General features: G+C 55.4%; 45 protein-coding genes and 1 pseudogene (2 of these 46 cut by a window edge). 17 read left to right on the top strand and 29 right to left on the bottom strand.

Annotated features, from left to right (window positions below; translation table 11 throughout):
- Nucleotides 1-752 carry the 3' portion of a porin OmpF gene (ompF, locus tag E0E17_RS13745; protein ID WP_272940794.1) on the top strand. The gene continues 331 nt to the left of window position 1, outside the view, so 752 of the gene's 1,083 nt are visible here — the last part of the coding sequence; its start codon lies off the left edge, out of view; its stop codon occupies nucleotides 750-752.
- Nucleotides 753-981: 229 nt separating this feature from the next.
- A complete protein-coding gene (locus tag E0E17_RS13740; protein WP_130834597.1) occupies nucleotides 982-2,172 on the top strand; it encodes an amino acid aminotransferase in 1,191 nt (396 codons plus the stop codon).
- A gap of 40 nt (nucleotides 2,173-2,212) precedes the next feature.
- Here E0E17_RS13740 and E0E17_RS13735 read toward each other — a convergent pair whose 3' ends face one another.
- From E0E17_RS13735 to cmoM, 7 genes are all read right to left on the bottom strand, one after another.
- On the bottom strand, nucleotides 2,213-2,842 hold the full coding sequence (locus tag E0E17_RS13735) for an MBL fold metallo-hydrolase (RefSeq protein ID WP_130834596.1): 630 nt from the start codon (nucleotides 2,840-2,842) through the stop codon (nucleotides 2,213-2,215).
- A 39-nt stretch (nucleotides 2,843-2,881) separates the two neighbouring features.
- Entirely contained in the window at nucleotides 2,882-3,430 is a 549-nt protein-coding gene (mepK, locus tag E0E17_RS13730) for a peptidoglycan L,D-endopeptidase MepK (RefSeq protein ID WP_130834595.1), read from the bottom strand.
- Between the two features lie 181 nt (nucleotides 3,431-3,611).
- The gene (gene ldtD, locus E0E17_RS13725; protein ID WP_130834594.1) at nucleotides 3,612-5,432 is read right to left on the bottom strand and encodes a L,D-transpeptidase; all 1,821 of its coding nucleotides are present in this window, start codon (nucleotides 5,430-5,432) and stop codon (nucleotides 3,612-3,614) included.
- Nucleotides 5,433-5,581: 149 nt separating this feature from the next.
- Nucleotides 5,582-10,069: a chromosome partition protein MukB gene (gene mukB, locus E0E17_RS13720; protein WP_130834593.1), complete on the bottom strand. Its 4,488-nt coding sequence runs from the start codon at nucleotides 10,067-10,069 to the stop codon at nucleotides 5,582-5,584.
- Nucleotides 10,066-10,800, bottom strand: a complete 735-nt coding sequence (mukE, locus tag E0E17_RS13715) for a chromosome partition protein MukE (protein ID WP_130834592.1) — start codon at nucleotides 10,798-10,800, stop codon at nucleotides 10,066-10,068. Before mukE ends, mukB begins: the two co-directional genes overlap by 4 nt.
- Complete coding sequence (mukF, locus tag E0E17_RS13710; RefSeq protein ID WP_130834591.1) at nucleotides 10,781-12,103, bottom strand: chromosome partition protein MukF; 1,323 nt, start codon at nucleotides 12,101-12,103, stop codon at nucleotides 10,781-10,783. Before mukF ends, mukE begins: the two co-directional genes overlap by 20 nt.
- The gene (cmoM, locus tag E0E17_RS13705; protein WP_130834590.1) at nucleotides 12,100-12,885 is read right to left on the bottom strand and encodes a tRNA uridine 5-oxyacetic acid(34) methyltransferase CmoM; all 786 of its coding nucleotides are present in this window, start codon (nucleotides 12,883-12,885) and stop codon (nucleotides 12,100-12,102) included. Before cmoM ends, mukF begins: the two co-directional genes overlap by 4 nt.
- A gap of 125 nt (nucleotides 12,886-13,010) precedes the next feature.
- On the opposite strand from cmoM, the gene elyC reads away from it, so the two are divergent.
- Nucleotides 13,011-13,796 carry an envelope biogenesis factor ElyC gene (gene elyC, locus E0E17_RS13700; protein WP_130834589.1) on the top strand — a complete coding sequence of 262 codons (786 nt, stop codon included), beginning with the start codon at nucleotides 13,011-13,013 and terminating at the stop codon, nucleotides 13,794-13,796.
- On the opposite strand, the gene E0E17_RS13695 is transcribed toward elyC, so the two are convergent.
- From E0E17_RS13695 to serC, 12 genes and pseudogenes are all read right to left on the bottom strand, one after another.
- Nucleotides 13,776-14,669 carry a phosphotransferase gene (locus tag E0E17_RS13695; RefSeq protein ID WP_130834588.1) on the bottom strand — a complete coding sequence of 298 codons (894 nt, stop codon included), beginning with the start codon at nucleotides 14,667-14,669 and terminating at the stop codon, nucleotides 13,776-13,778. The two genes, elyC and E0E17_RS13695, sit on opposite strands and share 21 nt — an antisense overlap.
- Nucleotides 14,670-14,751: 82 nt before the next feature.
- Nucleotides 14,752-15,501 (bottom strand): 3-deoxy-manno-octulosonate cytidylyltransferase, encoded by a 750-nt coding sequence (gene kdsB, locus E0E17_RS13690; protein WP_130834587.1) that lies wholly within the window; start codon nucleotides 15,499-15,501, stop codon nucleotides 14,752-14,754.
- Nucleotides 15,498-15,680, bottom strand: a complete 183-nt coding sequence (locus E0E17_RS13685; RefSeq protein ID WP_013508517.1) for a Trm112 family protein — start codon at nucleotides 15,678-15,680, stop codon at nucleotides 15,498-15,500. Before E0E17_RS13685 ends, kdsB begins: the two co-directional genes overlap by 4 nt.
- 91 nt (nucleotides 15,681-15,771) lie before the next feature.
- Nucleotides 15,772-16,989: a winged helix-turn-helix domain-containing protein gene (locus tag E0E17_RS13680; RefSeq protein WP_237680786.1), complete on the bottom strand. Its 1,218-nt coding sequence runs from the start codon at nucleotides 16,987-16,989 to the stop codon at nucleotides 15,772-15,774.
- 26 nt (nucleotides 16,990-17,015) lie between these two features.
- A complete protein-coding gene (lpxK, locus tag E0E17_RS13675; protein WP_130834586.1) occupies nucleotides 17,016-18,026 on the bottom strand; it encodes a tetraacyldisaccharide 4'-kinase in 1,011 nt (336 codons plus the stop codon).
- Complete coding sequence (gene msbA, locus E0E17_RS13670; RefSeq protein ID WP_130834585.1) at nucleotides 18,023-19,771, bottom strand: lipid A ABC transporter ATP-binding protein/permease MsbA; 1,749 nt, start codon at nucleotides 19,769-19,771, stop codon at nucleotides 18,023-18,025. Before msbA ends, lpxK begins: the two co-directional genes overlap by 4 nt.
- Before the next feature lie 35 nt (nucleotides 19,772-19,806).
- Nucleotides 19,807-22,062, bottom strand: a complete 2,256-nt coding sequence (locus E0E17_RS13665) for a DNA internalization-related competence protein ComEC/Rec2 (RefSeq protein ID WP_130834584.1) — start codon at nucleotides 22,060-22,062, stop codon at nucleotides 19,807-19,809.
- Between the two features lie 201 nt (nucleotides 22,063-22,263).
- A pseudogene (ihfB, locus tag E0E17_RS13660) lies at nucleotides 22,264-22,557 on the bottom strand (integration host factor subunit beta); the annotation flags it as partial.
- 78 nt (nucleotides 22,558-22,635) lie between these two features.
- Nucleotides 22,636-24,306 (bottom strand): 30S ribosomal protein S1, encoded by a 1,671-nt coding sequence (rpsA, locus tag E0E17_RS13655; RefSeq protein ID WP_130835553.1) that lies wholly within the window; start codon nucleotides 24,304-24,306, stop codon nucleotides 22,636-22,638.
- Nucleotides 24,307-24,433: 127 nt separating this feature from the next.
- A complete protein-coding gene (cmk, locus tag E0E17_RS13650; RefSeq protein ID WP_130835552.1) occupies nucleotides 24,434-25,114 on the bottom strand; it encodes a (d)CMP kinase in 681 nt (226 codons plus the stop codon).
- Between the two features lie 201 nt (nucleotides 25,115-25,315).
- A complete protein-coding gene (gene aroA / locus E0E17_RS13645; RefSeq protein WP_130834583.1) occupies nucleotides 25,316-26,602 on the bottom strand; it encodes a 3-phosphoshikimate 1-carboxyvinyltransferase in 1,287 nt (428 codons plus the stop codon).
- Between the two features lie 83 nt (nucleotides 26,603-26,685).
- Nucleotides 26,686-27,771, bottom strand: a complete 1,086-nt coding sequence (serC, locus tag E0E17_RS13640; protein WP_130834582.1) for a 3-phosphoserine/phosphohydroxythreonine transaminase — start codon at nucleotides 27,769-27,771, stop codon at nucleotides 26,686-26,688.
- A gap of 316 nt (nucleotides 27,772-28,087) precedes the next feature.
- Here serC and ycaO point away from each other — a divergent pair, with 316 nt between their 5' ends.
- The 4 genes from ycaO to pflA all read left to right on the top strand — a co-directional run bounded on the left by ycaO (nucleotide 28,088) and on the right by pflA (nucleotide 34,356).
- The gene (gene ycaO / locus E0E17_RS13635) at nucleotides 28,088-29,845 is read left to right on the top strand and encodes a 30S ribosomal protein S12 methylthiotransferase accessory factor YcaO (RefSeq protein ID WP_130834581.1); all 1,758 of its coding nucleotides are present in this window, start codon (nucleotides 28,088-28,090) and stop codon (nucleotides 29,843-29,845) included.
- Between the two features lie 381 nt (nucleotides 29,846-30,226).
- Nucleotides 30,227-31,087, top strand: coding sequence for a formate transporter FocA (gene focA, locus E0E17_RS13630; protein ID WP_130834580.1), 861 nt, complete (start codon nucleotides 30,227-30,229; stop codon nucleotides 31,085-31,087).
- Nucleotides 31,088-31,162: 75 nt separating this feature from the next.
- Nucleotides 31,163-33,445: a formate C-acetyltransferase gene (pflB, locus tag E0E17_RS13625; RefSeq protein ID WP_130834579.1), complete on the top strand. Its 2,283-nt coding sequence runs from the start codon at nucleotides 31,163-31,165 to the stop codon at nucleotides 33,443-33,445.
- 170 nt (nucleotides 33,446-33,615) lie between these two features.
- The gene (gene pflA / locus E0E17_RS13620) at nucleotides 33,616-34,356 is read left to right on the top strand and encodes a pyruvate formate lyase 1-activating protein (RefSeq protein WP_130834578.1); all 741 of its coding nucleotides are present in this window, start codon (nucleotides 33,616-33,618) and stop codon (nucleotides 34,354-34,356) included.
- 56 nt (nucleotides 34,357-34,412) lie between these two features.
- On the opposite strand, the gene E0E17_RS13615 is transcribed toward pflA, so the two are convergent.
- The 6 genes from E0E17_RS13615 to lrp all read right to left on the bottom strand — a co-directional run bounded on the left by E0E17_RS13615 (nucleotide 34,413) and on the right by lrp (nucleotide 43,452).
- Entirely contained in the window at nucleotides 34,413-35,564 is a 1,152-nt protein-coding gene (locus E0E17_RS13615) for an MFS transporter (protein WP_130834577.1), read from the bottom strand.
- A gap of 324 nt (nucleotides 35,565-35,888) precedes the next feature.
- The gene (gene serS, locus E0E17_RS13610; RefSeq protein WP_130834576.1) at nucleotides 35,889-37,181 is read right to left on the bottom strand and encodes a serine--tRNA ligase; all 1,293 of its coding nucleotides are present in this window, start codon (nucleotides 37,179-37,181) and stop codon (nucleotides 35,889-35,891) included.
- 97 nt (nucleotides 37,182-37,278) lie between these two features.
- Nucleotides 37,279-38,622: a replication-associated recombination protein A gene (locus E0E17_RS13605; protein WP_130834575.1), complete on the bottom strand. Its 1,344-nt coding sequence runs from the start codon at nucleotides 38,620-38,622 to the stop codon at nucleotides 37,279-37,281.
- 7 nt (nucleotides 38,623-38,629) lie between these two features.
- Nucleotides 38,630-39,241, bottom strand: coding sequence for an outer membrane lipoprotein periplasmic chaperone LolA (gene lolA / locus E0E17_RS13600; protein ID WP_130834574.1), 612 nt, complete (start codon nucleotides 39,239-39,241; stop codon nucleotides 38,630-38,632).
- 182 nt (nucleotides 39,242-39,423) lie between these two features.
- Complete coding sequence (locus tag E0E17_RS13595; RefSeq protein ID WP_130834573.1) at nucleotides 39,424-42,837, bottom strand: DNA translocase FtsK 4TM domain-containing protein; 3,414 nt, start codon at nucleotides 42,835-42,837, stop codon at nucleotides 39,424-39,426.
- A gap of 120 nt (nucleotides 42,838-42,957) precedes the next feature.
- Complete coding sequence (gene lrp, locus E0E17_RS13590; protein WP_006118610.1) at nucleotides 42,958-43,452, bottom strand: leucine-responsive transcriptional regulator Lrp; 495 nt, start codon at nucleotides 43,450-43,452, stop codon at nucleotides 42,958-42,960.
- A 520-nt stretch (nucleotides 43,453-43,972) separates the two neighbouring features.
- Here lrp and trxB point away from each other — a divergent pair.
- The 5 genes from trxB to infA all read left to right on the top strand — a co-directional run bounded on the left by trxB (nucleotide 43,973) and on the right by infA (nucleotide 49,873).
- Nucleotides 43,973-44,941, top strand: a complete 969-nt coding sequence (gene trxB / locus E0E17_RS13585) for a thioredoxin-disulfide reductase (RefSeq protein ID WP_130834572.1) — start codon at nucleotides 43,973-43,975, stop codon at nucleotides 44,939-44,941.
- A gap of 145 nt (nucleotides 44,942-45,086) precedes the next feature.
- A complete protein-coding gene (cydD, locus tag E0E17_RS13580) occupies nucleotides 45,087-46,856 on the top strand; it encodes a heme ABC transporter permease/ATP-binding protein CydD (protein WP_130834571.1) in 1,770 nt (589 codons plus the stop codon).
- Complete coding sequence (gene cydC / locus E0E17_RS13575; RefSeq protein WP_130834570.1) at nucleotides 46,856-48,583, top strand: heme ABC transporter ATP-binding protein/permease CydC; 1,728 nt, start codon at nucleotides 46,856-46,858, stop codon at nucleotides 48,581-48,583. The genes cydD and cydC overlap by 1 nt, the downstream gene beginning before the upstream one ends.
- Nucleotides 48,584-48,615: 32 nt before the next feature.
- Nucleotides 48,616-49,308: a leucyl/phenylalanyl-tRNA--protein transferase gene (aat, locus tag E0E17_RS13570; protein ID WP_130834569.1), complete on the top strand. Its 693-nt coding sequence runs from the start codon at nucleotides 48,616-48,618 to the stop codon at nucleotides 49,306-49,308.
- Between the two features lie 346 nt (nucleotides 49,309-49,654).
- A complete protein-coding gene (gene infA / locus E0E17_RS13565) occupies nucleotides 49,655-49,873 on the top strand; it encodes a translation initiation factor IF-1 (RefSeq protein WP_002211347.1) in 219 nt (72 codons plus the stop codon).
- 84 nt (nucleotides 49,874-49,957) lie between these two features.
- On the opposite strand, the gene clpA is transcribed toward infA, so the two are convergent.
- Nucleotides 49,958-52,234, bottom strand: a complete 2,277-nt coding sequence (clpA, locus tag E0E17_RS13560; RefSeq protein ID WP_130834568.1) for an ATP-dependent Clp protease ATP-binding subunit ClpA — start codon at nucleotides 52,232-52,234, stop codon at nucleotides 49,958-49,960.
- Nucleotides 52,235-52,289: 55 nt separating this feature from the next.
- Nucleotides 52,290-52,610 (bottom strand): ATP-dependent Clp protease adapter ClpS, encoded by a 321-nt coding sequence (clpS, locus tag E0E17_RS13555; RefSeq protein WP_130834567.1) that lies wholly within the window; start codon nucleotides 52,608-52,610, stop codon nucleotides 52,290-52,292.
- A 322-nt stretch (nucleotides 52,611-52,932) separates the two neighbouring features.
- On the opposite strand from clpS, the gene cspD reads away from it, so the two are divergent.
- From cspD to ltaE, 3 genes are all read left to right on the top strand, one after another.
- Nucleotides 52,933-53,154 carry a cold shock-like protein CspD gene (cspD, locus tag E0E17_RS13550; protein WP_130834566.1) on the top strand — a complete coding sequence of 74 codons (222 nt, stop codon included), beginning with the start codon at nucleotides 52,933-52,935 and terminating at the stop codon, nucleotides 53,152-53,154.
- Between the two features lie 207 nt (nucleotides 53,155-53,361).
- Entirely contained in the window at nucleotides 53,362-54,261 is a 900-nt protein-coding gene (locus E0E17_RS13545) for a LysO family transporter (protein WP_130834565.1), read from the top strand.
- A gap of 147 nt (nucleotides 54,262-54,408) precedes the next feature.
- A complete protein-coding gene (ltaE, locus tag E0E17_RS13540; RefSeq protein WP_130834564.1) occupies nucleotides 54,409-55,410 on the top strand; it encodes a low-specificity L-threonine aldolase in 1,002 nt (333 codons plus the stop codon).
- 12 nt (nucleotides 55,411-55,422) lie between these two features.
- Here the strand turns inward: ltaE and E0E17_RS13535 are convergent, their stop codons facing one another.
- The gene (locus E0E17_RS13535) at nucleotides 55,423-56,247 is read right to left on the bottom strand and encodes an N-acetylmuramoyl-L-alanine amidase (protein WP_130834563.1); all 825 of its coding nucleotides are present in this window, start codon (nucleotides 56,245-56,247) and stop codon (nucleotides 55,423-55,425) included.
- Nucleotides 56,247-56,567: a heavy metal-binding domain-containing protein gene (locus E0E17_RS13530; RefSeq protein ID WP_130834562.1), complete on the bottom strand. Its 321-nt coding sequence runs from the start codon at nucleotides 56,565-56,567 to the stop codon at nucleotides 56,247-56,249. Before E0E17_RS13530 ends, E0E17_RS13535 begins: the two co-directional genes overlap by 1 nt.
- Nucleotides 56,568-56,672: 105 nt before the next feature.
- On the opposite strand from E0E17_RS13530, the gene E0E17_RS13525 reads away from it, so the two are divergent.
- Complete coding sequence (locus E0E17_RS13525; RefSeq protein ID WP_130834561.1) at nucleotides 56,673-57,206, top strand: lipoprotein; 534 nt, start codon at nucleotides 56,673-56,675, stop codon at nucleotides 57,204-57,206.
- Nucleotides 57,207-57,416: 210 nt separating this feature from the next.
- A protein-coding gene (gene artP / locus E0E17_RS13520) for an arginine ABC transporter ATP-binding protein ArtP (protein WP_130834560.1) crosses the window boundary here: on the top strand, nucleotides 57,417-57,671 show its 5' portion. It continues 474 nt past the right edge of the window; the window shows 255 of its 729 coding nt (coding positions 1-255); its start codon is at nucleotides 57,417-57,419; its stop codon lies beyond the right edge, outside the window.

The raw sequence follows: 57,671 nt of genomic DNA, 5'->3' as shown, positions 1-57,671 counted from the left end.
GCGATGCGGGCTCTTTCGACTACGGCCGTAACTACGGTGTGGTTTATGATGCATACGGCTGGACCGATATGCTGCCAGAGTTCGGTGGCGATTCAGCTGGCTCTGATAACTTTATGATTGGCCGTTCTGGCGGTCTGGCGACCTATCGCAACACCAACTTCTTTGGCCTGGTGGATGGCTGGGACTTCGCCGTTCAGTATCAGGGCAAAAACGAGCGTGATGACATCGATCGCTCCAATGGCGATGGTTATGGTTTCTCAACCTCTTATACCTCACCGATCGGCCTGGCCATCGTAGGTGCTTATTCCAGCAGCGATCGTACCAATGCTCAGCAGGCTGCTGCCCTCGGCGGCGGTGATAAAGCGGAACAGTGGGGAACGGCGATCAAGTATGATGCTAACAACATCTACCTGGCCGCTATGTACGGTGAAACCCGTAACTCTGCTTATATCGAAGACACTGCAGGTCGTACCGGCTTTGCTAACAAAGCACAGAACTTCGAAGTGGTTGCACAGTACCAGTTCGACTTCGGTCTGCGTCCGTCCATCGCTTATGTCCAGTCTAAAGGCAAGGACATCGAAGGTATCGGCGATGTTGATTTAGTAAAATACTTTGAAGTTGGCGCTACTTACTACTTCAACAAAAACATGTCTACCTACGTTGACTACATCATCAACCAGATTGATGACGACAACGAGCTGGGCATCGGTTCTGGCGACACCGTGGCTGTAGGTCTGGTTTACCAGTTCTAAGTCTTACGACGCACAGTTTAAGCAGAACGGGGCTCTGGCCCCGTTTTTTATTGCCTGTTTATCGTCCCGCTTTCGTACCACCCCCTTATCCGCCGCTGGCTAATTTCTCTCCAGACTCGCGCCACTTCGCGAAACCGCTTATTTTCTTTGCAAATGGTTGGCTTTTGCCTGGCCTGGCGCTAACCTGATAGCTCATTTTGCTAAAGTTCACGCTAACTGGACCTTACCCATGTTTGAATCAATTTCTGCTGCCCCTGCCGATCCTATTCTGGGACTGGCCGATCTGTTTCGCGCCGATGATCGCCCTGAAAAAATTAACCTTGGAATTGGTGTTTATAAGGATGAAACCGGAAAAACGCCGGTTCTGACCAGCGTTAAAAAAGCCGAACAGTATTTGCTGGAAAACGAAACCACAAAAAATTATCTCAGCATTGATGGTCTGGCCGATTTTGCCCGTTGCACCCAGGGCCTGCTGTTTGGCAAAGAGAGCAGCCTGATCGCATCTGGCCGCGCCCGCACGGCGCAAACGCCAGGCGGCACCGGCGCACTGCGCGTTGCAGCGGACTTCCTCGCCACCCAGACCAGCGTAAAACGCGTCTGGGTCAGCAGCCCGAGCTGGCCAAACCATAAAAATGTTTTTAACGCCGCGGGTCTGGAAGTGTGTGATTACGCTTACTACGATGCGCAACAGCATACGCTCGACTTTGACGGAATGCTGGCCTCGCTGCGTGAAGCGAAAGCAGGCGACGTGGTGCTGTTCCACGGCTGCTGCCATAACCCGACCGGTATCGATCCAACGCCCGGGCAATGGAAACAGCTGGCAGAACTGTCGCAAGCCAGCGGCTGGCTGCCATTGTTTGACTTCGCCTATCAGGGCTTTGCTCGCGGCCTGGATGAAGACGCCGAAGGCTTGCGTATTTTCGCCGCCTCCCATCAGGAACTGATCGTTGCCAGCTCCTACTCGAAAAACTTTGGTCTGTATAACGAACGTGTAGGCGCGATTACCCTGGTCGCTGCGGATGCCGATGCCGCCAACAAGGCCTTCAGCCAGGTGAAATATACCATTCGTTCCAACTACTCCAACCCGCCGGCACACGGTGCGGCCGTGGTGGCGACTATTCTCAGCGACGATGCGTTGCGTACCCTGTGGGAGCAGGAACTCACTGCAATGCGCGAGCGCATTCAGCGTATGCGTCAGCTGTTCGTCAATACGCTGGCGGAGAAAGGCGCTAATCGCGACTTCAGCTTTATCATCCGCCAGAACGGTATGTTTTCATTCAGCGGTCTGACGAAAGAACAGGTGATTCGCCTGCGTGAAGAGTTTGGTGTCTATGCGGTTAACTCAGGCCGCGTAAACGTGGCGGGCATGACGCCAGATAATATGTCAGCGTTGTGTGAAGCCATTGTCGCCGTGCTTTAAGCTGACAATGCATAAAAAAATGGGCCAGCTGGTCCATTTTTTATTGCAGGAAAGGATTACTGACGCGCTCACGTCCCAGAGTTGAGAGGGGGCCGTGTCCTGGCAGAAAAGTCACGTCGTCGCCCAGCGGCAACAGCTTCTCTTTGATGGCCGCGATCAGATGCTGATGGTTGCCCTGCGGAAAGTCCGTCCGGCCAACACCACCGTTAAAAATCACATCCCCTGAGATTAACAGACGTCCGGCACGATCAAAGAAAACGATATGGCCGGGGGTATGGCCCGGACAGTGCAGAACGTCAAGCGTGACGTTACCCACCTGCACACTCTCCCCCTCTTCCAGCCAGCGATCGGGTGTCAGCGCCGCACACTCTTCCAGTCCAAACATACGACTTTGTGTTGGCAACCCCTCGAGCCAGAACGCGTCCAGCTTATGAGGGCCGACCAGCGGAACCTGATAATGGGCGGCCAGCTCAGCGGCGGCACCCACATGATCCAGATGACCATGAGTCAATAAAATTTGCGCGGGGACCAGGCCAAGCTGAGTCAGTTCCTGTTTGATTTTGGCTGCATCACCGCCAGGATCGACTAATGCAGCTTCACGGCTCTGTTCGCACCAGATAACCGAACAGTTCTGGGCAAAGGCCGTAACCGGAATAATGTGATAGTTCATAACGCTCCATGACCGGCTCACGCAGCGTTGCCGGCGTTATTACCAGTGCCTGACCGGACCGGTGTCGATATGTACGAAGTTACTGCGAGGATAATATCCTACACCACCCGCACGCATTTTTAATGCCGCTTTACGGACGTTGCTCAGTGCAAGCCCTTCAATATGAAAGTCCATCGCCTGTCCCAGCGTATGGTAGCTGTGTTTTGCCACACCGGAGCTGCGCTCACGCAACATATTATTGGTGGCCAGAGAACGGTAGCCGGAGATCAGCTGCACGGGTTTCCGCGTCTCCAGCAGCGCCTGCAGGCGATAAAGCTGATCGAACAGATGAGGATCGATGGGCTTCACTTTATTCGCACGATAGTCGCGGAAAAAGTGATTCAAACGGGCTAACTCATCCTCATCATAACTTTTACCGTTAAAAAATTCCGTTTTAAGGGTTTCACCGGTATGCAGATTATTAAGTGTTAATACACGCGGACGGGCAGTGGAAAGTGAAGCCAGCGCTGAGCCGGGAAGTAATGCCAGACCCGCTGCGGCACCACCACAAAGCAGTAGTTTGCGACGTTGAGAATCAAAATTAGCCATGAAACGCGATTACCTGAGAAAAAAGCCAAAAAAGTGTGTGAAAAGCACACAAGGCGGAACCTTAACCGCGCGGGTTTGTTACGTCAACCCGTAAAGTCCCGCTTTGTGCGGCGATCCCCAAAGGGATCGCCAGCTCAGGTATGGCACGGCCGCGGCTAACGGCTGGCGAGGTAGTTGAGAATCAATGAGTAGAGAGAAGTTGACCTGCTCGCGCCAGCACCTGACTGCCGGATCGCGCAGGATTATCATAATTGTAAATATCTGTACGGAACTGCGGTTTACCATCCTCCGCCACCCAGGCAGTCAGATAGTAGAGGTTTACCGGAATACGCTGGCGTATCGGCACATAGCGTGTATTCCCCTCTTTCAGGGTGCTGGAAATACGGCTGTCGTTCCAGCCTGCGTCCTGCAACAGCAAACCTGCCAGTTCCGAGGCTTTATTCACCCGTACGCAGCCGGAACTCAGCGCTCTGATATCACGCTGGAAGAGATTATGGTTCGGCGTATCGTGCAAATAGATGGCGTCAGAGCTGGGCATATTAAATTTGTAACGCCCAAGGGAGTTCCCCGCGCCAGGTGCCTGTTGCAGGCGATACGGGAAAGATGCGGCCGAAACCATACTCCAGTCAATCATGGTGGGGTCGATCACTTCCGCATCGGCATGCCAGCCGGAGAGCAGCGTATAGCCATGTTTATAGAGATAGGCGGGATCGCGCTTCACTTTGGGAATAATATCCTGACGTACCAGCGAGGTCGGCACGTTCCACGGCGGATTCAGCACCACATTATTCAGTGCGCTGCGCATTAATGGCGTTTTGCGATCCGGGCGGCCAACGATCACGCGCGAAGAGAGTATTTTGCTGCCGTTGTTATAGTAGGTCAGCGAATAGTTGGGAATATTAACCATAATGCCGTTACGCATATCATCCGGTAACAGGCGTAAACGCTGGATATTTAATGCCAGCAGTGCGGCACGCATCTGCGGCGACACGTTCAGCCATTCCCGTGTGCGCGGACCGATAGCGCCATCATCGGCAAGGCCCTGCCATTGCTGAAAACGCTTCACTGCCGCTACCAGCGTCTCGTCATAACGCGTATCAACGCGGGCCGGGGGAATAGCGCCACTCTGGACGTTGCCGGGGGATTCAGGCACCTGAGCAGGCAGATCGCTGATGCTGGTGGCGGAAGGGCTCACGGTCACAGGCTGATCCTGCTGCGTAACCGGCACGGGTGCTGTGGCAACGGCATCGTCGGTCGGCGCAGGCGTGACTACCTGCGCGTCCAGCATACCGGTGCGCTGCAGGATTTCGCGCAGTGCCGGTACATCATCACTCATCTGTCCCGGTCGTAATGTTTCACGATTTTTTAACTGTGGCCAGGGACGGTTGTCGCTTAACAAAGTGCGCAGGGCGTCATGCATAGGCGCATACTGGGGATGCTGCGGCACCAGCGAGGCGATAAAGGCGCGAGCGCCATCCTGTGCCACCGCATTCTGCCACAGATTAACCACTGACAGGGTGGGCATCGCCAGCTTGTAAGGCACGTTGCTGTAGAGCCAGGTTTCTCCCTGAGCGGGCACGCTGGAAACAAACTGCAGATAGCCCAGCATCGCGTCAGAAAGCACCACATCGCGGGCAAAGCCTTTGATATCCGGGTCAGTCAGACGGTCAACCCAGCGGGTAAACTGTGGCTGTACGCCGGAGAGTGCTACTTCCGCCAGCTGCTGCTGAAAGAGTTGAATGGCTTCACGATCCTGCCACAGTGGCTGCATATTGCGCGCGGCATAGAGATTCGCCAGCGCCGCCAGGTAAAACGGCTGCGCGCCGTCGGGAAAAGCCCGCAGGATCTGCTGCTGACTCTCCTGTAAGGAGGTGTTGCTGTGCGTGGTATCCGGCATAGCGGCAATAATGGCTGCCGTTGAGCTGGTGACCGGTGCCAGTATCAGCACCAGACCCAACGCAGCCGCAATACGGTTTAAAACGGTTTTTCTGGTCAGCATCATCCCTGCCCTCATCTCTCATACTGCTCAGCGACATCATGGGCCCGCCACATTTGAGCCGTGGCTCATCATCCTGAGTATACAAATAAAAAACGGCATTTGCCTCACGCTGCAAATGCCGTCACCAGATTAAACCGTGGAACGGTTTTTGACTACATTTCCGCCTGCGTTTTTTCTGTCTCCAGCGCCAGTTCATCATCCTCTTCCTGAGGACGGCGTACCGGGGCCGGATCCGCCGCAAAGCCGCGCAGGCCAACCACGTGCACATGTTCAGTGTTGTTAAACACTTTGCGCACCAGTTTATAAGTGGTGCCTTTTTCCGGGCTGATATTTTCCGGGGCTGCGATCACCAGCTGCATTTCAAGACGTTCACACAGCTCAAACAGCGTGGCGATAGAGCGGGCATCCAGACGGGCCGCCTCGTCCAGGAACAACAGACGACAGGGGGAAATATCCTTGCCACGCAGACGACGCGACTCTTCTTCCCAACTCTGCACCACCATCACCAGAATCGACATCCCGGTACCGATCGCTTCACCAGTGGAGAGCGCCCCACTCTCGGCACGCAGCCAGCCGTCCGATCCACGGTTAACTTCCACTTCCATCTCCAGATAGTTGCGGTAGTCAAGCAGCTCTTCGCCGATGGTCTGCGGCGTACGCTGGCCTAAATCGATTTGCGGGTTCAGACGCTGGTAAAGCTTCGCCAGCGCTTCGGAGAAGGTGAAACGCTGACTGTTGAACAGATCCTGGTGCTGCTCATGCTCTTCTGACAGCGTATCCAGCAACATGGCATGGGTTTCACGGACGTTAACGTTCAGACGTACGCTACGCACCTGACCAAAGCTGACAGTCTGCAGCCCCTGGTTCAGCTGACGGATACGGTTCTGCTCGCGCTGAATCGTCTTGCGAATAATATTCGCCACGCTGCGTGAACTGATAGCCAGCGTCTGCTCACGCGCCGTCAGTTCTTCAGTCAGGCGATTCAGTTCAATCTCCATCTGTTCAATCGCTTCTACCGGATCATCGGTACGGATGATGTCCTGGCGGATACGTTCGCGCAGATGTTGATAGACCGCGATAAAGAACTGAATTTTGCGCTCCGGTCGTTTGGGATCTTCAGACAAGCGCAGCACATCGCGCAAATGCTCATTATCCGCCACTGCCAGACGTAGCGCGCCCAGCGCCTTATCCGACATTGAGCGCAGCTCATCGCCGCTGAGATAGGCAAATTCGCGACGATGAAGCCGACGTTCGACGCCGTTTTCCTTTACCAGACGCATTACCGCGCACCAGCCCGCTTTGGCTGCCACCACCTGCTCACGCAGCTGATGATAATCGCGCTCGAGACGACGCAGTTTTTTCTGCAGGCCATCCATTTCCGCTTCGCAGAAGGTGATCTGTTTTTCCAGCTGATTGCGGCGCGCACGGTTATGGCTGAGCGCGCTGTGCAGCTCATCACGTCGCGTACGGGCGCGGGCTTCCGCTCCGGCATCGGCCTGTACGCCGATATCCTGCATCTCCTGATGCAGCTCTTTCAGCATGTCGCGTTTGGCATCACTGGCGCTTTTCAGCGAGGCGAGCACCTGCGCATACTGCGTCAGCTGGGCCTGATGTTCGCGCAGACGCTCACGTGCGCGGGTACGCTCCGTTTCCGCCTGTTCCAGTCGCTGGCGTAGTTTCTCATTCAGATCGCTGTTGCCGGTTAACATGCCCGCAGAGTCGCCATAGCTAAAGTGGGCGCGACGCTGTACCACTTCCGTCAGGGCAAAGGCCTGCTGACGCGCGCTGCGCTGCTGCTGCTGCGCCTGCTGATAATCCGCCTGCAGCTGTTCATGCTGCTCCGGATCGCTCTGCAGGACAGATACCAGGCTCTCCAGCTTCGTCAGCTTGCTGCCGTGCTGATGCAGGAAGCGCGCGGCCTCCTGCGCCTCTTCCACCTGTTCACGCAACTCTTCGCAGCGATCCGCCAGGGTATCGTCCAGCAGCAAATTAACGCGCGGCAGCAGACGGTTCAGCTGGGCAACGCCCTCTTTCGCCTGTTCATACTGCTGGCGCTGCTGCTGATTCTCATGTTCGTGCTGGCTCAGGGCGCGCTCGATATCGCTGCGGCGCGCGTTGAGCTGACGTATCTGCGCTTCCGGATCCTCGTCAAAGGCAACAGCCAGATGACTGCCGATAAAACGGCTAAAGGATTGATGCAGACGCTGCGTTTTTTGCACGTCGAACGAGAGGGTGGCGTAGGTTTCCGCCAGGCGATCGCGTTCGTTATTCAGCAGCTCCAGCTGATTTTCCCGGGCGGCACGGCCAAACAGCGGCACTTTTGGAAAGCGCGAGTAACGCCACTGACGATCCGCCACCTTCACCACAACCGCATTTTCCAGCTCATCGACATTAAATACGCTGTCGTCAAACGACTGGGGATCCCCTTCGATCAGATAGAGATCTTCCGGGCAATCTTCCAGGCCGTCCAGCTGTTCACGCACCAGCGACAGATCAGGCACCACAATCGCATGGCGCGACGGTCCGTACAGCGCCGAAAAGTAAGGCGCATCGTCGAGGGTAACGTCATCATAAATTTCTGACAGCAACACGCCGCCAAAACGTTCCGCCAGCTGGGTCAGACGGGCATCTTCTGCGCCGCCTGGCTGGCTGAGGCGTTCGATCTGCTGCTCCACGTCGCGCTTACGGGCAGCCACTTCATCGCGTTCGACAGTGGTTTCACGCTCGCGCTCCAGCAACTGCTGCATATATTCGGTGACCTGCTGGCTGCTGGTCAGCGCCTGGCCGGTCTGCTCGCTCAGCTGGGTCAGGATCTCCTGAGCGGCCAGCCAGTGCGGCGCACGTGCTGTCAGGGTGGCAATACGCTCACGCAGCTGTTCCAGCTCCTGACGCATTACCATGCGCCGCTCGCCCGCCTCGTCAACGCTGCTGCTCAGCTGCTCAATTTGCGCTTCCAGTTCGCGCTGCAGCGCCTCCAGCATGTCCGGCTCATATTGCTGGCCCTGACGCTTGCAGAACTCAGCCAGCAACCGTTCCGCATCATGCTGCTCACGCAGACGCTGCTCCAGCTCGCCGAGACGCAAACGCAACGAGGCGAGCTGATCGGCATAATGACGCTGATTGGCTGCATCGCGCAGCAACTCACGCCCGGTTTGCCAGGCGTCATGGCGGCTTACCGTACCGGCAATGCTGGTCACCAGCTGCAGCGCCTGTTCAAACTGACTGTGCGCCGCTTCAGCCACGCTCAGTTTCTGCTCCAGCTGCAGCAGCCGCTCAGTGGCTTCCTGCTCACGCGCCTGGAAAGTTTCCAGCCAGCTGTCGGCATTATCGATGCTCAGATCCGGCAGCTGACAAAGCGTACGTGCGCGTTCAAGCGCCTGTAACGCCTGCTGGTACTGAATAGCGCGTGTCTGTTGTACATCAAGCGCCTGCTGGAAATCAGCCAGCTGGCTTTTCAGCTCATCCACTTCCAGCTCAGCCGCTTCTGCCCGCGCTTCGTTCTCTTCCTGCACCTCGCGCGCTTCCGCTACCACTTCATTCTGCTCTTCCAGCCGGTAGCTCAGCTCTTCCAGATCAGCTTCGTAGCGTTCGATCTTCTCCTGCTGACGCATCGCGGTCTGCACCAGGTTGAGATGATCGCTGGCGGCCTGATAATCGCTTTCCAGGTCATTCTCTGCCGCGCTGTGCTCCGCCAGTTCGCGCGCCATTTCCACATGGCGATACTGTTCGGAGACCAACTGGTTGCGGCTGGTGAAAAGCTCATTACGCAGCTGTAGCGCGCCGTCAAGATGAATGCGGCGCTCGTTGGCGTGGCGCATGTAATCTGCCGAGACATAACTGGTGGCTTCTGAAATCAGGTGTTTAAACAGATCGCGATCTGACTGGGTGACGCGAATCGCCTCCAGCGTCATGCGGTTTTCGCGCAACGCCGCTTCCATATCCTGGAACGCCTTGCGCACGCCGCTGTTTTCCGGCAGCAAATAATCGCGCAGCGAACGGGTAATCGCGCTGGAGATACCCCCATAGAGCGAGGCTTCAATCAGGCGATAAAACTTGCTGCGGTCGCTGGCGGAGCGCAAGCGACGCGGCACCACGCCGAGATCAAACATCATGGCGTGATAATCGGTCACGGAGTTAAACGCGCGGAACTGCACCCCTTCCAGCGCTTCGGCGCGCTCTTTCACTTCATTGAGCGGCAGCACCCGCGCCTGGCGGGTATTGAGGATCTCCGTGAGGATTTCGGTGGGCTGCATATCAGCCGGTAAGCCATGAATGCTGAAGGGTTTGATGTCAACTTTTTTGTCGCGGCCGGCTACCTGCTGTAGCCGAACCCCGACCACCACGCGCTGATGGCGTGAATTGATGACATCCAGTACCGAGTAGCAGACGCCCGCACGCAACTTACCGTGCAGGCCTTTGTCACGCGATCCCGAGGTGGCGCCCGCCTCGGTGGTGTTACGAAAATGCAGCAGCGTTAAGTCCGGAATCAGCGCCGTAACGAAAGCCGCCATGGTGGTGGATTTCCCCGCCCCGTTGCCGCCGGACAGCGTGGTTACCAGCTCGTCCAGGTCAAAGGTTCGGGCAAAAAAACCGTTCCAGTTAATCAGGGTCAGCGAACGAAATTTACCGCGTTCAATCATGCCTGCTCTTCCTCCGCGTTATCGACCGCATCGCTTTCCATCTCATTATCATTATCTGGCTCATCTGTCTCAGAAGCACTGTTTACGCTCTCCAGACTCACCGCTTCCCCGTCACGAATCAGGCGCAGCTGCGCTTCGCGCGGGTCATCACCGCTGCGCACGTCGGCGCCAAAGCGAAACACCGATTCGGTAATACGAAACTTACTGCTGTCGTGGCCCATAAACCACACCATACCGAGACGGCGCAGTCGGTTCAGCGACGCGCGCACCTTCTCCTGCAAGCGGGTGCGGTCCAGGTCGGAGCCGGTGGAGCGCTGGTTCACCAGTTTCAGCAGGCGGTTCTCATCCGCCAGCGTCAGCAGCTCGTCATAAAGCTCCTGCTGGGTAAAAATGCCTTCATTCGCCAGACGTTCCGGGCTGAGATAGAGGTAACAGAGGATTTTGCCCACCATCATATCCAGCTCAGAGAGCACCGAACGCGGGATCAGGGTCGTGGAGCGCGGGCGCAGATAGAAGAAACCTTCTGGTGCCCGGATCAGTTCTACGTTGTAGCGGGCGTAAAACTCTTCGAGATAGTCCTGATAATCCATCAGGAAAGCGTGCTGGTCCAGCTCTTCGAGACCAATATGACGTCCCGCACGCAGCTGACTGTCCAGCGCAGGAAAAATCGGGTTCGCCAGTGCCTGTGCCAGTTTAACCGGTATCACTTGTTCAATATTTGTCGATGACATGTGCCTGCACCTTGGCTCCATACTCGTTAATAGCCTGCCACTCTGCGGGCAAGCCGGCTAAATCGGCCTCAGCAACGCCTAAGCGCACCGCCTGATCCACCACAATACGCGCCAGGTCAAAGTGACGGGCACGCGGATATTGCGCCAGATAGTCGCGCATCACGCTGGCCAGATTCAGGGGTTGTTGCCGGGCTTTGTAAATCTGCAGCGCCTCTTCGATCATCGCCGCCAGCTGCTCACGGATCTCATTGATCTCTTCATATTCCAGCTCGGCGGGCAGCTCTCCCATTACCTCATCATTGCGCAACGTCATTTCATCGTCGCGCAGATCAAACAGACGGTCGGCATTGGCGTGGGTTAAGGCCCAGGGCTGATCGAAATAGGTCTGTACCGACTGGCGCAGGCGCTGGGCAAAAACGCGGTTTTTATCCATATCGATGGCGGTACGGATAAATTTATGGACGTGGCGGTCATAACCGATCCAGAGGTCGATGGCCTGCTGACCCCAGCTGGTAATACGATCCAGCTTGTTCTGTAAATCGAACACCAGCTTGTCAACAAAGCCCAAATCGGGGCTGCTGAGCGTCGCATCCTGAATGCGCAACAGGTTTGCCTGCAGCTTATCCCCGGCAGCCTCCAGCGTATCCTGCAGTTCGCGCAAGGTACCGGAGGTTTCGGAGAGCAGCAGCTCACAGCTGGAGATGGCGGCGCGCCAGTCTTTGTTCAGCAGGTCAGCGATATCATTTTTTACCGTCTGCTGCTGTTCATCCATCAGCCGCTGGGTCATATCGATGCTGTCAAAGATTTCCGCCACCGAATATTTTAACGGGGCGAACACGTTGCGGTGCCAGTGAAATTCATCGCCATCTTCTTCCGCTGCATCGGCCGCGCGCTTTAACTCCTGCGCCACAATCGACAGCTGCATCGACAGACGTAACGTAGAAAACTCGCGCTGACGGATGTAATAGTCGGTGATGCCAATCGCCAGCGGCGTTAAACGGTAGATCGCCTGACCTTCGCTCAGCTCGCTGGTAAAACGGTTAAGCAGGCGCTGCCGCACCATGTCGTTAATGGCGTTATTGGCGCGCACCAGCACGGTTTCATGGGTTTGTTCGAACGCCTTGCTGACGTGACGAAAAGCATCGATCAGCTCACCTTCACTCATCTCGCCGTCCATGCGCTCACCGTTCAGGGTGGCGATAGCCAGCAAAAACGCCAGACGCTCCACGGGCAGCGCAAGCGAGAAATCATTTTTGCGCGCCCAGGCCACCAGTTCTGGTACCGTCTGGGAAAATTCACTCATAGTTCGTCCTTCTGCCAGGGTTTACGCGCGGTCACGTGGATGTAGCGCCCTAAGCTCAAAAAGGGTTCCTGACGGCTGTAACGCCGTTCCATTTCAATAATGGCTGCCACGCCATTTTCCTCGCGCGGCGGCTCTTTCATATAATCACTAAATACGCGAATACCGGCACGCCGTTCAATTTCAAAACCGCAGTTTTCCAACCAGCCATAAACCTGCGCAGGATCGCGCGGGTAATCAGGCGACAGGGTACGCTTTTTGCGTTTAGACATATTGGCGCGCAGGTAACCGAAGTTAGCCAGCGTCAGATTGCGTAGCGTCAGACCATGCAGGTTGTAAAACATCAACGATAATACACCGCCTGGCTGCAGAACCTGATAAAGCGCAGTGAGGACCTTTTCAGGCTCCGCGACCCATTCAAGCACAGCGTGAAACAATATCAGATCCACCGGCTTATCTAAATGTTCACCCACCTGCTGCGCGCTAATTTGTTTAAATTGCATGTGGCCGCTCACACCTTTTTCGCGTGCATTCTCTTCTGCCCGGCGCAGCATTTCCGCCGACACATCGCACAACAGCACCTGATGGCCGCGCGCAGCCAGTCCGGAAGAGATTTGCCCCAGGCCACCGCCAGCGTCCAGTATTGCCAGTGGGCGTGCGGGCAGCGTAGGCAACAGCGCGTCCAGCTCATCCCACAGGATCGTCTGGCGCACCAGCCCTTTTGTCGTGCCGTAAATGTTTTGCGAAAATTTCTCCGCCAGATCGTCAAAATTACGATCCTGCATGACAATGGCCCCGCTATGCCGCCGTAAGAGATGTGCTATTTTGTCACAGGCAAACGAAGAATGAACCTTTCATCCCCTTCTTCCTTACCGGCTGCTGTTTTTTCAGACAAAAGGAGAGTTTTGCAATGTTTTTTACCCTGAAAAAGCTGACAGGCGGCTTTTTACTTCCCTTGCCATTTCTGCTTCTGCTCATGGCAATTGCGATTTTACTGCTCTGGTGCAGCCGCTGGCAAAAAACGGGCAAAATTTTGCTCTCTCTGAGTTGGCTACTGTTGTTATTGCTGAGCCTGCAGCCGGTGGCGGATCGCCTGCTGTTACCGCTGGAAAAGCATTATCCTACCTGGAACAGTGACGCGCCGGTGGATTATATCGTGGTGCTGGGCGGTGGTTATACCTTTAATCCGGAATGGGCACCGAGTTCTAACCTGGTGGGTAACAGTTTGCCGCGCGTTGCTGAAGGCGTGCGCCAGTGGCGTCGTCACCCGACGGCCACGCTGATTTTTACCGGCGCTGCGGCCGGACAGAACCCGGTGAGCAATGCACGCGTGGCCGCCCTGGTCGCCCAAAGCCTTGGCGTTCCCGCTGACCATATCCTTGTGCTTGATCAGCCGCGCGATACGCAGCAAGAGGCGCAGGCGGTGAAAGCCGTTATCGCGCAGCACGCTTTTTTGCTGGTGACCTCCGCTAATCATCTGCCGCGAGCGATGCGCTTTTTCCAGGCGCAGAGGCTCAATCCCCTTCCCGCCCCCGCCAATCAGCTGGCGATCACCTCCCCGCTGAACTGGTGGGAAAAAGTGATCCCTTCGCCGCTCTGGCTGAGCCACAGCGAACGCGCCTGGTATGAATCCCTTGGCAGCCTCTGGCAATGGCTTACGGCAAAAGAGGTGCCCTCAACCGAGCCAGGGCAGTAGCTGTTGGCGCGCAAAGTTGAAGCGTGCGCGCTCAAATTTGCCGCCCTGAATCAGGTTCTCTGTGCAATCCCAGAGTTGATAAAGCCAGCGGCGCCAGAGAAAACCGTCATCTACCGGCGCCCGCTGCAGGTAGTGTTGCAGGAGATTGGTTTCGGCCGTGCTATTGCCGAGCCGACACAACTCATACTCACGCGGCGCCCAGAGTATATAGCCCGGCTGCGTCATTGCCAGTAGCCGGTCACTGGTGACATCCTTCAGAATGCTGTGCAGCCGCAGGTTACCGTGGATCAAGACCGCAGGATCGTTGAAACCCCGGAACAGACGCGGCAGCTGCTGACGCGCGCGAAACAGGATTTGTCGGTCCTCAAGGGTGAGGATGGCGGGACGCAGATAGCTCAGCGTTGCCCAGAGCACCTCAACACGCTGCTGATACCAGGCGGGCCAGCTGTTCTCCTGCACGCTGTCAACGCTGCCTGCGAGTCCCTGACTGTCGATACAGTGCCAGGCCAGCAGCCCCTCCACGATTGCGGTGCACAGCTGTTGCCAGTGGCTGACGCTGCCCGCTGGAAGCTGCGCGGGGACACCAGCGATCCGCTGCATGAGCAGCACTTCATGGGGTGGTTTTTGCTGGCTAAGCACCAGACCGTAAACGGCGGGGACAGTAATCACGCCTGCATGCCCCAGCATCGCCAGCTTTCTGGCTTCCAGCGCGGCATGCCCTTTGTGACGAAAATATTTCGCCACCAGCGGCATGCTCTGATTATGACGATCGTAGAGGGCATAAAGACGCGCAAGCGGCTGCTCGCTGAGTATTTCCAGGCGACTCACGGTTTCGCCCAGCACCAGCGTCAGTTCAGTTCTAAGCTGTTCCATGCATTCCCCCTCAGGCTCGGCAGGAGGTACAGCTGCCCGGTAACAGAAACAGGAAAAGGCCGGGAGGAACCCCGGCGCTTTATCAGGCTGACATCGCGGCACGCACGCGTGCCAAATCTTCCGGGGTATCAACCCCGACGCTGGGGATCGCCTGCGCGACCGCCACATGGATTTTTTCGCCATACCAGAGCACCCGCAGCTGCTCCAGCAGTTCAATCTGCTCCAGCGGACAGGCTTCCCAGCTGACATAACGGCGAATAAAACCTGCCCGATAGGCATAAATGCCGATGTGGCGCAGCAGCGTACCCCCCACCACCTCTCGCGACCGGCCATAACGCTCCCGATCCCAGGGAATAGTGGCGCGGGAAAAATAGAGCGCATAGCCCTGCTGATCGGTGACCACTTTGACCGCGTTGGGGTTAAACGCTTCCTCCGCCTCCGTAATCGGCACCGCCAGCGTCGCCATCCCGGCCCGGGATGCCGCCAGATTACCGGCCACCTGACGCACAATCACCGGGGGAATAAGCGGTTCATCGCCCTGCACATTCACGATAATGGTATCGTCAGCAAACTGGTATTTTTCAATCACTTCTGCCAGGCGTTCTGTGCCGGAGTGATGATCGGCGCGCGTCATACAGACTTCACCGCCTGCCGCTTTTACCGCGGCGGCAACATCAGGGTGATCAGTAGCGATGATAACCCGCTCTGCACCCGACTCCAGCGCACGCTCCATCACGTGAACCACCATGGGCTTCCCGTTAATGTCTACCAGCGGCTTGCCAGGCAAGCGCGTTGAAGCATAACGGGCCGGAATAATGGCGACAAAACTCATGGGTGGATCTCTTCAACGGAGAGCGTACGCGCTTCATTTTCCAGCAGCACCGGAATTCCGTCACGTACCGGGAAAGCGAGTCCATCTGGCTTACAGATCAGCTCCTGCTGCTCTTTGTTGTAATAGAGTTTGCCGTTGCATACCGGACAAGCCACGATCTCAAGTAAACGGTGATCCATATTTCCTCCAACAAGGACCGATTCGTCAGTGCCCTGAAGCATAACATAGCCCAGGATCAGGGCGCGATTTGCGGGGGTATCCGCAATTATTTTACTCTTCTGGCCGCCACTGGCGCGGCCAGTTAGCCAGCAACACCTCTGGTGCCTGCTGAATGACAACGTTGTTTGCGCCGTGCCAGTGGGCAAAGGCGTTAATGACCTGGCGGATATCCTGTAAAAACGCGGGCGTTGCCTGCGTCGTCTCTTCCAGACACAGGGACTTTATTATCAGCTGGCCGCTTTTGCGTTCCATCTTTGCATCCAGCCGTCCTTTCAGCTCGCCGCAATGCAGGATCGGCAACACAAAATAGCCATACTTTCTTTTCGCCTCGGGGGTATAACACTCCAGACGATAATCAAAATTGAACAGCGCCAGCGCCCGCTTACGATCCCATACCACCGGGTCGAAAGGCGACAACAGGGCACTATGGCTGGCAACCAGCGGCTGCTCCAGCAGAGTAACCAGGTCAGTATGCAACCAGAGCGCTCCCAGGCCTTCTACCTCAACCGGAACAATGGTGCCGCTCTCCTGCGCGCTGGCGATAAAGGGTTTCAGCGCAACCCGTTTTAACCGGTAGTAATCAGGCAGCCAGCTCTCACGAAAAATACCCAGGCTACGGGCGCTGTTCAGCAACATCTGCGCCACGGCGTCCGTTTCGCTCAGTGCATGCAGTTCATCACGCCATTCAGGCAGGACACGCGTACGCAAATCGTAGACGCGCTGAAAATTGCGGCGCGCCACCACCATCAGTTCGCCTGCGGTGAACAGGTTTTCCAGATGGCGCTTATGCGGTTTCCATGCCCACCAGCCGGAGGGCGTTTTTTTGTCACTGCTAAAATCAGCGGCGCGCACCGGGCCGTTTTGCGCAATATGCGCCAGCAGCTCAGCGATCTCCATCTGATGCTGCGCCACCCATTGCGCATTATATTTCCAGCCCAGGCGTGTGGGATCCAGCATACGGTGACGCAGCAAGGGGTAGTCTTCATGCGGTACAAAGCAGGCTTCGTGTGCCCAGTATTCGAACAGATCACCGCGCGCAAGAGCCTGCTCCAGCCAGACCAGCGGATAATCCCCTATGCGACTGAACAGGACCAGGTAAGGGCTGCGCGCCACGACATGAATCGTATCAATTTGCAGCAGCGCCATCCGACGGATAGCCTGCAGCATATCCTCGTAATGCGCCGGATGTGCAGGCGCATGCAACAGCCCCTGAGCGGCGAGATGGAGATGTCGTGCGGTTTGCAGTGAAATAAAACGCTTCTGTTCCACCCTCTGTTCTCCTGAAGCCGATGCCGTTACTGTGTACGCTTGTTTCCAGCACCAGATTGCTCTGCGCAACGCTGTACGATCTGCATCAGTAAAGGCTCCAGCGCCGCGCCCTGGAGTTCAGCATCAACCGGCAGATACCACCAGTTGTCCCGGGCAAAAGCTCGACACTTAACGGCATCTTTCTCCGTCATCAGTAGTGTCTGCCTGGCTGTGGTTAAGGCCTGTAGCTCAGCTTCGCTGTATGCATGATGATCGGCGAAGGCGATTTCTGCTTCGGGCGTCAGGCCCTGCTGTTTTAAGGTAGCGAAAAAGCGTGGCGGATGTCCGATACCTGCGACCGCGACAACATGCGTTAATTCAGCCAGCGCGCAACGCGCTCCGCTCTGCATATTCATCGCTTGCGCAGGCTGCAGCGACATGGCGATTTCGCCCGCATTTGCGATGCCACCGTTGACAATAATGCCATCAACACTGGCCAGTCGGTCAGCACGCTCGCGCATCGGCCCCGCAGGTAACCACCAGCCGTTGCCAAAGCGCCGGACACCGTCAATCACCACAATTTCGATGTCACGTTGTAGTGCGTAATGTTGTAAACCATCATCGGTGATGATCAGATCCACAGGATGATGGGCGATCAGCGCTTCCACCGCTTCACGACGCTTTGGCGCGACAGCAACCGGTACACCGGTACGTTGTGCAATCAACACCGGCTCGTCACCCGCCTGCAGCGCGGTGGTGGTGTGATCAACCAGCAACGGATAGTGTTCGGCTTTGCCACCGTAGCCACGCGAGACGACGCCCGGGCGCAAACCACGTTGCTGCAAGGCCTGCACCAGCCAAATGACCACCGGCGTTTTACCATTGCCGCCTGCAGTGAGATTCCCCACCACAACCACCGGCAAGGGCGCGCGCCAGCTGCGGCGCCAGCCGCGCCGGTAACTCAGGCGGATCAGCCCGCTTACCAGCCCATAAAGCAGGCTGAAAGGCCACAGCAGAAGCCAGAGGGGCGAACGGCCACTCCAGATGCGCTCAATCATTGGCCAAACTGCATTTTATGCAGCTGAGCATAGGCGCCGCGCTCAGCCAGCAAGGCTTCATGCGTACCGCGTTCCACGATACGGCCATCTTCTACCACCACAATTTCATCCGCTTTCTCAATGGTCGAGAGGCGATGGGCGATAACCAGCGAGGTACGGTTTTTCTGTAATTCATCCAGTGCCGCCTGGATAGCGCGCTCTGATTCGGTATCGAGTGCTGAGGTCGCCTCATCAAGGATCAGAATTGGACAATCACGCAACAGAGCACGGGCAATCGCAATACGCTGGCGCTGTCCGCCAGAAAGCAGCACGCCGTTTTCACCGATCATAGTATCCAGACCGTTTTCCATCTTGTTGATGAAATCCATTGCATGGGCCATGGTAGCCGCCTTTTCAATCTGCTCACGGCTGTAAATGTCGCTGCGGGCATAGGCAATATTATTGGCAATGGTGTCGTTAAACAGGTGAACATTCTGTGAGACCAGTGCCACCTGATTACGCAGCGACTGCAGCGTATATTCCCGCAGGTCATGGCCATCAAGCAGGATTTCGCCCTGCTGAATGTCATAGAAACGCGTCAGCAAACTCGCCAGTGTCGATTTGCCAGAGCCCGAACGCCCCACTAAGGCAACGGTCTTCCCGGCAGGCAGCGCCAGGTTGATGTTTCTTAACGCCGGGATTTCACGACCCGGATAAGTAAAGGTCACGTCACGGAACTCAACATCGCCTTTTGCCCGTTCAATCACACGGGTTCCCGAATCATTTTCCTGCTCAGAATCCAGAATAGTAAACAGCGTCTGGCAGGCTGCCATACCGCGCTGGAACTGTGCATTCACGTTAGTCAGGGATTTCAACGGACGCATCAGGGCGATCATTGCGGAAAAGACCACGGTAATAGTGCCCGCAGTCAGGGTATCCATAACGCTGGGGAAACTGGCCGCATAGAGGACAAAAGCAAGCGCCAGGGAGGCGATCAGCTGAATAATCGGATCCGAGATAGAGGAGGCTGAAACCATTTTCATCCCCTGCTGGCGCATACGATTACTGACCTGGGCGAAACGCTTGCTCTCTACGTCCTGGCCGCCAAAGATCAGAACTTCTTTGTGCCCTTTCAGCATTTGTTCAGCGCTTGTCGTCACCTGCCCCATGGTGTTCTGCATATTTTTGCTGATGCTGCGAAAACGCTTCGATACGGTCCGAATCGCCATCGACACCACAGGCGCCAGCACGATTAAAATCAGCGACAGCTGCCAGCTGTAATAGAACATCATAATAAACAGGCCGATAATAGAAGCCCCTTCGCGCACTACGGTAACCAGTGCGCCGGAAGAAGAAGAAGCGACCTGCTCGGAGTCATAGGTAATGCGTGACAGCAACGTCCCGGTGGATTGCTGATCGAAGAAAGAGACGGGCATCCCCATCATATGGCCAAACAGGCGGCGACGCATATTCATCACCACGTTGCCAGACACCCAGGAGATACAGTAACTGGAGATATAGCTGGTGACGCCTCGGATCAGCATCAGGCCAATCACTGCTAAGGGCATCCATATCAGAACGGATTTATCTGCCTTACCAAACCCTTCATCCAGTAAAGGCTTCAACAAAGAGAGCATTAAGGTATCGCCTGCTGCATTCAGCACAAGAGCGACGGCTGCCACCAGCAATCCAGCTTTATGGGGCGCGATCATCGGCCAGAGTCGGCGAAATGTCTGCCATGTCGAGAGATCTTTATCTTGATGCATTATTTTTTCAACGATGTTTAAAATAGCCATTTATTCTATCTGGAATCACGTTTGACGCCAAACCACTGATGGTACCAACGGGGCATTATTTGTTCTCTGAATCCTGCAACCTGCCATTTTCCCTGATAAATCTTAATACTGAGCTGACCAGATTGTGCAGTATCGAACCAGATATAGCCATTTTTCGCATAATTTCTTACTACCTGGCGCGCCGGCATGCGCCATGCGTTATAGCGTGCTACAGAGGCCAGCGCAGCACGTCCTGCCACCTGACGCAGCAGCAAGGGTGTCGACGATGTCCGACTGCCATGATGGGGAACCTGTAAAATGTCAGCCTGCACTCCCGCTTTTTCCAGCATCACCAGTTTATGTTCTGCATCCTGTTCAAGATCGCCTGTCAGTAGCATCGTTACCCGGCCATCGCTGACCTTTACTACGCAGGAGTCGTTATTATTGCCGGCTGTTACGTTCGCCTCTGGCCAGAGAACCTGAAAGGTTAATCGCCCCCATTGCCAGCGGGTACCGCGATAACAAGGCAGATGGCCGGGTTGTGCCAGCGCGCTGCGCACCGTTAACGCTGGCCAGGCCTGTTTTATCCCTGTCAGGCCGCCGGTATGATCCAGGTGCTTATGGCTGAGGATGACCTGACTGACATTTATTCCTTTATGCTGAAGCCAGGGCACAATAATATGCTCGCCGGCATTGCCGTGTGCCCAGCGGTTGCCGGTATCGTAAATCACCGCTTCATCCTCCTGAGAGATGATCACAGCCAGACCGTGCCCGACATCCAGCATATCAATACGCCACTCCACCTTTTCCGCGCTATAACGCCAGAGTAAAAGGGAGAGCATCAGGCTGCAGCAGCTGACAGGAGCGCTTTGCCACCAGCCGAAACGCCAGATAATCATGCCGCCCCAGATCACTGCGCCATACAGCCCCGCCTCCCTGACCGGCCACCAGCCCGGCGGTAGCGCTGTCAGGCCGTAGATCACCAGTGCAAGGGATCGATCGGCCAGCCACCACAGCAGCGTATGCAGAGGGGCAACGGGAAGCAGCATAGCAAGCAGCAGTAGCGGCACCGTGACACAGGAGATCACCGGAATCGCCAGCAGGTTGGCAACCAGCGCCGTCAGGCTAATGCCGTTAAACAGCGCCGCCTGCAGTGGGGTCATTAACAGCAGAATGCCCAACTGCAGATGCATAAGCTGTAAAGGTAGCCAGCGTCGCCGCGCAAATTTTGCCGGTAAGGGGAACCAGTGATACCAGAGCAGCAACATTCCTACAGCCAGAACCGAAAGCCAGAAACTCTCAGACAGCACGGTCAGCGGATCGAGAAACAGCATCAGGCCGATGCACAATGTCCAGACGTGCCAGCCAGTAAGATGCAGTCCGGCAAGGCGTAAGCCTGACCAGAGCGTCAGCGCCAGCATAGCACGCTGAGCCGGAGCCTGAGCGCCGGAAAGCCAGGTATAAAGCGCTGCGGTCATCAGACTGCTGAGTAACGGCGCTCTGTAGTCGATGGCGCGCTCCGGCAAGCCTCGCTGTAGCCCGCGCAGCAGCAGCCAGCCAACACTGGCCGCCAGAGCAATATGCATCCCGGAGATGGCCATCAGATGCGCCGTTCCCGTTTCCCGCAGCAACTGGCGCACCTCATCGGAGAGAGCGTCGCGGTGACCAAACGCCAGCGCTCTCAGAATTCCCTGCATCGGCAATCGCTGTAATGCATTCTGATGGTGTTGAATGATGCGATCCCGCCAGCTGCAGCGCCGGTCCAGCGCCTGACGAGAGAGGATACGTCCCTGAAACGGCGTATGGTTAGCCAGTGCGAATCGCTGGGCATCAAATCCACCCTCATTCAGGCGCGCATGAACAGCACGTAAACGCAGTTGCATCTGCCAGCGCTGGCCGGGACAGTAATGTTCAGTCTCGGCGGGCAGCGCCAGCCAGGCATAAAGCGGCGGGTATTGATAGTGTCCATCTATCCTGAGCAATTTCACTTTTATCCGCTGCCGCTCACGCTGGACTTCCTCAACGCGTACCAGAGCGTCGTGTGACTGCGCCACCAGCCAGTTGATATGCCCCGTCACTTGCCGCGCCTCGATCAAGGCCCAGACCAGTAGCAACAGCCCGTAGCCACACAGGCGTAAATAAACAGTATCACGATGAATCAGTAGCAAGCCCACCGCCGCCATCACGATCAGCAACGTGCGCCCTGGTAAAGCAGGCAAAAAAAGTAGCGGTAAAGTGGCGACCAGCGTCAGTCTGGCGAGCCCTGTCCATGTCAGTGTCATAGTATCCATCCTTGCGTAGCGGATAGTGTGACAGGCAGGCAGAGGCAGTTCAGCAGTAATAACAGGGGAGCGGAAGGCGGGTCGCAAAAATTATCTTTGTTTTGCGTTTCCGTTCAGAAAACAGGAAAGCAGCACGCAGAGCCGAAAAGCGGACAAAAAAAACGACACCCTGAGGTGTCGTTTCTGCGCGTCGGTAACTGCTCAGCCGTAAATATTTGCACGGTCACGCAGTTCTTTGCCCGGTTTAAAGTGGGGAACGTATTTACCTTCCAGTTCCACTTTGTCACCCGTTTTCGGGTTACGACCAGTACGCGGAGCGCGATAGTGCAAAGAAAAACTGCCGAATCCCCGGATTTCGATGCGTTCACCCTGAGCCAGTGTTGTGGCCATGTGCTCCAGCATCTCTTTAACCGCATCCTCAACGACTTTCGCCGGAATATGAGTCTGCTGGCCTGCAAGTCTTTCAATCAGTTCTGACTTGGTCATTAATCCTCCGGTTAATCCCTGTTCATAAGATTTGACAGCTTTTTACCGAAACCGGACGGCATAAAGCCATCCGGTAGGCCAGGAAAATTACTCGCCTTTAGCCGCTTTGAACGCTTCAGCCATCGCGTTAGAGAAGTTGCTTTCTTCCTGTTTGTTAACAGTCGCGATAGCATCTTTCTCGTCAGCTTCGTCTTTCGCACGAACAGACAGGCTTACAACACGGTTTTTACGATCAACACCAGTAAATTTGGCTTCAACGTCGTCACCAACATTCAGCACCAGAGTTGCATCTTCAACACGGTCACGTGAAGCTTCAGAAGCGCGCAGGTAACCTTCCACGCCGTCAGCTAATTCAACTGTAGCACCTTTCGCGTCAACTGCGGTCACTTTACCGGTGACGATGGCACCTTTCTTGTTCAAAGTGATGTAGTTGTTGAACGGATCTTCAGCCAGCTGTTTTACACCCAGAGAGATACGCTCACGCTCTGCATCGACCTGCAGTACAACGGCAGCGATTTCGTCACCTTTTTTGTACTCACGAACGGCTTCTTCGCCAGTCGCGTTCCAGGAGATGTCAGACAGGTGAACCAGACCGTCGATGCCGCCGTCCAGGCCGATGAAGATACCGAAGTCAGTGATTGACTTGATTTTACCTTCAACGCGATCGCCTTTGTTGTGAGTCTCAGCGAACTGCTGCCACGGGTTAGCTTTGCACTGTTTCAGGCCCAGGGAGATACGACGACGCTCTTCATCGATGTCCAGAACCATAACTTCAACCACGTCGCCTACGTTAACAACTTTAGACGGATGGATGTTTTTGTTGGTCCAGTCCATTTCAGAAACGTGTACCAGACCTTCAACGCCTTCTTCGATTTCTACGAAGCAGCCGTAATCAGTCAGGTTGGTCACACGACCGGTCAGTTTAGTCCCTTCCGGATAGCGCTTAGCGATAGCTACCCACGGATCTTCGCCCAGCTGTTTCAGGCCCAGAGATACACGGGTACGCTCGCGGTCGAACTTCAGCACTTTAACAGTGATTTCGTCGCCCACGTTGACAATTTCGCTCGGATGCTTAACGCGTTTCCACGCCATGTCAGTGATGTGCAGCAGGCCGTCAACGCCGCCCAGATCAACGAATGCACCGTAGTCAGTGAGGTTCTTAACGATACCTTTGACTTCCATGCCTTCCTGCAGGTTTTCCAGCAGCTGATCGCGCTCAGCGCTGTTTTCAGATTCGATAACTGCGCGGCGAGAAACCACCACGTTGTTACGTTTCTGATCCAGCTTGATCACTTTAAATTCAAGCTCTTTGCCTTCCAGGTGCAGTGTGTCGCGTACCGGACGTACGTCAACCAGTGAACCCGGCAGGAACGCACGAATGCCGTTCAGCTCAACAGTGAAGCCGCCCTTGACTTTGCCGTTGATTACGCCAGTAACAGTCGCTGCTTCTTCGTAAGCTTTTTCCAGCATCAGCCACGCTTCGTGACGTTTCGCTTTCTCACGAGACAGCAGGGTTTCACCGAAACCGTCTTCTACTGCGTCCAGAGCAACGTCAACTTCGTCACCCACCTGGATTTCAATTTCGCCCTGGGCGTTTTTGAACTGCTCAGCCGGAATGGCAGATTCAGATTTCAGGCCAGCGTCAACCAGCACGACATCTTTATCGATAGCAACAACAACACCACGGACGATGGAACCCGGACGGGTTTCGATTTCTTTCAGGGACTCTTCGAAGAGTTGAGCAAAAGATTCAGTCATATTGTAATCTTCAGGATTCTTTAATTTAACGTCCATCTGACTTCATGTCGGATGGGGTTGTTTAACATACCCTGCCCCCTTTCCCTGGCACAGGGGTACTGCAATCTGTTTCTACTTCAGCGCGACATTACATGCCCAGCTTCTCGCGGGCATATTTCAGTGCTACATCAATCACTTGCTCAATGGACATACTGGTTGAATCCAGCACCAGAGCATCTTTTGCAGGCACTAAAGGCGCGATTGCGCGATTGCGGTCGCGATCATCACGTTCTTTTATCTCGGCTAAAAGGCGATCAAAGTTAACACTAAAGCCCTTTTCCTGCAACTGTAGCATGCGGCGCTGCGCACGCTCTTCCGGGCTGGCATCAAGGAATATTTTTACCGGCGCATCCGGGAAAACCACCGTGCCCATATCACGGCCATCGGCGATCAGGCCTGGCTCTTCGCGAAAGGCGCGCTGACGACGCAATAACGCTTCACGTACCCGGGGAAATGCCGCCACGCGTGACGCGGTATTGCTGACTTCCTGAGTACGGATTTCACCAGTGACATCCTCGCCCTCAAGCACCACCTGCAACTCACCCTGTTGCGACACAAAGCGCACATCCAGATGAGCAGCCAGCGGCACCAGAGACTCTTCCGATTCAATATCGACCTGATGATGCAACGCAGCCAGCGCCAGTACGCGATAAATAGCCCCTGAATCGAGCAGATGCCATTGCAGGGCCTCGGCCATGGCTTTACAAAGGGTGCCTTTCCCTGCACCGCTTGGGCCATCAATAGTTATTACCGGGGCGATTGCCGTCATCATTCTCTCCTTTTGCTGCAATAACGTTTTTTAGCTTGTCTGGGCCTGTTGGGGACGGAGGGCATTATACGCTGCTCAGGAACGGTCTGTTATCTTTAAGCATAGACAGAGGTAAAAAATTAAGGAGATTCAGAGGATTTCTTCTGCCTCAGGACCAGTGAGTTTCTGATAACCCGGTGAATTCTCACCGGGTCGGGCAGATTACGCAGGATGACTGACTGACGCCAGCCGCTGAAAATAGTCGGGGAAGGTTTTGGCGGTACAACCGGGATCGAGAATGGTAACCGGCGTATCAGAGAGCGCCACCAGAGAAAAACACATTGCCATGCGATGATCGTTATAGGTGGCGATATCGGCATGCGCCAGCTGCGCTGGTGGCGTGACGCAAATATAGTCATGGCCTTCTTCTACCTCTGCGCCCACTTTACGCAACTCGGTTGCCATGGCTGCCAGCCGATCGGTCTCTTTTACGCGCCAGTTATAAATATTGCGCATGATAGTAGTGCCTTCGGCAAACAGGGCGGCGGTGGCAATGGTCATAGCCGCATCCGGAATATGGTTCATATCCATATCAATCGCTTTTAGCGTACCGCGGGTGCAGGCGATATAGTCATCACCCCATTCAATCACCGCTCCCATTTTCTCCAGCACGTCCGCGAAATGGATATCTCCCTGCACACTGTTACGGCCAATGCCGGTAACGCGGATGGTACCGCCTTTAATCGCCGCTGCGGCTAAAAAGTAGGATGCCGAAGAGGCATCGCCTTCAACCAGATACTCACCGGGAGAACGATAGGTCTGCTCTCCTTTGATCACAAAGCGCTGGTAATCCTGATTCTCTACCTGCACTCCAAAGCACTGCATCAGATGCAGCGTGATATCAATATAGGGTTTAGAAACCAGCTCACCTTTAATGGTGATGACCGTGTCCTGCGCGGCCAGCGGCGCCGTCATTAACAAAGCGGTAAGAAACTGGCTTGAGACACTGCCATCGACGCTGATCTCGCCGCCCCGGAAACCGCCGTGCAGGCGCAAGGGTGGATAATCTGTCTGCTCGAGATAATCCACCTGCGCGCCTCCCTGACGCAGCGCATCAACCAGATGGCCGATCGGACGCTCTTTCATACGTGGCTCGCCCGTCAGGACGATTTCGTGATCGCCCAGACAGAGTGCTGCCGCCAGCGGGCGCATCGCGGTCCCGGCATTGCCCAGGAAAAGTTCTACCGCCTGCTCACTGCGCAGTGGTCCCGCGTTGCCGGTAACTTCACATATGGTACGGTCGGCAGAAAGCGTATATGAGACGCCCAGCGTTTTCAGCGCATTAAGCATATGCCTGACGTCATCACTATCAAGCAGGTTCGTCAACCGGGTTGTCCCGCTCGCCAGCGCAGCCAGCAGCAGTGCACGGTTAGAAACGCTCTTGGAACCGGGCAAATTGACGGTGCCATCGACGCGCGCAATGGGTTGTAATGTTAAAGAATCCTGCATGCGAAACCAAATCTCCAGAAAATACGCCCCCCGTCGCAGGACAGGGGTCTGATGCCAGCGCAGCGCCCTGGCGAATTGCTTTATCAGCCGTGACGACGCTCAAAATCAATCATAAAATCAGTGAGCGCTTTTACCCCTTCCAGCGGCATTGCATTATAAACAGAAGCACGCATGCCTCCGACGACACGATGGCCTTTCAGCGCATGCAGTCCCGCCGCGAAAGATTCTTCCAGGAAGTGTTTATCCAGCGCAGCGTCAGCCAGCTGGAAAGGAACGTTCATACGTGAACGGTTCGCAGCAGCCACGTCGTTACGATAGAAATCACTGTTATCAATCACGCCATACAGCAGGTCCGCTTTTGCCTGGTTGATTTTATCGATTTCGCTGATGCCGCCCTGCTCTTTCAGCCATTTAAAGACCAGGCCAGACAGATACCAGGCAAAAGTCGGCGGGGTGTTAAACATGGAGTCATTTTCCGCCAGCACTTTATAGTCAAGGATGGAGGGCACATGCTGCTGCGCCTTGCCAAGCAGATCTTCACGCACAATCACCAGCGTCAGACCTGCCGGACCAATATTTTTTTGCGCACCGGCATAGATAACACCGTAACGGCTGACATCAACCGGACGCGACAGGATAGTCGAGGAGTAGTCGGCCACAACGATCTTGTCGCCGAAATCGGGCTGTTCATCAATGGCAATACCATCAATGGTTTCATTCGGACAGAAATGCACATAGGCGGCGTCATCACTCAGTTGCCACTCACGCATCGGCAGAATGGCGCGCTTGCCGTCCACGGTTGTTTTGACGTCGATCGCGTTAGGACGGCAATATTTTTCCGCTTCTTTAATTGCGCTGTGCGCCCAGTAACCACCATCAATATAGTCAGCGGTTGTGGCTTCGCCTAACAGGTTACCCGGCACAGCGGCAAACTGCGCGCGCGCGCCGCCATGACAGAATAAAACTTTGTAATTAGCGGGTATTTTCAGCAGATCACGAAAATCTTGTTCTGCTTCCTGAGCGACCTGAATAAACTCTTTGCTGCGGTGGCTGATCTCCATCACCGAAGTTCCCAGCCCGTGCCAGTTTGTCAGTTCTTGTTCTGCACGGCGGAGCACTTCAACCGGCAGCATAGCTGGTCCGGAGCTAAAATTATAAACCTGTGTCATTTCCCCTCACCACTGTCATATCGAACGGTTATGAATACCCTATCGGTTTTATCACCGCGCCCTGGCGGCTGCAATCTTTAATCAGGGGTCGATCACATTTTTGGAATTTGCCGCTCCGCAGCTTATGTCATAAATGCAAAGCGAAACGGTATTTTGTGAGGCGGCTTCATGACTGCAAGAAAAAGGGAGGCGCAACCGGTTAACTCAGGACACACTGGTCGCCAGAAATTTACGCGGCCTTGATAGCGTCAGCGCAACAAAAAACGTATTATGGCGCGCTTTATGTACACCCCTTTTTTACAGAGAGAGCGGCACAATGACGCAAACCTTTATTCCCGGCAAAGACGCCGCACTGGAAGATTCTATCGCCCGCTTCCAGCAGAAACTGCAGGATCTCGGCTTTCATATCGAAGAAGCTTCCTGGCTTAACCCTGTGCCTCATGTCTGGTCGGTGCATATCCGCGATCGTGACTGCCCTCTCTGCTTTACCAATGGTAAAGGTGCCAGTAAAAAAGCGGCGCTGGCTTCTGCATTAGGTGAATACTTCGAGCGTCTCTCCACCAACTACTTTTTTGCGGACTTCTGGCTGGGCCACTCTGTCGCTAACGGCGATTTTGTTCATTATCCTGATGAGAAGTGGTTCCCTGTGCCTGCTGATGAGCACTTGCCGGAAGGTATTCTTGATGCCGGTTTACGCGCCTTTTACGATCCGGAAAATGAATTATCGGCCAGCGATCTGATCGATCTGCAATCGGGTAACAGCGCGCGCGGAATCTGTGCGCTTCCCTTTACCCGCCAGTCCGATCAGCAGACGGTTTATATTCCGATGAACATCATCGGCAACCTGTATGTCTCCAACGGCATGTCAGCCGGGAATACGGCGAACGAAGCGCGGGTTCAGGGGCTGTCTGAAGTTTTCGAGCGTTATATCAAAAACCGTATTATCGCTGAGTCAATCAGCCTGCCCGCCATCCCGGACGAGGTTATGCAGCGCTATCCGGGTGTGGTGGAAGCGATCGCGCGTCTGGAAGCAGAAGGCTTCCCGATTTTTGCCTACGACGCCTCCCTGGGCGGAAAATATCCGGTCATTTGCGTCGTGCTGTTTAACCCGGCTAACGGTACCTGTTTCGCCTCTTTTGGCGCGCATCCCGATTTTGGTGTGGCGCTGGAGCGTACCGTTACCGAATTACTGCAGGGCCGTAGCCTGAAAGATCTGGATGTCTTTACGCCGCCTACCTTTGATGATGAAGAGGTGGCCGAACATGCTAATCTGGAAACCCACTTTATCGATTCCAGCGGCCTGATCTCCTGGGACCTGTTTAAAGAGACGGCAGATTATCCTTTTGTAGACTGGAAATTTGATGGTACCACCCAGCAGGAATTTGACACGCTGATGGCTATCTTCCGGGCCGAGAGCAAGGAAGTCTATATCGCCGATTACGAACATCTTGGGGTTTACGCCTGCCGTATTCTGGTCCCAGGCATGTCTGACATCTACCCGGTAGAAGACCTGCTGCTGGCGAACAACAATATGGGCGCTGGCCTGCGTGAAACCCTGCTCGCGTTGCCTGACAGTGAGTGGGAGCCGGAAGCCTACCTTGAACTGATTTCGCAGCTGGATGAAGAAGGCTACGATGACTTTACCCGCGTGCGCGAACTGCTGGGCCTGGCGACCGGTAAAGACAATGGCTGGTACACGCTGCGCATCGGCGAACTGAAAGCGATGCTGGCGCTGGCCGGGGGTGACCTTGAGCAAGCCCTGATCTGGACCGAATGGACTATGGAATTTAACGGCTCCATTTTTACACCGGAACGCGCTAACTACTACCGCTGCCTGCAAACCTTGCTGTTACTGGCGATGGAAGAGGACCGCGACCCGCTACAATATCATCATGCCTTTGTGCGTATGTATGGCAGTGCTGCTGTTGAAGCCGCTTCCGCCGCGCTGAGCGGTGAAGCGCCGTTCTACGGATTGCAGGCTGTGGATGGCGATTTGCAAGCCTTCCCGGCGCACCAGTCGCTGCTCCAGGCTTACGAAAAACTCCAGGCCGCGAAACGTCGCTACTGGAAGTAATACTGCTCGCGATCGGTCACGCCAGTGATCGATCCATCAGTAACGGGATCCGGGCACGGACTGATTTTCGTGCCTTTTTTATGCCTTAAGCGACACGCCAGATGCCAGCGTTATGCCCGGCATGGCAAACACGTTAACTGCACTCTGTCAGCCGCAACGCTTATTTTTCTTACACCTGATCACAGACCCTTCTGCGCCACCTTAAAAAAATAACAGATTTTATAAAAAAATTTTTATTAAAATAATCAAAAATTTATACCTTATTTTCTTATTTCCCGACTGATTTCTCCTGCTTAACAGCTATCAAAAATGATCCATATCAATACTGGCTAGCTACCCCTTTGGTAGTATTTTTTCAGACCTCTTCCGGAGAATGCTGGTGTGAAAGCTGATAATCCTTTCAATCTATTGCTACCGGCTGCCATGGCGAAAGTGGCTGAAGACGCAGGCGTCTACAAAGCGACTAAACATCCTCTCACCACTTTCTTTCTTGCCATTACTGCGGGCGTATTTATCTCCATCGCCTTTGTTTTCTATATCACGGCAACAACCGGCGCAGAAGCGCTTCCCTATGGCATTGCCAGACTGACCGGTGGTCTCTGCTTTTCGCTCGGCCTGATGCTGGTGGTGGTATGCGGTGCCGACCTCTTTACCTCGACGGTGCTGATTGTGGTGGCTAAAGCCAGCAGGCGTATTAGCTGGCGTCAGCTGGCCTGTCACTGGCTCAACGTTTATTTCGGTAACCTGATCGGCGCACTGCTCTTTGTCTTACTGCTCTGGCTGGCCGGTGAACACAACGTGGCGAACGGTGCGTGGGGATTAAACCTGCTACAGACGGCCGATCATAAAATGCACCACACCTTTACGGAAGCGGTATGCCTGGGCATCCTGGCGAATTTAATGGTCTGCCTGGCGGTGTGGATGAGTTACTCCGGCCGCAGTCTGCTCGACAAAATAATGGCCATGTGCCTGCCGGTCGCCATGTTTGTCGCCAGTGGTTTCGAACACAGCATCGCAAATATGTTTTTAATTCCGATGGCGATGGTCATCCGCCAGTTTGCTACTCCCGACTTCTGGCAGGCTACCGGCACCAGCGCCGTTCATTTTTCCGCGCTGACGCCCGGCAACTTTATCGTCAACAACCTGCTACCGGTCACTCTGGGCAATATTATCGGCGGCGGCTTACTGGTGGGCCTGACTTACTGGGTGATCTATTTACGTGGCAACTTGCAGGCACACTGAACAGCATCTGTACCGGCAGATCTGCTCAGATCTGCCGGTATCAAGAAAGACTCCATCTATAAAGGTAGGTATATCATGACCGAACTTAATGAAAAAACAGCCGCTGCCTGGAAGGATTTTGTTGCTGGCGAATGGCAAGCGCGCGTTAACGTCCGCGATTTTATTCAAAAAAACTATACGCCCTATGAAGGCGACGAGTCATTTCTGGCTGGCGCGACGCCCGCCACAAGCGCGCTCTGGGCGCGCGTTCTGGAAGGGATCAAAACAGAGAACCGTACCCATGCGCCGGTCGACTTTGATACCGATCTTGTTTCAACTATTACCGCGCATGACGCGGGCTATATTAATAAATCGCTGGAAAAAATCGTTGGCCTGCAAACGGAAGCGCCCCTGAAGCGCGCTATTATTCCGTTCGGCGGCATTAAAATGGTGGAAGGTTCCTGCAAAGTGTATGGCCGGGAACTCGACCCTGCCCTGAAAAAGGTCTTCACTGAGTATCGTAAAACCCATAATCAGGGCGTTTTCGATGTTTATACGCCCGATATTTTACGCTGCCGTAAATCGGGCGTACTGACCGGCCTGCCTGATGCTTACGGACGGGGTCGCATTATTGGCGATTATCGCCGCGTCGCGCTCTATGGCATCGACTTTCTGATGCAAGATAAGTTCGCCCAGTTTGCCTCTCTGCAGGCTGACCTGGAAAACGGCGTCAATCTGGAAGCGACCATTCGCCTGCGTGAAGAGATTGCTGAACAGCATCGCGCCCTGGGGCAAATCAAAGAGATGGCGGCGAAATATGGCTGCGATATATCAGGCCCGGCCATCACTGCACAGGAAGCCGTGCAGTGGACCTATTTTGGCTATCTGGCAGCCGTGAAATCGCAGAATGGCGCAGCGATGTCCTTTGGTCGCGTCTCAACCTTCCTGGATATTTACCTTGAACGTGATTTAAAAGCAGGCAGGATCAGCGAAGAAGAGGCGCAGGAGTTGATTGACCATTTGGTAATGAAGCTGCGTATGGTGCGTTTTTTGCGCACGCCGGAATATGATGAACTCTTTTCCGGCGACCCTATCTGGGCAACGGAATCTCTGGCAGGTATGGGGCTGGATGGCCGTACGCTGGTGACTAAAACCACCTTCCGCTTCCTGAACACCCTTTACACCATGGGCCCGTCTCCTGAGCCCAACATGACTATTTTGTGGTCGGAAAATCTGCCGGTTAATTTCAAAAAATACGCGGCCAAAGTCTCTATCGATACTTCCTCCCTGCAGTATGAAAACGATGACCTGATGCGACCCGATTTCGACAATGACGATTACGCCATTGCCTGCTGCGTCAGCCCGATGATTGTCGGTAAGCAGATGCAGTTTTTCGGTGCGCGCGCTAACCTGGCAAAAACCCTGCTCTATGCGATAAATGGCGGCATGGATGAAAAAATGAAAATGCAGGTGGGCCCGAAAGAGGAACCGATCAAGGATGAGATCCTCGATTTTGACAGCGTGATGGCGCGGATGGATCGCTTCATGGACTGGCTGGCAAAACAGTACGTCACCGCGCTGAATATCATTCACTACATGCACGATAAATACAGCTACGAAGCAGCGCTGATGGCACTCCATGACCGCGATGTCTATCGTACCATGGCGTGCGGCATCGCTGGCCTGTCAGTGGCTGCCGACTCCCTCTCTGCCATTAAATATGCCAGAGTGAAACCGATTCGTGATGAAGATGGCCTCGCCATCGACTTTGATATCGAAGGGGAATATCCGCAGTTCGGTAATAACGATGCGCGCGTGGACGATCTGGCCTGCGACCTGGTGGAACGTTTCATGAAGAAAATCCAGCAGCTGGCCACCTATCGTCATGCTGTGCCGACACAATCGGTGCTGACCATCACCTCCAATGTGGTGTACGGCAAAAAAACCGGTAACACCCCTGATGGCCGACGTGCCGGCGCGCCTTTTGGTCCGGGCGCCAACCCGATGCATGGCCGCGATCAGAAAGGCGCAGTGGCTTCATTAACCTCAGTAGCGAAACTGCCGTTTGCTTACGCGAAAGATGGCATCTCTTACACCTTCTCGATTGTCCCTGATGCGCTGGGTAAAGAGGATGAAGTAAGAAAAGCTAACCTCGCCGGATTAATGGATGGTTATTTCCACCATGAAGCCCATATTGAGGGGGGCCAGCACCTTAACGTGAATGTCATGAACCGCGAGATGTTGATGGAAGCGATGGAGCATCCGGAAAAATATCCGCAGTTAACCATTCGCGTTTCTGGTTACGCCGTACGCTTCAATTCATTAACAAAAGAGCAGCAGCAGGATGTGATTACCCGCACCTTTACCCGGTCGTTGTAATTCCCTGTTGTACGCGGGTTAACCTGAAAGGCTCCCGCCCGGAGCCTTTCCCTGCAAGCCCGCTCAGGCGGTTAGCCGGGCACGCTAACCGCCTGAGCCGACTTACCCATCCTGGCTACGCTCAGAACACAGATTCTGACCGCCAGGCTAACCCGGGAGGACATAGCGCCATGTCAGTTAGCGGACGTATCCATTCCTTTGAATCCTGCGGCACCGTCGATGGCCCGGGCATTCGCTTTATCACTTTTTTTCAGGGCTGCCTGATGCGTTGCCTGTACTGCCATAATCGCGACACCTGGGATACCCACGGCGGAATGCGCGTCAGCGTGGCAGAACTGATGCAGGACGTGCTCGCCTGCCGTCACTATATGGAAGCGTCAGGCGGCGGTGTTACGGCTTCCGGCGGCGAAGCCATTCTTCAGGCGGAGTTTGTTCGCGACTGGTTTCGTGCCTGCAAAGCCGAAGGGATCCATACCTGTCTCGATACCAATGGTTTCGTCCGCCGCTATGATCCGGTGATTGATGAATTGCTGGAAGTGACCGATCTGGTGATGCTCGATCTGAAACAGCTTAATGATGAGGTTCATCAGATCCTGGCTGGCGTGTCGAATCAGCGCACGCTTGATTTTGCGCGCTATTTACAGAAAAAAGGGAAACGCACCTGGATTCGCTATGTGATCGTGCCAGGTTACACCGATGATGATGACTCCGCCCATCGTCTGGGAGAATTTACCCGTGATATGGCAAATATTGAAAAAATTGAGCTGCTGCCCTATCACGAACTGGGGAAACATAAATGGATCGCCATGGGAGAAACCTACGCACTGGAGGGGGTAAAACCGCCGGGTAAAGCAACCATGGAGCGGATAAAAACGATCCTTGCTGGTTACGGACATAACGTCAGCTATTAATCGGCCGGACAGTTTAAAGGGAGCCCGGAGCTCCCTTTTTTATTGCAGACAGCGGATCAGGCGTGCGCAACGGGTGTGGCATGATGATCGGCTTTGCGCAGCAGCATCACCAGATAAACCAGCGCCACCGTGGCAATCATGACAAATAACAGGTGATCGGAATAATTCTGCATCAGCATCGCCGTCATCACCGGTCCGGCCAGGCTGCCAATGGTATAGCTGAGCAGCAACGCCTGGTTCATCGCCACCAGCTGATGCTGCGGCACGGTTTCGCAAGCCCAGGACATCGCAACCGGATAGAGCGTAAAACCAGCCAGGCCCAGCACAAACAGAGCGGGAGCCATAGCGGCATTGCTTAACATTGCGATCGCGCCCAGGATCACCATAAACACCTGAACACGTAGCACCAGCAGACGGCCAAAGCGATCCGCCAGACGGCCCACCGGCCACTGACCTACAATCCCGGCGCTTACCAGTAACGCCATCCAGTAGCCCACTGTCGCATTGCTCATACCCTGGTGAGAGAGATAAAGCGGCATCAGGCCGTACAGCGAGCCGAGCAGAATGCCGGAAATAATGCAGCCATTGACGCCAAGGCGCGAGCTACGACGACGCAGCATAGGCCAGATAGCGGCAGGTGGGGTATCTGCCGCCGCTTCCGTCGCCGTCACGCGCGTAAAAATCAGCGGCAAGATGGCCGCCACGATCAGCGCCGTCACCCAGGGGATAACGTGCAGCAGTTCCGTAGAAACCCGGCTTACCAGTAACTGCCCGACCACGGTGCCCAGATAGTAGATAATCATATAGGCCGCCAGCAGCTGGCCGCGATTGCGTACCGTGCCGCTGCACAGCAGCGCACTCTCAACCACCACCCAGATTAACGCACAGCCAATGCCGGCGATAAAGCGCCATGCGGTCCACGACCAGGCGTTGACCGCCAGCAGCATCCCCAGCGTAGCGAGCGCAAACAGCAGCGTTGCCAGATAATAGCTGCGATTAAAACCGTAGCGTTTGATCAGGGCCCCTGCCACCAGCGTACCAGCCAGGTTACCGGCATAGTAGGAAGAGCTCACCATACCCACCTGCCATGTGGGTAACTGGTCATGCGTCAGCCAGAGCGGGATCAACGTATTCAAAACAGCAATAGATACCGTCAACAAAAGCAGCCCGCAAAGCAGTAGCAATACGGGACGAGACCAGGTGGACATAGTGAGTAAAACCAAAGGAAGAGAAAGAATTTGCGCGCAGTTTGCCACTGAATATTTTAAAGTCAACGCACAAAAATTGTACGCCGCACATTTTGCTGCTTACCCATTTAATATTTTTATCTTCATAAGGTTACAGTACACTAAGCGCGACGCTAAGCAGATCCTATCTTTATGAAAACTGTCACTTTTGAGCACCGACCCTGTCTGCGTGACGATAACAATTATTTCTGCATAATTCCTGCTAAGGATTAATAGACCGGAGCATATGTCATACAAAAAAACCCGGCAAAGCCGGGCTTTTTATTACTGCTGTACAGAGGCGAATCAGCCGATAAATTCCAGACCATTCATGTAAGGACGCAGCACTTCAGGCACCGCGATCCGGCCATCGGCCTGCTGATAGTTTTCCAGCACGGCAACCAGGGTACGGCCTACTGCCAGACCTGAACCGTTCAGGGTGTGTACCAGACGCGGTTTTTTCTCGTTTTTGCTGCGGCAGCGTGCCTGCATACGGCGCGCCTGGAAATCCCACATGTTAGAACAGGAGGAGATTTCACGATAGGTGTTCTGCGCGGGCAGCCATACCTCGAGGTCATAGGTTTTGGTGGCACCAAAGCCCATATCACCGGTGCAGAGCAATACCTTACGATAAGGCAGGTTCAGCAGCTGCAGCACTTTTTCAGCGTGTCCTGTCAGTTCTTCCAGCGCCTGCATGGAATCTTCCGGACGAACAATCTGCACCATTTCCACTTTATCGAACTGATGCATGCGAATCAGTCCACGCGTGTCACGACCATAAGAACCCGCTTCTGAACGGAAACAAGGGGTATGGGCCGTCAGTTTAATGGGCAGGCTCTCTTCCTCAACAATTTCATCACGCACCAGGTTGGTCAGCGGGACTTCAGCCGTCGGGATTAGCGCATAGTTGCTGCTGTCTGACTCTTCCGTCAGCGGACGGGTGTGGAACAGATCTTCGCCAAACTTGGGCAGCTGGCCTGTACCGTACAGGGTCGCGTGGTTCACCAGGTAAGGAACATAGGTTTCCAGATAACCATGCTGCTCAGTATGCAGATCGATCATAAACTGGCTCAAGGCGCGATGCAGACGGGCAATCTGGCCCTGCATCACCACAAAGCGCGAACCGGTCAGTTTTACCGCTGAGGCAAAATCCAGCCCTTTGGCCATTTCACCCAGTTCAACGTGATCTTTAACCGGGAAATCGAACTGGCGCGGCGTGCCCCAGCGTGTAACTTCCAGGTTTTCGCTGTCATCTTTACCCAGCGGTACTTCATCAGCAGGCAGGTTGGGCAGCGACAGGGAAAAATCGCGGATATCATTTTGCAACGCATCCAGTTCCAGTTTGGCCGCTTCCAGCCGCTCACCCAGCGCATTTACTTCCTGACGCAGCGGCTCGATATCTTCCCCACGTGCTTTGGCCTGACCGATGGATTTGGATCGGGAATTACGCTCCGCCTGCAAGTTTTCCGTTTCGACCTGCAGTACTTTACGGCGCTCTTCCAGGGAGCGCAGCGTTTCCACATCCAGCTTAAATCCTCGGCGTGCCAGTTTTTCTGCGACTGCGTCTGGCTCGTTACGCAGCAGATTGGGATCGAGCATGCTTATCCTGTGTTTTAAAGGTTAAATAATTAACGGGGAGACGCATTCCTGCGCGGAATGCGTTGAATTTCCTGCTCACCTTACCGCAACGCTAAATTCAGCGGTAGCGTTTTATCGGGCTATTTTGATCCTGTTCAGCCAGCCAGGCTAGCTTTTCACCAATTTTTGCTTCGAGACCACGATTGGTCGGGAGGTAATAATGCGTTTGTGCCATTTCCGGCGGAAAGTAGACTTCTCCGGCCGCATAGGCATTTGTCTCATCATGTGCATAGCGGTACTCTTTTCCGAGCCCCATCTCCTTCATCAGACGGGTCGGCGCATTGCGCAAATGCTCTGGCACCTCATAATCCGGATAATCACGCGCATCGCGCATTGCCGCTTTAAAGGCGGTATAGACCGCATTACTTTTCGGTGCGCAGGCAAGATAAACGATGGCCTGTGCGATAGCCCGTTCGCCTTCCGCCGGGCCGACACGGGTAAAGCAGTCCCAGGCCGCCAGCGCCACCTGCATAGCGCGCGGATCCGCATTGCCGACATCTTCTGAAGCGATCGCCAGCAGGCGGCGCGCAACGTAGAGGGGATCTCCCCCGGCGGTGATGATACGCGCATACCAGTAGAGCGCGGCATCGGGTGCAGAGCCGCGCACAGATTTATGCAGTGCCGAGATCAGGTCGTAATAGCGATCGCCTTTATTGTCGAAGCGCGCCGCACGCTCGCCGGAAACTTCATTCAGCAACTGAGGAGAAAGCTCCCGTTTACCCTGCACGTTGGTTTCCGCCATATCGGCCATCATTTCCAGCGTATTGAGCGCGCGACGGGCATCGCCATTCACCAGTTCCGCGATCATGCGCCGGGTATTGTCAGGCAGCACAATGTCGCTGTTGCCGTAGCCACGCTCTTTATCCTGCATCGCCTGATTGAGCACCTGCTCAATATCCTCTGTGGTAAGCGATTTCAGCAGATAGACACGTGCCCGCGACAGCAGTGCGGAATTAAGCTCAAAGGAGGGATTTTCGGTGGTGGCGCCAATAAAGGTGATGGTGCCATCTTCAATATGGGGTAAAAAGGCATCCTGCTGGCTTTTATTAAAACGATGCACCTCATCGACAAACAGAATGGTACGCCGCCCCGCCTGACGATTTTGCCGTGCGCGCTCTATCGCCTCACGGATCTCTTTCACGCCGGAGGTTACCGCCGAAATACGTTCAACATCCGCTTTGCCGTAATGACCAATAATTTCGGCCAGCGTGGTTTTACCGGTGCCTGGCGGCCCCCACAGAATCATGGAGTGCAAATGGCCCGCTTCAATGGCGCGCGGCAGCGGTTTTCCCGGCGCCAGAAGATGTTGCTGCCCGATATATTGCTTCAGCGTAACTGGCCGCATACGGGCGGCCAGAGGTTGAAAATCACTGGAGGAAAAATCGAGAGAGAAATTACTCACTGCGACCTCACTGACGCTGGTCGTCCACCGTTACGCCTTCTGGCGGTGTGAACGTGAATTTGTCCGGACTGATGGTGCCGTTCTGCTGGCTTTTCAGCTGATAGCTGCTGCGCTGACCATCCTGTTCCATGGTGCTGAACTGGTTAATCGTCCCCTGCGGAGAAACGTTGATCGTAAACTGCTTCAGGTTGCCGTCACTCTTCTTCGGCGTCAGCTCAAAGGTATCCCCCTGTTGCCGGATATTATATTGCTGCCAGTCGCCCGGCTGGTTGCGGGCAATCAGCATAAACGGCGTATTGCTGGTGGCATCTTTCAGCCAGGTCGCGCTGGCCTGCTCCACAAAGGGGTTATAGAACCACAGCGTTTTGCCGTCGGAAATAATCACGCTCTCATCGGGCGCGGTCATATGCCAGTTAAACAGGCTCGGACGCTTCACCCACAGTTCGCCTTCACCCTCCTGCACGCTGGCACCGCTACTGTCGGTGACTTTCTGCGTAAAGCTGGCATGGAAGCTGTTAACCTTGTTCAGTCGCAGCTGCAAATCGCTGGTGGCATCCGCCATGACGTTAGCGGAAAGTAAAGCACTGAACAGGCCGCAGGCAATAATCTGTTTTTTCATCTGTTTTGCATCCTTAGTTATTCATTTCCCCATCGTGACAGCTTTAAACCTGGCTGCCAGATTCCTGTTCAGACAGCAGAAAAAACCGAAAGCCTTCACAGATATGGGGACGTTCGCCGCATACACAATGGGCCAGCTTACACTGGCCCATACGTCACTTTGACAACAGCTTTACCGTATTATCACATTTCATGAGGCGGCGGAGAGAGCACTTCGCGGTTACCGTTGTGTCCCGGCTCCGAAACAATGCCCTGAGCTTCCATCTGCTCAATGATGCGCGCAGCACGGTTATAACCAATACGGAACTGACGTTGTACGCCGGAAATCGATGCACGCCGTTTTTCCACCACAAAAGCCACCGCCTGATCGAACAGCGGATCCAGTTCTTCACCGCCTTCCAGCCCCAGGCTGCCGCCCTCGCTCTCTTCGCCAGCGGTAATGCTGTCGATGTATTGTGGACGACCGCGAGCTTTCCAGTCCGCCACCACCGCATGCACTTCCTGATCGCGCACAAAGGCGCCATGGACACGCACCGGCATGGAGGAGTTCGGCGGCATATAGAGCATATCACCCATTCCCAGCAGCGATTCTGCACCGCCCTGATCAAGAATGGTACGCGAATCGATTTTACTGGAGACCGTAAAGGCGATACGCGTCGGGATGTTGGCTTTAATCAGACCGGTGATGACATCCACCGACGGACGCTGTGTGGCCAGTACAAGGTGAATACCCGCCGCACGCGCTTTCTGCGCCAGGCGAGCGATCAGCTCTTCCACTTTTTTCCCCACCGCCATCATCAGGTCAGCAAACTCATCTACCAGTACCACGATATAAGGCAGTTTTTCCAGCACCGGCGGCGTCATATCCATGCTGTCGCCCGGTTTCCAGAACGGATCAGGGATAGGACGTCCCATCGCTTCCGCCTGCTCCACTTTTTCGTTGTAGCCTGCCAGGTTACGCACGCCCAGGGCTGACATCAGTTTGTAGCGACGCTCCATCTCACCGACGCTCCAGCGCAGCGCATTAGCGGCGTCTTTCATGTCGGTAACCACTTCAGTCAGCAGGTGCGGAATGCCTTCATAGACCGACAGTTCAAGCATTTTCGGGTCAATCATAATAAAGCGCACCTCTTCCGGCGTCGCTTTATACAGCATGCTGATGATCATGGTGTTGACGCCCACCGACTTACCGGAGCCGGTCGTCCCCGCAACCAGCAGGTGTGGCATCTTCGCCAGATCGGCGACTACCGGCTGTCCGGCTATATCTTTGCCCAGCACCACCGCGAGCGGCGATGTGTTATCCCGGAAGCTGGGGCAGTCGAGCACTTCGCGCAGATAGACGGTCTGACGATGCTTATTGGGCAACTCCAGACCAACATAAGGTTTACCCGGTATCACTTCTACCACGCGCACCGCGACGGCAGAGAGTGAACGCGCCAGATCGCGTGAGAGGTTAGAAATACGTGATGCTTTCACCCCGGGTGCCAGGTCGAGCTCAAAACGGGTGATCACCGGCCCGGGCGAAATCCCCACCACCTCGGCCTTCACGCGATAATCGGCCAGACGCGCTTCTACCAGACGCGCCGTTTGCTCCAGGGCAAACATATCTACCGGTTCCGCTTCCGCGGGCGGCGGCGTCAGCAGGTCGAGCGTAGGCAGCGGCGTGGTGGGCTTTTGCAGCGGCTGCTCATGACGCATCAGGAAGGGGTGAATCAGGCTCTCCTGCAGAGCGGCAGGGTCTGGCGTCTGTAACTGTGACTGTGGCTGTGGCTGCTGTGACGCAGGCTGTAACAGCGCGTCGGGCTCCCGGTAATTAACAGTTTCGGGCGCACTAAACGGCATCTGCGTGGTCGGTTGCGGTTCGACCGGCTGCTGCCAGTCGCTCTCCAGCGTCTGCTCCGCTTCAGCCGGCGGCGTGGCGGCAATGGTAAACAAAGGTTCAACTGGACCCTCATCCACCAGATCTTTCAGCGGAGAGAAATCGAACGCCGCTGCCGGATCCAGACTGAAGGTTGGTCCCTCATCATCCTGCGGCTTGTCAGGTTGTGCATAGCGTTGCTGTTGCTGCTCAGCAAACTGACGCGCCAGCGCCGCCTGATGCTGCGCCTCTTCGTCATCCTCCTGCTGCCAGCTTTCGCCATAGCGTTGCTGCTGCTGTGCCTGGAAGGCATCGCGCAGCTGGGCTTCCTGTAAATCCGCCTCTTCTTCGACGCTCTGAGGTTCAGCAAACTGTGGCGACATTGCCGCTGCCGCAGGTACGCTCTGTTCCGCCTCTTTCGCTTTCTCTTCCGCCATGCGTTGTGAAGGCAGTTTGATGCCAAAGGAGGCAAGCTCGCGGCGCGTTGGAATTTTTACCGGGTTGGGCCGTGGCAGTTCCGGGCCTATGCCCTGCTTCACCTGTGGATTGTAATCCCCTTCCGGAGCCGCACTAAAGGCAGGCATAAAGGGCACTGCACCAGCAGCGGGCTGCGTTGCGGCCGCTGCTGCCGCAGCAGCGGTAACGCCTGCAGGCAGTTCTGCGGCGCGCGTAGCCTCCTGCCAGTTCCCCATGCGCGGGCCATCATCTTCTTCAGCCGATGATTGCTGCATTGCGGCGGCAGGTGCTGCCTCAGGCAGTTCGAAGCGGTAGCGCGGAGGTTCTGGGGATTCTTCTGCATCTGTAAAAGCAGCCGGACTCACCGGAGCTACGGCAGCATCAGGCGCGGCGGCGACAGTCACAACCTGCTGCACTGGCGCGGCAGAGGCGGCATTGAGGGTTGGAGCGGGCGCGGCATGAGTCTCTGATGCCGCAGCGGCGGGCGCAGCAGCCGGTGCCAGCAGCGGATCATGTTCTGCAAGCGGTTCAGGTTCATCTTCATGAACCCGGCGCGGCGCGGCCAGCAATATATCATCTTCTACATCCTGAGCCTTTGCGGCCCCTTTGGTGACAGACGAGGTGTCGATGAGATCATCATCCTCATCGTCCCAGGGCTCATCGCGACGGGAGCGGTTGCTGGCAAAGGTGAGCACGCCCATTACCGCAGCGCCAATTTTTTCCGCAATGGTCAGCCACGACCAGCCGGTATAAAGCGTAATGCCCGCCGCCCAGACGCAAAGCAGCGTCAGCGTGCCGCCGGCAGCGCTGAACCAGGGTGCCATCGCATTGCTCACCAGACTGCCGATGACCCCGCCCGAGGCGAAATACCAGATATCATCCGCATTAAGCGCGGCCAGACCGCAGGTAGTGACCACCAGCGCCAGCACGCCAATCAGGCGTAAGCCCACGGCAAAGTAATCGATGTAATCCTGACTGTCGCGCTGGCGGAAGGTAATCCAGCACAGACCGAGAATCACCGGCGGGATCGCATAGGCCATCACACCAAAAATAAAGAGCAGCGTATCCGCCAGCCAGGCGCCAACGCTCCCCCCCATATTATGGATAGGTTCGTGCCAGGCGGTCTGCGACCAGCTTGGGTCAGAAGGATTGAAGCTGACCAGGGAAACCATCAGGTAGATGGCAAAAAGGGCAACGAGAATAAGCAACGCTTCCAGCAGGCGACGTCCACTGCTGAGCGGCTGTAACGAAACGTCTTTGTCTTCTGTGTATTCCTGGCTCAAGAGAACTCTCCAGGTGCCTGTAAATTATGAAGGCAACAGCGCCGGAGCAAGCCCGACGCTGGTCCTGTATGAATTCACAGGAGTGTACCGAAATCCTGCAGGTTTTGCACCTGCCCTGCATTACCGGGTTTTGATCACCAGACGGTTACTCTGTTTGACCTCTTCCATCACCACGTAGGTACGGGTATCGTTCACCCCTGGCAGACGCAACAGGGTTTCCCCCAGCAGCTTGCGGTAGGCGGACATATCCGGTACACGGGTTTTCAGCAGGTAGTCAAAATCACCCGACACCAGGTGACACTCTTGAGTTTCCTCAAGTTTTTGCACGGCGGCGTTAAATTGCTCAAACACATCCGGTGCGCCACGATTCAGAGTAATCTCAACAAAAACCAGCAGTGAAGCATCGAGATAGTGTGGATTCAGCTGCGCCGTATAGCCCAGGATAAAGCCCTGACGCTCCAGGCGACGCACACGCTCAAGACAGGGTGTGGGCGATAGCCCTACACGCTTGGAAAGTTCTACGTTGGAAATACGACCATCTTTCTGCAGTTCATTCAGAATATTTCTGTCGATGCGATCAAGATCTTTTCCAGGGCGTTTCTTATTGTCTACCATTATTATTGTCTCTCTTAAATCCTTCCCTTAACGTGCCACGACCTGAAAACATTCATTGTTCAGGACCTTACTGAAGCGAAGACTTAGAGCCTGTGCATTAACGCGCCCATCCGTATGACGCATGCTGTCTGTCCACACCATGCGTCATGACCAATGTCAGGCTGAGTCTATTTGCCGAACGGCGCAGAACTGCATGAAAACCTGTTTTGTGCGGCTAAATATTCTCTGCTTCCTACACTGTTTTCGCAAAAGCGCAGGCGATTGTCAAAGTAAAACATCCAAATTCAGTACAAGATGCCAGACAGACCGCTGGGTTACTGTTTTTAAATGAGTATTTTTATACAGCTGCACCATAAAAAACGGATTAATGCCCCTTTATGGCGCAAACCGCGTGCAAAATCGCGTTTCATCGTCTACGCCGCTTGCAGCAATCGTTAACAAAATCGCACAAACCTTTTTTTGCGTCAGTAATTTCCCTACAATCGCTAGCTAAAACATCCGTCGAAAAATTGAGGAACGCATGAGTACGGCCAAACACAGTAAGCTACTCATCCTGGGCTCGGGTCCAGCCGGTTATACCGCTGCGGTCTATGCCGCTCGCGCCAATCTGAATCCGGTACTGATTACCGGACTGGAAAAAGGTGGTCAGCTCACCACCACCACTGAAGTGGAAAACTGGCCGGGCGATCCCCATGACCTGACCGGTCCGCTGCTGATGGAACGTATGCATGAGCATGCGGAGAAATTTAATACCGAGATCATTTTCGATCATATCCACACCGTGGAACTGCAGACGCGTCCGTTCCGTCTGATCGGCGACAGCGGTGAATACACCTGTGATGCGCTGATTATCGCCACCGGTGCTTCGGCTCGCTACCTTGGCCTGCCCTCTGAAGAAGCTTTCAAGGGCAAAGGCGTCTCCGCCTGCGCCACCTGTGACGGCTTTTTCTATCGCAACCAGAAAGTTGCGGTGGTAGGCGGCGGAAACACCGCCGTGGAAGAAGCCCTCTATCTGGCGAATATCGCCTCTGAGGTGCATCTGATTCACCGTCGTGACAGCTTCCGCGCTGAAAAAATCCTTATCAACCGCCTGATGGATAAAGTGCATAACGGCAATATCGTGCTGCATACGCATCGTGAACTGGATGAAGTGCTGGGCGATCAGATGGGCGTGACCGGTGTACGTCTGCGCTCTACCGAACATGCCTCGCAGCAGGAAGAGCTGGAAGTGGCCGGTCTGTTTATCGCCATCGGTCACAGCCCGAATACCGCCATCTTTAACGGTCAGCTGGAGCTGGAAAACGGCTATATCAAGGTTCAGTCCGGTATTCATGGTAACGCCACGCAAACCAGCATCCCCGGCGTATTCGCGGCAGGGGACGTAATGGACCATATTTATCGCCAGGCGATTACCTCTGCAGGCACCGGCTGTATGGCGGCGCTGGATGCAGAACGTTATCTGGACGGACTGGTTAAAAACGATAAGTAAGTTGTTAATCTTCTGATCTTATTTACCCGAGGCGACGGTTTTACTGTCGCCTTTTTTATTGGCCTCATGCTACAGTTCATGCGCTGTTAACAGGCGGTTATTTGCGCCCTTTTACCCCCTCTTTTCAGAAACCGATCGGCATCGCATGAATAAAAACCGGCAACAACACCTTACTCGCTGGCTGCGCGCACAGCGTCGTTCCGGCAGCCGCTGGTTACGTCTCGCTTCCCTGCTGGGATTAGGCAGCGCACTGGTGGTAATCGCGCAGGCGTGGCTGCTTGCGACCCTGCTGCAGGCGTTGATTGTGGATAATGTTCCCCCTGGCCGTCTGGTTACGCCCTTTTTGCTACTGTTTGCCTGTTTTTGCCTGCGTGCCCTGCTGAATTACGCACGCGAACAGGCGGGGTTCTGCGCCGGTCAGGCAATCAGGCAGGCGCTACGCAAACAGGTTCTGGATCGCCTGCATGCTCTCGGTCCGGCCTGGATTCAGGGAAAACCGGCAGGCAGCTGGGCCACCCTGCTGCTGGAGCAGATTGAAGAGATGCAGGAGTATTACGCACGTTACCTGCCGCAGATGACGCTCGCCCTGCTGATCCCCTGCTGCATCCTGCTGACCCTGTTTCCGGTTAACTGGACAGCGGGTCTGATCCTGCTGGCGACAGCCCCACTGATTCCTCTGTTTATGGCGCTGGTTGGCATGGGGGCCGCCGACGCGAATCGCCGCAATTTTCTTGCGCTGGCGCGCCTCAGCGGCGACTTCCTTGATCGGCTGCGCGGCCGGGAAACATTACGCCTGTTTCATCGCGCCCGGGCTGAGCAGCAAACCATCGCCACTAACAGCGAAAATTTCCGGCTGCGCACCATGGAAGTGTTGCGTCTCGCCTTTCTCTCTTCGGCCGTGCTGGAATTTTTTGCTTCGCTCGCCATTGCGGTGGTAGCGGTTTACTTTGGCTTTTCCTACCTCGGTGAGCTTGATTTCGGCCATTACGATCGCCAGGTCACGCTGTTTGCCGGTTTCCTTGCCCTGATTCTGGCTCCGGAATTTTTTCAGCCGCTGCGCGATCTCGGTACGTTCTATCATGCCAAAGCGCAGGCCGTCGGGGGTGCTGAGGCGCTGGAACGCTTTATGACCATCAGCGCTGAAACCTCTGTTGGCAACGGCTCCCGCCGCCTGCAACAGAGTCAATCTTTAACTATCGAAGCATCAGAGCTGGTGATCTGTACGCCCACGGGCAAGGCCCTGAGTGCGCCCCTCAGCTTTATCCTCGATCCCGGGATGCGGGTCGCCATTGTGGGCCCGAGCGGTGCCGGGAAAAGCTCGCTGTTAAATCTGCTGGCGGGTTTTTTGCCCTATACCGGCTCGATTAAGGTAAATGATATTGAGTTGCGTGAGCTTGATATGCGCCACTGGCAGCAGCATCTCGCCTGGGTCGGGCAGAATCCCCATCTGCCAGCGGCGACCCTGCGAGAAAATATTTTGCTGGATGCGGAAGAAGATCGCTCACGGCTGGAAGCGGTACTACAGGCGGCGGGCGTTACTGAATTTTTGTCCCGACTGCCGCAAGGTCTGGAGAGTGAAATCGGCGATCAGGCGCTGGGACTTTCTGTCGGGCAGGCACAGCGGATTGCGGTAGCGCGGGCTCTGTACAAACCGGCCAGCCTGCTGCTGCTGGATGAGCCGGCGGCCAGCCTGGACGCCCGTAGCGAGCAGCAGGTGATGCAGGCGCTGGAGCAGGCATCGCGCCGCCAGTCGACACTGATGGTTACCCATCAGCTGGATGGCTTAGCGGAATGGGATGAAATCTGGGTCATGCAGGCTGGACAAATCGTGCAGCGCGGCAGCTGGAGCAATTTAACGCAGCAGGATGGAGCGTTTCGTCAGTTGCTGCAACATCGCCAGAGGGAGATTCTCTGATGCAAGCTTTATGGCCCTTTTTACGCTTCTGGCGTCGTCATCCCTGGCGGCTGGCTCTCAGTCTGATGCTGGCGGTTCTGACCCTGCTGGCCAGTATCGGTTTGCTCGCATTGTCGGGCTGGTTTCTGGCTGCCGCCTCACTGGCAGGCGTGGCCGGGCTTTACAGCTTTAACTATATGCTGCCTGCCGCAGGCGTACGCGGCGCAGCCATCATCCGTACTGCGGCGCGCTATTTCGAACGGCTGGTCAGCCACGATGCTACCTTCCGCGTGCTACAACATCTGCGTGTGTTTACCTTTTCCCGTCTGATGGCGCTGACACCGGGCCAGTTGACCCGCTTTCGCCAGGCGGAGTTACTCAACCGCTTTGTGGCTGATGTTGAAACCCTGGATCATCTCTACCTGCGCGTATTATCACCACTGCTGGGCGCCTTTGTGGTAATTAGCGTCGTGACGCTGGGTCTGAGCTTTTATGATCTCACCCTTGCGTTCACGCTGGGCGGCCTGATGCTGGCCACGCTGATAATTATACCACCGCTTTTCTACCGCCTGGGCCAGCCTGCCGGTCTGGCTATCACGCAGCGCCGCGCGCTGTGGCGGCTGCAGCTGACCCGCTGGCTGGCGGGTCAGGCAGAGCTGAAGATCTTTGGCGCAGAATCCCGCTGGCGTCAGCAACTGGATCAGGGGGAAATCCACTGGCTACAGGCGCAGCAGCAGCAGCAGCGGCTGGTTGCGCTGGCGCAAAGCCTGGTGATCATGATCAGCGGCGTTGCCGTTTGCGCCATGCTGTGGCTGAGCGCTGCGGGCACAGCGCAGCTCAGCGATGCGGGGCCGCTTATCGCCCTGTTTGTCTTTTGCGCACTGGCGGCCTTTGAAGCGCTGGCACCGGTAGCCACGGCATTCTTGCACCTTTCTCAGGTGAGCGCCTCGGCGCAGCGCGTGCAGGAGATCATTGCGCAGCAGCCCGATATCTGCTTCCCCGGCCCGCCACTGCAGGCGGTGGCGGGCATGCGCATTGAACTGAACGCGCTGCATTTTTCCTATCCCTCCCGTCCGGAACCGGTGCTGGATGGCTTTCGTTTATCGGTGGCGGCTGGTGAGCATATCGCCCTGCTCGGCCCGACCGGCTGTGGTAAATCGACTCTGCTGGCACTGCTGACGCGCGCCCGTGAAGCGGACAAGGGCGAGATCGTACTGAACGGCGTGCCGCTGGCGCAGTGGGACGAAGCGAGTCTGCGCCGACGCATCAGCGTGGTGACACAGCGCGTGCATCTGTTCAGCCAGACGCTGCGGGATAATCTGCTGCTTGCCGCCCCTGAAGCCAGCGACCCGCAACTGGCTGCAGCGCTGCAGCAGGTCGGACTGTCTCATCTGCTGGACGATGAAGGACTCAACGCCTGGCTGGGAGAAGGCGGCAGGCCGCTTTCCGGCGGAGAATTACGCCGTCTCGCCATCGCGCGCGCCCTGCTGCATAATGGCGATCTCTGGCTGCTGGATGAGCCTACCGAAGGGCTGGATGCGGCCACGGAACAGCAAATTTTGACACTGCTGCAGCAGATTACCCGGAACAAAACGGTTATCACCGTGACGCACCGACTGACCGGCCTGGAAAGAATGTCACGGATTTGCGTGATGGATACCGGGACGCTGATTGAACAGGGCAGCCATCAGGAATTAATCTCAAAACGCGGACGCTACTGGCGTTTCTGTCAACGCCTTACGCTATAGTCATAACTACTCACGCGAGGTAGAGGAAGGTAATGAGACTGGTACAGCTGTCACGGGAGTCCCTGCATTTTCCGCCCCCTGAAATGGCGCTGCGCGAGCCCAATGGTTTGCTGGCCATGGGCGGCGATCTCTCCCCTGCCCGCTTGTTGAACGCCTATCAGCGCGGTATTTTCCCCTGGTTTTCCCCGGGCGATCCCATTCTCTGGTGGTCGCCCGATCCGCGCGCCGTGCTGTTGCCGGAGTCGTTTCACCTCAGCCGCAGTATGAAGCGTTTTCACCGCCAGTCCCCTTATCGTGTCACCATGAACCACGCCTTCGCCGAGGTGCTGGAGGGCTGTGCCAGCGGGCGTCAGGAAGGCACCTGGATCACCTTTGAAGTGAAGCGCGCCTGGCTGCGCTTATTTGAGCTGGGTCATGCGCATTCCGTTGAGGTCTGGCATGGTAAGAAGCTGGTTGGTGGTATGTATGGCCTGGCGCTGGGCAGGATTTTTTGTGGTGAGTCGATGTTCAGCCGCATGGAAAACGCCTCGAAAACGGCGCTCTGGGTATTCTGTCAGCACTTCCTTGCGCACCGGGGCAGGCTGATCGATTGCCAGATATTAAATCCGCATACCGCCTCGCTGGGCGCCATGGAGATCCCGCGCATCGATTATTTGCAATATGTTCAGTCTCTTGCCTGGCTGGACATGTCAGCGGACTGCTGGCGACCTCAGACCCTTTTTTAACGCCAGCGAGGATGTTTTGCACACACCCGGCGGCAAAAGTGATATAATAAACCTGTTTGGTATGTCGTTCGCGCTTCGCCTCCGGTGAACCGGAATTGCCAGGCTGGGAATCTCAACGCACTTCCGAAGCTGTTTCAATCGTGCGCGTGTCACCGGTTGATTCAGATTCTTAGCCCGCTAATGCCCCGCAGACGTCAAAAAACACCCGAATTTAACCGAGATGCTCGCGTAAATGCGCGACGCACGGCGAAGTGTTGGCGCAGCTGCCAACATTTCTTTACATAAATCATGGAATTCGGCATTATCGTGCCGGTTCACTTGTTAGGTAGTCCACCCAGAGGATTCGATGGCCAAAGAAGACAATATTGAAATGCAAGGTACCGTACTGGATACGCTACCTAACACCATGTTCCGCGTAGAACTTGAGAACGGACACGTGGTTACCGCTCATATCTCCGGTAAAATGCGTAAAAATTATATCCGCATCCTGACGGGCGACAAAGTCACTGTCGAGTTAACCCCGTATGACCTGAGCAAAGGCCGCATTGTCTTCCGTAGTCGCTAAGTTGCGCCCCGACTCTGTCGTTAACTGAAGCGACACGAAAAAAAGGCCGGATAACAATCCGGCCTTTTTTATTTCTGTAGCGGCTTAGTGCACCGTGCCTTCCGTTTTGCGTTTTTCCGCGCTCAGGAAGTGATAGGTAAGCTGGTTTTTCTCCTTGTCCAGCCCGACAGTCACTGAACCCCCATCGACCAGCGAACCAAACAGCAGTTCGTTTGCCAGCGGTTTCTTCAGATTTTCCTGTACCGTACGCGCCATCGGACGCGCGCCCATCGCTTTGTCGTAGCCTTTCTGTGCCAGCCAGTCGCGCGCTTCATCACTCACTTCAAGCGACACGCCTTTGGCATCCAGCTGCGCCTGCAACTCGACAATAAATTTATCCACTACCTGATGAATCACTTCAGTAGAGAGATGTTTGAACCAGATAATGTTGTCGAGACGGTTACGGAACTCCGGCGTAAAGATCTTCTTGATCTCTTCCATCGCATCGGTGCTGTTGTCCTGATGGATCAGGCCGATCGACTTACGTTCGGTTTCACGTACGCCCGCGTTGGTGGTCATCACCAGCACCACATTGCGGAAATCCGCTTTGCGTCCGTTATTGTCGGTCAGCATACCGTTATCCATCACCTGCAGCAGCAGGTTAAAGACGTCAGGATGCGCTTTTTCAATCTCATCAAGCAGCACCACTGCATGCGGATGTTTAATCACCGCATCCGTCAGCAAACCGCCCTGATCAAAGCCGACATAGCCCGGAGGCGCACCGATCAAACGGCTGACGGTGTGACGCTCCATATACTCCGACATATCGAACCGCAGCAGTTCAATTCCCAGCGCTTTCGCCAGCTGCACAGTGACTTCCGTTTTACCGACACCGGTTGGGCCGGCAAACAGGAAGGAGCCTACCGGCTTACGATCCTGGCCCAGACCAGCACGGCTCATTTTGATCGCTTCCGTCAGCGCTTCAATCGCGTTGTCCTGACCAAACACCAGCATTTTCAGGCGATCGCCCAGGTTGCGCAGCGTATCGCGATCGGTGGCCGAAACGCTTTTCTCGGGAATACGCGCAATACGCGCCACCACCGTTTCGATATCGGCGACATTTACCGTTTTCTTGCGCTTGCTGGCTGGCTGCAGACGCGCACGCGCACCCGCTTCATCGATCACATCAATCGCTTTATCCGGCAGATGACGATCGTTGATGTATTTCACCGCCAGCTCCACGGCCGCCCGTACCGCTTTTGCGGTATAACGGACATCGTGGTGAGACTCATATTTTGGCTTCAGACCATTCAGGATCTGCACCGTTTCATCGACAGAAGGTTCGGTAATATCGATCTTCTGGAAACGACGCGCCAGCGCACGATCTTTCTCAAAGATGTTGCTGAACTCCTGATAGGTGGTGGAACCCATCACCCGGATCTTACCGCTCGACAGCAGCGGTTTAATCAGGTTAGCCGCATCGACCTGGCCGCCCGAAGCAGCACCGGCGCCAATAATGGTATGGATCTCATCAATAAACAGAATGCTGCTGTTATCCTGCTCCAGTTGCTTCAGCAATGCCTTAAAGCGTTTCTCAAAGTCACCACGGTATTTGGTGCCCGCCAGCAACGAACCGATATCCAGCGAGTAGATGGTGCACTCTTTCATCACTTCCGGCACATCGCCCTGCACAATACGCCAGGCAAGCCCTTCCGCAATAGCGGTTTTACCGACGCCTGACTCACCCACCAGCAGCGGGTTGTTTTTACGGCGACGGCACAGCACCTGAATAGCACGTTCCAGCTCTTTATCGCGGCCGATCAGCGGATCGATACCGCCTACGCGAGCAAGCTGGTTGAGATTGGTGGTGAAGTTTTCCATACGATCCTCCCCGCCTGCTTGCTCTTCATTAACCGGATGTTCCGGATTCTGCGCCGGGCCTGACTCATCTTTGCGCGTGCCGTGCGAGATAAAGTTCACCACATCAAGACGGCTGACTTCATGTTTGCGCAACAGGTAAGCGGCCTGCGACTCCTGCTCGCTGAAGATAGCGACCAGCACATTGGCACCTGACACTTCGCTGCGGCCGGATGACTGAACATGAAAGACCGCACGCTGTAAAACGCGCTGGAAGCTGAGCGTAGGTTGGGTATCGCGCTCCTCTTCACTGGCAGGCAATACCGGTGTGGTTTGTTCGATGAAGGCTTCGAGTTCCTGTCGCAGAGCCACTATATCTACCGTACAGGCTTCCAGTGCCTCTCTGGCCGACGGGTTACTGAGCAGCGCCAGTAACAAATGCTCGACGGTCATAAATTCATGACGGTGCTCACGCGCTCTGGCGAAAGCCATATTTAAACTGAGTTCCAGTTCTTGATTGAGCATTAGGCACCTCCCCCAATTATCGCTCTGACAACTCGCCTCCTGAATGGAGACGCGTTCAGGCTTTTTCCAGCGTACACAGCAACGGATGCTCGTTTTCCTTCGCGTACTTGTTCACCATAACAACTTTGGTTTCAGCGACTTCAGCGGTAAATACGCCGCAGATCGCCTTGCCCTGATAGTGAACTTTAAGCATCAGTTGCGTTGCACGTTCGATATCATAAGAAAAGAACTTTTGCAGAACGTCAATAACAAATTCCATAGGCGTATAGTCATCATTATTCAGTATGACTTTGTACATTGAGGGGGGTTGCAAGCCCTCACGTACTTTCTCTTCGGCAAGATGTTCAAAGTTAAGCCAGTCGTTAGTATTTGCCATAATGATCCGTTGAAATTCTGCCTTACCCACAAAGACGTTTTTAAGCCTTCACTTAAAGTTTAACACGCTTGTCAAGCCGCCTCTGTCGGATGAAAAATGATCCGTGATTCCTCATGGCGACCTGTATCACAAAATTAGCAATAGCGTTAACTGCTTCAAATTTTGATGAATTTCTCCCCTGGGGCGCCGGAGCTTTGCTTGACGATGCGGTCCGTTTCTCTACATTCTACAGACACAAGCTGATTGAGTTTTAAACAAACTCGACCCACAGCTTAAATGACCTCACCTACTTATCAAAATGTCTTGCGAGGGAAGTAAAAGCATGGAGACGGGTACTGTTAAATGGTTCAACAACGCCAAGGGCTTCGGCTTTATCTGTCCAGTCGGCGGCGGCGATGACATCTTCGCGCACTACTCCACGATTCAGATGGAGGGTTACAGAACGCTAAAAGCCGGCCAACAAGTTCAGTTTGATGTTCATCAGGGGCCGAAGGGCAATCATGCCAGCCTCATCGTCCCGCTGGAGTCAACGGCACGCGCCTGAGCTATCCTTCATTCTGAACAACCCCGTAAAAAAATGCCAGCCAGCGAGGGTGGCATTTTTTCTCTTACTACTCAGATGGGGATGCCCGTCCCTTTTTCAAGCGTGCAAGGCGATTTTCCTGCCGCCAGCCCCCGCAGCACAGGGTTTACAGGCTGACATTTTTTCGCTAGCGTGACGCTCTCTGTTTCATGGATGGCATTACTGCGCATGTATTCCGGACTAATTGTTATTCTGCTGCCACTGATTATCGGCTGGCTGCTGCCGCTGCGCCAACTCACCCTGCTGCGTCTCGTAAATAAGCTGCTGAGCTGGATGGTCTACGTGATCCTGTTCTTTATGGGGATCAGTCTGGCCTTTCTCGATAATCTGAGCAGCAACCTGTTGACGATATTTTACACCACTGCCGTCAGCGTCTTTTGCATTCTGGGCTGTAACCTGCTGGCACTGCGTCTGCTGGAAAAACGTCTGCCGTGGCAACATGTGCATAAGCAGGGCAAACTGCCCTCGCGACTGCAGATGGCGCTGGAGTCGCTACAGCTATGCGCGGTGGTGGTGGTGGGCTTTCTGCTGGGACTGTTGCAATGGCCATTGTTACAGCACGCATCCGAAGCCAGCGAATATGCGCTTTATTTTCTGCTGTTCCTGGTTGGCGTCCAGCTGCGCGGCAGCGGCATGACGCTGCGCCAGATCCTGCTTAATCGCCGTGGCTTGCTGGTGGCGGGCGTGGTGCTGATCAGCGCGCTGGCTGGCGGCCTGATTGCTGCACTGATCCTCGGACTGCCGCTGAAAAACGGGCTGGCGCTGGCCAGCGGTTTCGGCTGGTATTCCCTTTCCGGCATCCTGATGACCGAGGCCTGGGGGCCGGTGATCGGCAGCGCAGCGTTTTTTAACGACCTGCTGCGTGAACTGATCGCCATTATGCTGGTGCCGGTGCTAATCGCCCGCCATCGCTCCAGCGCGCTGGGACTGTGCGGTGCCACCTCGATGGACTTTACGCTGCCGGTATTGCAGCGCGCCGGTGGTGCAGAGATCGTGCCCGCGGCCATTGTGCATGGTTTTATTATGAGCCTGCTGGCCCCGATTCTTATCGCCTTCTTTTCTGCCTGACGCTGCCTGTCTGCGGAGCCAGCGCGATCATCCGGGGGATCGCGCTGGCGAAAAATCACCGGCTGCGGTAAAAGATGCAAAGCAAACAACAACGACGACAGCACTGGCGCTGTCGCGCTGTCCCCGTCCCCGTTTCAGGAGAGCGATGTGATCGATTTACGCAGTGATACCGTAACCCGGCCTGGTGCCGCCATGCTCGAAGCGATGATGAACGCCGCAACCGGCGATGATGTCTATCGTGACGACCCGACAGTGAATGCGCTGGAAGCCGAAGCCGCGCGTCTGAGCGGCAAGCAAGCCGCCCTCTTCTTTCCTACCGGTACGCAGGCCAATCTGGTCGCGCTGCTGAGCCACTGCGAACGCGGTGATGAATATATTGTTGGTCAGCAGGCGCATAACTATAAATATGAAGCGGGCGGCGCAGCGGTTCTGGGTAGCATTCAGCCCCAGCCGATTCAGGCGGCCGCTGACGGCACGCTGCCGCTCGACCTGGTGGCTGCGGCGATCAAACCGGACGATATTCATTTTGCGCGCACGCGTTTGCTGAGCCTGGAAAATACCCATCACGGTAAAGTGCTGCCGCAGGCTTATCTGGCTGCCGCCTGGCAATTTACCCGTGAACGTAAGCTGGCGCTGCATATCGACGGCGCCCGCATCTTTAACGCCGTGGTTGCGCTTGGCGTTACTCTGGAAGAGATTGCCCGTTATTGCGACACCCTGACCATCTGTTTATCGAAAGGGCTGGGTACGCCAGTTGGCTCTCTGCTGTGTGGCGATACCGCTTTTATTGAGCGCGCCCGGCGCTGGCGCAAAATGGCCGGTGGCGGCATGCGTCAGGCGGGTATTCTGGCCGCAGCCGGTCTCTATGCGCTGCAGTACAACGTGGCACGTCTGCAGGAAGATCATGATAATGCCGCCTGGCTGGCAGATCAGCTGGCGGCAATCGGCCTGGAAGTGGTAGATCGGCAAACCAATATGCTGTTCGTGAAAGTGCCGGCGGAACAGGTCGACGCGCTACAGGGCTGGATGCGGGAACGGGAGGTGCTGATCAGCGCCGGACCGGTAACGCGTCTGGTGACGCATCTGGATGTCGACCGCGCGGCGCTGGAGCAGCTGGTTGCTCACTGGCGGGCGTTTCTCAATCAGTAACCCCGTGTGGCGTTAAAACGCCGCACCATATTTATCCAGCAGCGCATACGCAATCGCTTCTGTTTCCGCATCGGCCAGTCCGCGATAATCCGCTGGCCGAAAATGCATCTGAAACGCCGCAATCACTTTTTGCTGCTCGCGCGGCGTCATCTCCGGCGTTACAGCATAACCATAGCGCGCCAGCAGGGTTAACAGCTTTGCGCTGTCCACCGGCTGATCGGCCCGTCGTCCCGCCAGGCGCTGCCTGACCCGTTGCGCATCAGGCCATGCGCCGAATCCCGCCTGTGCCAGTGTCTGCCAGGGGAACAGCGGACCAGGATCCTGCTTGCGCTGCGGCGCGATATCACTGTGACCCACAATATTTTCCGGAGCGATGTCGTAGCGTTGCACCACATCCTGTAATAACGCTGTCAGTACGCGCAGTTGTTCAGGTGGAAAAGGCGCCCAGCGCAAACCGGTGAGCGTACGCTGATAGCCACGGTTCACCAGCTCAATGCCGATCGAGGTGTCATTCAGACGCGTGGCGCCGCGCCAGAAGCTGGGTCCGGCGTGCCAGGCCAGCGCCGCCTCCGGCACCAGTTGCCAGATTATCCCTTTACCTGCGCGTTGCGGCGGCTGCGCCGGGATCAGATAGTGGGCGCTGACCTCGCGATCGGTAAGGGTCGCCAGCGAGGAGGAGAACGCTTCCGCGGTATAGTGAATCACCACCACCTTCACGCGCGGCTGGGCACCACGGGCAGGATGGCGCTCATCGACCCAGTAACCGGTGCGCTGCGTCAGATCAGCGCTCTGACAGCCCGCCAGCAGCAGCGCCGCCAGCAACATCCAGCGGCGCATCAGTGAACGATAACCGCCGTTCCGCTCACGCTGACCATTAACATACTGGCATCTTTGCCGACGGTTTCGTAATCGATGTCAATGCCCACCACGGCGTTAGCGCCCAGTGCTTTCGCCTGCGCTTCCAGCTCCTCAAAAGCGAGCTGCCGCGCTTTGCGTAACTCTTTTTCATAGGCGCCGGAGCGGCCTCCCACAATGTCACGAATGCCGGCAAAAAAGTCACGGAAGATGTTGGCACCCAGAATGGCCTCGCCGGTCACCACGCCACAATAATCAGTGATGGTATGGCCTTCCAGTGTAGGGGTCGTGGAAAATTTCATGCTGCTCTCCTTTTCTCAAAGCGGGTTTCGCGCGTGGGGCTCAAATCCGGGGCTATACTCTATGCTAAAAATGGCGCTTTGCCAGTGAACAATAAGGAAATCGTGATGTATAACAAAGCCTTTATGCTGCTGGCTCCTGCCGCACTGTTGCTTACGGCCTGTACCACCGTTGAACCGGTGATCACCGATAACGGTTCGCGTACCACACCCTGCATTGAAGGCGGGCCGGATCGCGTAGCCCAGCAGTTCTACGATCTGCGCGTGGCCCGTCCGACTCAGGGACTGCCGGATAGCCAGCTACTGGCTCAGTATCGTCCTTATTTAAGCAATACGCTTTATCGCAATCTGATGAAAGCGAATGCGCGCAGCGAGAAACCGGCGGAATGGCGCAGCGGCGATCTCTTCTCCAGCCAGGCTCAGGGGCCAACTCAGGCCAGTGTCTATGATGCCTCAACGATTCCAGATAGCGATGCGCGCAATATTCCGCTGCGCGTTGATCTGAGTCGCGACAACAAACAGTGGCAGGATGAAGTGCTGATGATCCGTGAGGGAAGCTGCTGGGTAGTGGACGATATACGTTATGTGGCTCCGGGGCCACACCCGGGCGGCGGCAGCCTGAGTCAGATGCTGGAACAATAAGCGATCCTGTACCGCTTTGCCCGACGGCGCGCGCCCGTACTGCAGGCGCGCTTGCCGTTCTTGCTACGCGCGATCACGGTATAGCAGCATGATAATGTGCTACGCTTTCCATAATTATCCTCACGTTCATAAATTTTAACGCACCTCAATTGCATAACTATGCTGGTCGCGTTACCATTCGCGGCACTAATTGCTATTCGTTATTTGCGCATGAGTATTCAACTAAACGGGATTAACTGCTATTACGGCGCACACCAGGCGCTGTTCAACATCAATCTGGCATGCCCGCAAGGGGAAACGCTGGTGCTTCTCGGGCCCAGTGGAGCCGGAAAAAGCTCACTCCTGCGCGTGCTGAACCTGCTTGAGAAGCCACGTTCCGGGACTTTGCAGATCGCCGGTAATCATTTCGACTTCAGCAAAACGCCTTCTGACAGTGCGATCCGCGAGCTGCGGCAGAATGTCGGT

Source organism: [Erwinia] mediterraneensis, from assembly GCF_900604315.1.
Taxonomy (GTDB): Bacteria; Pseudomonadota; Gammaproteobacteria; order Enterobacterales; family Enterobacteriaceae; genus Pantoea; species Pantoea mediterraneensis_A.
Note: the sequence above shows the minus strand (reverse complement) of the source record. Positions and strands in the feature narration are given on the sequence as shown.

Bases quoted from the DNA above. Each gene is read 5' to 3' on its own strand.
- E0E17_RS13740 (WP_130834597.1), top strand. From the start codon at position 982: ATGTTTGAATCAATTTCTGCTGCCCCTGCCGATCCTATTCTGGGACTG.
- E0E17_RS13735 (WP_130834596.1), bottom strand. From the start codon at position 2,842: ATGAACTATCACATTATTCCGGTTACGGCCTTTGCCCAGAACTGTTCG.
- mepK (WP_130834595.1), bottom strand. From the start codon at position 3,430: ATGGCTAATTTTGATTCTCAACGTCGCAAACTACTGCTTTGTGGTGGT.
- ldtD (WP_130834594.1), bottom strand. From the start codon at position 5,432: ATGATGCTGACCAGAAAAACCGTTTTAAACCGTATTGCGGCTGCGTTG.
- mukB (WP_130834593.1), bottom strand. From the start codon at position 10,069: ATGATTGAACGCGGTAAATTTCGTTCGCTGACCCTGATTAACTGGAAC.
- mukE (WP_130834592.1), bottom strand. From the start codon at position 10,800: ATGTCATCGACAAATATTGAACAAGTGATACCGGTTAAACTGGCACAG.
- mukF (WP_130834591.1), bottom strand. From the start codon at position 12,103: ATGAGTGAATTTTCCCAGACGGTACCAGAACTGGTGGCCTGGGCGCGC.
- cmoM (WP_130834590.1), bottom strand. From the start codon at position 12,885: ATGCAGGATCGTAATTTTGACGATCTGGCGGAGAAATTTTCGCAAAAC.
- elyC (WP_130834589.1), top strand. From the start codon at position 13,011: ATGTTTTTTACCCTGAAAAAGCTGACAGGCGGCTTTTTACTTCCCTTG.
- E0E17_RS13695 (WP_130834588.1), bottom strand. From the start codon at position 14,669: ATGGAACAGCTTAGAACTGAACTGACGCTGGTGCTGGGCGAAACCGTG.
- kdsB (WP_130834587.1), bottom strand. From the start codon at position 15,501: ATGAGTTTTGTCGCCATTATTCCGGCCCGTTATGCTTCAACGCGCTTG.
- E0E17_RS13685 (WP_013508517.1), bottom strand. From the start codon at position 15,680: ATGGATCACCGTTTACTTGAGATCGTGGCTTGTCCGGTATGCAACGGC.
- lpxK (WP_130834586.1), bottom strand. From the start codon at position 18,026: ATGATTGAGCGCATCTGGAGTGGCCGTTCGCCCCTCTGGCTTCTGCTG.
- msbA (WP_130834585.1), bottom strand. From the start codon at position 19,771: ATGCATCAAGATAAAGATCTCTCGACATGGCAGACATTTCGCCGACTC.
- E0E17_RS13665 (WP_130834584.1), bottom strand. From the start codon at position 22,062: ATGACACTGACATGGACAGGGCTCGCCAGACTGACGCTGGTCGCCACT.
- rpsA (WP_130835553.1), bottom strand. From the start codon at position 24,306: ATGACTGAATCTTTTGCTCAACTCTTCGAAGAGTCCCTGAAAGAAATC.
- cmk (WP_130835552.1), bottom strand. From the start codon at position 25,114: ATGACGGCAATCGCCCCGGTAATAACTATTGATGGCCCAAGCGGTGCA.
- aroA (WP_130834583.1), bottom strand. From the start codon at position 26,602: ATGCAGGATTCTTTAACATTACAACCCATTGCGCGCGTCGATGGCACC.
- serC (WP_130834582.1), bottom strand. From the start codon at position 27,771: ATGACACAGGTTTATAATTTTAGCTCCGGACCAGCTATGCTGCCGGTT.
- ycaO (WP_130834581.1), top strand. From the start codon at position 28,088: ATGACGCAAACCTTTATTCCCGGCAAAGACGCCGCACTGGAAGATTCT.
- pflB (WP_130834579.1), top strand. From the start codon at position 31,163: ATGACCGAACTTAATGAAAAAACAGCCGCTGCCTGGAAGGATTTTGTT.
- pflA (WP_130834578.1), top strand. From the start codon at position 33,616: ATGTCAGTTAGCGGACGTATCCATTCCTTTGAATCCTGCGGCACCGTC.
- E0E17_RS13615 (WP_130834577.1), bottom strand. From the start codon at position 35,564: ATGTCCACCTGGTCTCGTCCCGTATTGCTACTGCTTTGCGGGCTGCTT.
- serS (WP_130834576.1), bottom strand. From the start codon at position 37,181: ATGCTCGATCCCAATCTGCTGCGTAACGAGCCAGACGCAGTCGCAGAA.
- lolA (WP_130834574.1), bottom strand. From the start codon at position 39,241: ATGAAAAAACAGATTATTGCCTGCGGCCTGTTCAGTGCTTTACTTTCC.
- lrp (WP_006118610.1), bottom strand. From the start codon at position 43,452: ATGGTAGACAATAAGAAACGCCCTGGAAAAGATCTTGATCGCATCGAC.
- trxB (WP_130834572.1), top strand. From the start codon at position 43,973: ATGAGTACGGCCAAACACAGTAAGCTACTCATCCTGGGCTCGGGTCCA.
- cydD (WP_130834571.1), top strand. From the start codon at position 45,087: ATGAATAAAAACCGGCAACAACACCTTACTCGCTGGCTGCGCGCACAG.
- cydC (WP_130834570.1), top strand. From the start codon at position 46,856: ATGCAAGCTTTATGGCCCTTTTTACGCTTCTGGCGTCGTCATCCCTGG.
- aat (WP_130834569.1), top strand. From the start codon at position 48,616: ATGAGACTGGTACAGCTGTCACGGGAGTCCCTGCATTTTCCGCCCCCT.
- infA (WP_002211347.1), top strand. From the start codon at position 49,655: ATGGCCAAAGAAGACAATATTGAAATGCAAGGTACCGTACTGGATACG.
- clpA (WP_130834568.1), bottom strand. From the start codon at position 52,234: ATGCTCAATCAAGAACTGGAACTCAGTTTAAATATGGCTTTCGCCAGA.
- clpS (WP_130834567.1), bottom strand. From the start codon at position 52,610: ATGGCAAATACTAACGACTGGCTTAACTTTGAACATCTTGCCGAAGAG.
- cspD (WP_130834566.1), top strand. From the start codon at position 52,933: ATGGAGACGGGTACTGTTAAATGGTTCAACAACGCCAAGGGCTTCGGC.
- E0E17_RS13545 (WP_130834565.1), top strand. From the start codon at position 53,362: ATGTATTCCGGACTAATTGTTATTCTGCTGCCACTGATTATCGGCTGG.
- E0E17_RS13535 (WP_130834563.1), bottom strand. From the start codon at position 56,247: ATGCGCCGCTGGATGTTGCTGGCGGCGCTGCTGCTGGCGGGCTGTCAG.
- E0E17_RS13530 (WP_130834562.1), bottom strand. From the start codon at position 56,567: ATGAAATTTTCCACGACCCCTACACTGGAAGGCCATACCATCACTGAT.
- E0E17_RS13525 (WP_130834561.1), top strand. From the start codon at position 56,673: ATGTATAACAAAGCCTTTATGCTGCTGGCTCCTGCCGCACTGTTGCTT.